Source organism: Kitasatospora sp. Ki12, assembly GCF_054601375.1.
This window is the reverse complement of record NZ_BAAIHT010000003.1, coordinates 1,935,049-1,992,719: the sequence shown is the minus strand read 5'-3', so window position 1 is coordinate 1,992,719 and position 57,671 is coordinate 1,935,049. Positions and strand designations below refer to the sequence as shown.

Annotated in this window: 47 protein-coding genes (2 of these 47 only partly in view); 19 read left to right on the top strand and 28 right to left on the bottom strand. The window is 73.8% G+C overall.

Annotated features, from left to right (window positions below; genetic code table 11):
- From ACYP53_RS39290 to ACYP53_RS39265, 6 genes are all read right to left on the bottom strand, one after another.
- Positions 1-923, bottom strand: the 5' portion of a protein-coding gene (locus tag ACYP53_RS39290; protein ID WP_459650908.1) for an aromatic ring-hydroxylating dioxygenase subunit alpha. It extends 88 nt beyond the left edge of the window; the window shows 923 of its 1,011 coding nt (coding positions 1-923); the start codon lies at positions 921-923; its stop codon lies beyond the left edge, outside the window.
- Positions 924-1,004: 81 nt separating this feature from the next.
- Complete coding sequence (locus ACYP53_RS39285) at positions 1,005-1,760, bottom strand: IclR family transcriptional regulator (protein WP_459650907.1); 756 nt, start codon at positions 1,758-1,760, stop codon at positions 1,005-1,007.
- A complete protein-coding gene (locus ACYP53_RS39280) occupies positions 1,757-2,212 on the bottom strand; it encodes a MaoC family dehydratase (protein WP_459650906.1) in 456 nt (151 codons plus the stop codon). Before ACYP53_RS39280 ends, ACYP53_RS39285 begins: the two co-directional genes overlap by 4 nt.
- Positions 2,213-2,241: 29 nt before the next feature.
- Positions 2,242-3,735 carry an acyl-CoA synthetase gene (locus ACYP53_RS39275; protein ID WP_459650905.1) on the bottom strand — a complete coding sequence of 498 codons (1,494 nt, stop codon included), beginning with the start codon at positions 3,733-3,735 and terminating at the stop codon, positions 2,242-2,244.
- 22 nt (positions 3,736-3,757) lie between these two features.
- Positions 3,758-4,630 (bottom strand): amidohydrolase family protein, encoded by an 873-nt coding sequence (locus ACYP53_RS39270; protein WP_459650979.1) that lies wholly within the window; start codon positions 4,628-4,630, stop codon positions 3,758-3,760.
- Between the two features lie 41 nt (positions 4,631-4,671).
- Positions 4,672-5,574 carry an SDR family oxidoreductase gene (locus ACYP53_RS39265; protein ID WP_459650904.1) on the bottom strand — a complete coding sequence of 301 codons (903 nt, stop codon included), beginning with the start codon at positions 5,572-5,574 and terminating at the stop codon, positions 4,672-4,674.
- A gap of 154 nt (positions 5,575-5,728) precedes the next feature.
- Here ACYP53_RS39265 and ACYP53_RS39260 point away from each other — a divergent pair, with 154 nt between their 5' ends.
- The 11 genes from ACYP53_RS39260 (at position 5,729) to ACYP53_RS39210 (ending at position 16,621) form a co-directional block, all read left to right on the top strand.
- On the top strand, positions 5,729-6,547 hold the full coding sequence (locus ACYP53_RS39260; protein ID WP_268256658.1) for a PaaX family transcriptional regulator: 819 nt from the start codon (positions 5,729-5,731) through the stop codon (positions 6,545-6,547).
- Between the two features lie 190 nt (positions 6,548-6,737).
- On the top strand, positions 6,738-8,072 hold the full coding sequence (locus ACYP53_RS39255; RefSeq protein WP_459650903.1) for an alpha/beta hydrolase: 1,335 nt from the start codon (positions 6,738-6,740) through the stop codon (positions 8,070-8,072).
- A 267-nt stretch (positions 8,073-8,339) separates the two neighbouring features.
- Positions 8,340-8,606: an acyl carrier protein gene (locus ACYP53_RS39250; RefSeq protein ID WP_189923872.1), complete on the top strand. Its 267-nt coding sequence runs from the start codon at positions 8,340-8,342 to the stop codon at positions 8,604-8,606.
- A gap of 35 nt (positions 8,607-8,641) precedes the next feature.
- Entirely contained in the window at positions 8,642-9,880 is a 1,239-nt protein-coding gene (locus ACYP53_RS39245; RefSeq protein WP_189923874.1) for a beta-ketoacyl-[acyl-carrier-protein] synthase family protein, read from the top strand.
- Positions 9,880-10,728, top strand: a complete 849-nt coding sequence (locus ACYP53_RS39240; protein WP_229929109.1) for an alpha/beta fold hydrolase — start codon at positions 9,880-9,882, stop codon at positions 10,726-10,728. Before ACYP53_RS39245 ends, ACYP53_RS39240 begins: the two co-directional genes overlap by 1 nt.
- 32 nt (positions 10,729-10,760) lie before the next feature.
- A complete protein-coding gene (locus ACYP53_RS39235; protein ID WP_189923877.1) occupies positions 10,761-11,747 on the top strand; it encodes a hotdog family protein in 987 nt (328 codons plus the stop codon).
- Complete coding sequence (locus tag ACYP53_RS39230; protein WP_229929110.1) at positions 11,744-12,853, top strand: beta-ketoacyl synthase N-terminal-like domain-containing protein; 1,110 nt, start codon at positions 11,744-11,746, stop codon at positions 12,851-12,853. The genes ACYP53_RS39235 and ACYP53_RS39230 overlap by 4 nt, the downstream gene beginning before the upstream one ends.
- A 19-nt stretch (positions 12,854-12,872) precedes the next feature.
- On the top strand, positions 12,873-13,901 hold the full coding sequence (locus ACYP53_RS39225; protein ID WP_459650902.1) for a hypothetical protein: 1,029 nt from the start codon (positions 12,873-12,875) through the stop codon (positions 13,899-13,901).
- A complete protein-coding gene (fabG, locus tag ACYP53_RS39220) occupies positions 13,898-14,665 on the top strand; it encodes a 3-oxoacyl-[acyl-carrier-protein] reductase (protein WP_459650901.1) in 768 nt (255 codons plus the stop codon). Before ACYP53_RS39225 ends, fabG begins: the two co-directional genes overlap by 4 nt.
- Positions 14,665-15,387, top strand: coding sequence for a DsbA family protein (locus ACYP53_RS39215; RefSeq protein WP_459650900.1), 723 nt, complete (start codon positions 14,665-14,667; stop codon positions 15,385-15,387). Before fabG ends, ACYP53_RS39215 begins: the two co-directional genes overlap by 1 nt.
- 55 nt (positions 15,388-15,442) lie before the next feature.
- The gene (locus ACYP53_RS39210) at positions 15,443-16,621 is read left to right on the top strand and encodes an acyl-CoA dehydrogenase family protein (protein ID WP_189923889.1); all 1,179 of its coding nucleotides are present in this window, start codon (positions 15,443-15,445) and stop codon (positions 16,619-16,621) included.
- Positions 16,622-16,720: 99 nt separating this feature from the next.
- Here ACYP53_RS39210 and ACYP53_RS39205 read toward each other — a convergent pair whose 3' ends face one another.
- The 9 genes from ACYP53_RS39205 to ACYP53_RS39165 form a co-directional block, all read right to left on the bottom strand.
- Positions 16,721-17,482: an AfsR/SARP family transcriptional regulator gene (locus ACYP53_RS39205; protein ID WP_189923891.1), complete on the bottom strand. Its 762-nt coding sequence runs from the start codon at positions 17,480-17,482 to the stop codon at positions 16,721-16,723.
- A 62-nt stretch (positions 17,483-17,544) separates the two neighbouring features.
- Positions 17,545-18,498 (bottom strand): TauD/TfdA family dioxygenase, encoded by a 954-nt coding sequence (locus ACYP53_RS39200; protein ID WP_189923893.1) that lies wholly within the window; start codon positions 18,496-18,498, stop codon positions 17,545-17,547.
- A gap of 135 nt (positions 18,499-18,633) precedes the next feature.
- Positions 18,634-20,853 (bottom strand): MMPL family transporter, encoded by a 2,220-nt coding sequence (locus tag ACYP53_RS39195; RefSeq protein ID WP_189923895.1) that lies wholly within the window; start codon positions 20,851-20,853, stop codon positions 18,634-18,636.
- A 168-nt stretch (positions 20,854-21,021) separates the two neighbouring features.
- The gene (locus ACYP53_RS39190) at positions 21,022-21,747 is read right to left on the bottom strand and encodes a hypothetical protein (protein WP_459650899.1); all 726 of its coding nucleotides are present in this window, start codon (positions 21,745-21,747) and stop codon (positions 21,022-21,024) included.
- The gene (locus ACYP53_RS39185; protein ID WP_459650898.1) at positions 21,744-22,601 is read right to left on the bottom strand and encodes a beta-ketoacyl-[acyl-carrier-protein] synthase family protein; all 858 of its coding nucleotides are present in this window, start codon (positions 22,599-22,601) and stop codon (positions 21,744-21,746) included. The genes ACYP53_RS39190 and ACYP53_RS39185 overlap by 4 nt, the downstream gene beginning before the upstream one ends.
- 2 nt (positions 22,602-22,603) lie before the next feature.
- Positions 22,604-22,876 carry a phosphopantetheine-binding protein gene (locus ACYP53_RS39180; RefSeq protein WP_189923902.1) on the bottom strand — a complete coding sequence of 91 codons (273 nt, stop codon included), beginning with the start codon at positions 22,874-22,876 and terminating at the stop codon, positions 22,604-22,606.
- 12 nt (positions 22,877-22,888) lie between these two features.
- The gene (locus ACYP53_RS39175; protein WP_189923904.1) at positions 22,889-24,196 is read right to left on the bottom strand and encodes a type III PLP-dependent enzyme; all 1,308 of its coding nucleotides are present in this window, start codon (positions 24,194-24,196) and stop codon (positions 22,889-22,891) included.
- Positions 24,186-25,604 carry a preATP grasp domain-containing protein gene (locus tag ACYP53_RS39170; protein ID WP_459650897.1) on the bottom strand — a complete coding sequence of 473 codons (1,419 nt, stop codon included), beginning with the start codon at positions 25,602-25,604 and terminating at the stop codon, positions 24,186-24,188. The genes ACYP53_RS39175 and ACYP53_RS39170 overlap by 11 nt, the downstream gene beginning before the upstream one ends.
- A 16-nt stretch (positions 25,605-25,620) precedes the next feature.
- Entirely contained in the window at positions 25,621-26,571 is a 951-nt protein-coding gene (locus ACYP53_RS39165; RefSeq protein ID WP_189923908.1) for a 3-oxoacyl-[acyl-carrier-protein] synthase III C-terminal domain-containing protein, read from the bottom strand.
- Positions 26,572-26,771: 200 nt separating this feature from the next.
- On the opposite strand from ACYP53_RS39165, the gene sbnB reads away from it, so the two are divergent.
- The 7 genes from sbnB (at position 26,772) to ACYP53_RS39130 (ending at position 42,360) form a co-directional block, all read left to right on the top strand.
- Positions 26,772-27,806, top strand: a complete 1,035-nt coding sequence (gene sbnB, locus ACYP53_RS39160; RefSeq protein WP_459650978.1) for a 2,3-diaminopropionate biosynthesis protein SbnB — start codon at positions 26,772-26,774, stop codon at positions 27,804-27,806.
- A 35-nt stretch (positions 27,807-27,841) separates the two neighbouring features.
- Entirely contained in the window at positions 27,842-28,825 is a 984-nt protein-coding gene (gene sbnA, locus ACYP53_RS39155; RefSeq protein ID WP_459650896.1) for a 2,3-diaminopropionate biosynthesis protein SbnA, read from the top strand.
- Positions 28,822-39,174, top strand: a complete 10,353-nt coding sequence (locus ACYP53_RS39150; protein ID WP_459650895.1) for an amino acid adenylation domain-containing protein — start codon at positions 28,822-28,824, stop codon at positions 39,172-39,174. The genes sbnA and ACYP53_RS39150 overlap by 4 nt, the downstream gene beginning before the upstream one ends.
- A gap of 26 nt (positions 39,175-39,200) precedes the next feature.
- Positions 39,201-39,950: an ABC transporter permease gene (locus ACYP53_RS39145; RefSeq protein ID WP_229929111.1), complete on the top strand. Its 750-nt coding sequence runs from the start codon at positions 39,201-39,203 to the stop codon at positions 39,948-39,950.
- A 51-nt stretch (positions 39,951-40,001) separates the two neighbouring features.
- Positions 40,002-40,220 (top strand): MbtH family protein, encoded by a 219-nt coding sequence (locus tag ACYP53_RS39140; RefSeq protein WP_189923916.1) that lies wholly within the window; start codon positions 40,002-40,004, stop codon positions 40,218-40,220.
- A gap of 28 nt (positions 40,221-40,248) precedes the next feature.
- Positions 40,249-41,271 (top strand): ATP-binding cassette domain-containing protein, encoded by a 1,023-nt coding sequence (locus tag ACYP53_RS39135; RefSeq protein WP_459650894.1) that lies wholly within the window; start codon positions 40,249-40,251, stop codon positions 41,269-41,271.
- Between the two features lie 117 nt (positions 41,272-41,388).
- Positions 41,389-42,360, top strand: a complete 972-nt coding sequence (locus tag ACYP53_RS39130) for an ArsR/SmtB family transcription factor (protein ID WP_459650893.1) — start codon at positions 41,389-41,391, stop codon at positions 42,358-42,360.
- 95 nt (positions 42,361-42,455) lie between these two features.
- On the opposite strand, the gene ACYP53_RS39125 is transcribed toward ACYP53_RS39130, so the two are convergent.
- From ACYP53_RS39125 to ACYP53_RS39070, 12 genes are all read right to left on the bottom strand, one after another.
- Positions 42,456-42,983, bottom strand: a complete 528-nt coding sequence (locus ACYP53_RS39125) for a flavin reductase family protein (protein ID WP_459650892.1) — start codon at positions 42,981-42,983, stop codon at positions 42,456-42,458.
- Positions 42,984-43,135: 152 nt separating this feature from the next.
- Positions 43,136-44,686 (bottom strand): tryptophan halogenase family protein, encoded by a 1,551-nt coding sequence (locus ACYP53_RS39120; RefSeq protein ID WP_459650891.1) that lies wholly within the window; start codon positions 44,684-44,686, stop codon positions 43,136-43,138.
- A 221-nt stretch (positions 44,687-44,907) separates the two neighbouring features.
- Complete coding sequence (locus tag ACYP53_RS39115; protein WP_459650890.1) at positions 44,908-47,433, bottom strand: FtsX-like permease family protein; 2,526 nt, start codon at positions 47,431-47,433, stop codon at positions 44,908-44,910.
- The gene (locus tag ACYP53_RS39110; protein ID WP_189923933.1) at positions 47,433-48,227 is read right to left on the bottom strand and encodes an ABC transporter ATP-binding protein; all 795 of its coding nucleotides are present in this window, start codon (positions 48,225-48,227) and stop codon (positions 47,433-47,435) included. Before ACYP53_RS39110 ends, ACYP53_RS39115 begins: the two co-directional genes overlap by 1 nt.
- On the bottom strand, positions 48,224-48,931 hold the full coding sequence (locus tag ACYP53_RS39105; RefSeq protein WP_189923935.1) for a sensor domain-containing protein: 708 nt from the start codon (positions 48,929-48,931) through the stop codon (positions 48,224-48,226). Before ACYP53_RS39105 ends, ACYP53_RS39110 begins: the two co-directional genes overlap by 4 nt.
- Positions 48,928-49,161, bottom strand: coding sequence for a hypothetical protein (locus ACYP53_RS39100; protein WP_189923938.1), 234 nt, complete (start codon positions 49,159-49,161; stop codon positions 48,928-48,930). Before ACYP53_RS39100 ends, ACYP53_RS39105 begins: the two co-directional genes overlap by 4 nt.
- Complete coding sequence (locus tag ACYP53_RS39095; RefSeq protein WP_229929115.1) at positions 49,158-49,523, bottom strand: ArsR/SmtB family transcription factor; 366 nt, start codon at positions 49,521-49,523, stop codon at positions 49,158-49,160. The genes ACYP53_RS39100 and ACYP53_RS39095 overlap by 4 nt, the downstream gene beginning before the upstream one ends.
- A 42-nt stretch (positions 49,524-49,565) precedes the next feature.
- Positions 49,566-50,276, bottom strand: a complete 711-nt coding sequence (locus ACYP53_RS39090) for a 4'-phosphopantetheinyl transferase family protein (protein WP_459650889.1) — start codon at positions 50,274-50,276, stop codon at positions 49,566-49,568.
- A complete protein-coding gene (locus ACYP53_RS39085) occupies positions 50,273-51,853 on the bottom strand; it encodes an amino acid adenylation domain-containing protein (protein WP_459650888.1) in 1,581 nt (526 codons plus the stop codon). Before ACYP53_RS39085 ends, ACYP53_RS39090 begins: the two co-directional genes overlap by 4 nt.
- Before the next feature lie 31 nt (positions 51,854-51,884).
- A complete protein-coding gene (locus tag ACYP53_RS39080; protein WP_189923944.1) occupies positions 51,885-52,868 on the bottom strand; it encodes a TauD/TfdA family dioxygenase in 984 nt (327 codons plus the stop codon).
- Positions 52,869-52,998: 130 nt separating this feature from the next.
- A complete protein-coding gene (locus tag ACYP53_RS39075; protein ID WP_189923954.1) occupies positions 52,999-54,321 on the bottom strand; it encodes an alkaline phosphatase family protein in 1,323 nt (440 codons plus the stop codon).
- A gap of 119 nt (positions 54,322-54,440) precedes the next feature.
- Positions 54,441-56,324, bottom strand: a complete 1,884-nt coding sequence (locus ACYP53_RS39070; protein ID WP_459650887.1) for an AfsR/SARP family transcriptional regulator — start codon at positions 56,322-56,324, stop codon at positions 54,441-54,443.
- Positions 56,325-56,477: 153 nt separating this feature from the next.
- Between ACYP53_RS39070 and ACYP53_RS39065 the strand changes: the two genes are divergently transcribed.
- Positions 56,478-56,711, top strand: a complete 234-nt coding sequence (locus tag ACYP53_RS39065; protein ID WP_189923958.1) for a hypothetical protein — start codon at positions 56,478-56,480, stop codon at positions 56,709-56,711.
- 140 nt (positions 56,712-56,851) lie between these two features.
- On the opposite strand, the gene ACYP53_RS39060 is transcribed toward ACYP53_RS39065, so the two are convergent.
- A protein-coding gene (locus tag ACYP53_RS39060; protein ID WP_459650886.1) for an AfsR/SARP family transcriptional regulator crosses the window boundary here: on the bottom strand, positions 56,852-57,671 show its final stretch. 2,174 nt of this gene lie beyond the right edge of the window; only the last 820 of its 2,994 coding nucleotides appear in the window; its start codon lies off the right edge, out of view; the stop codon is at positions 56,852-56,854.

Sequence of the window (57,671 nt, the reverse complement as noted above, 5' to 3'; positions counted from 1 at the left end):
TCGTGGTCGAGCGCGCGCTGCAGCAGGTTCAGGGCGTCGACGTCCTGCATCACCACCTGGTGGTTGAAGTCCCGCAGGAACGCGGTGACTTCGTCGTCGTCCGTCGCGAAGTCGCGGGAGACGGCCCAGAAGTCGTAGACCTTGCCGGGTGCGGAAGGGGTGATGGCGTAGGTGATCTCGGTGCGGAACACCGGGGCGTCCTGCCCGGCCGGCATGATCCGGCTGTGCAGCAGGTAGAGGCAGGGGGCGACGTACTCGATGTCCTGCAGGCGGGTGATCCGGCCCTCGATGCCCGTCGAGCGGGCGTAGAAGGGCGGGCACTCGGCGTCCGTCATGTGGCGGGAGACCCGGACGATGCCGGCGTCCTCGTCGACCTCGGTGGTGATGGGGGTCTCGGCGACCTCGGGGGTGCCGATGTAGCCGCCGTGCAGGTAGGTCTCGTGGGAGAGGTCCATCAGGTTGTCGACCAGCAGCCCGTAGTCGCCGTCGATCGGCTCCATGCCGCGGACGGTGACCAGGTCCGGGTCCGCCAGGTGCGGGGCGCGCGGGATCAGCTTCTCGTCGGCCGTCGCCGGGTCGCCGATCCAGACCCAGACGAAGGAGTCGAGCTCGACCGCCGGATAGGCGGCGACCCGGGCGGTGCGGGGGATGCGCCGCTGGCCGGGGACGGAGACGCAGGCGCCGGCGGTGTCGTAGGTGAAGCCGTGGTAGCCGCAGACGATCCGGTCGCCGTCCAGGCGGCTCGCCGAGAGCGGGTAGCGGCGGTGCACGCAGCGGTCGGCGAGGGCGACGACGCGCCCGTCCGCCTCGGTGCGGTAGAGGACGATCGGTTCGCCGAGGATCGTCCGGCCGAGCAGCTCGCGGCCGATCTCGCTGCCGTAGGCGGCGACGTACCACTGGTTGCGGGCGAAGGCGGTGGCCATGGGGCACTCCCGTCGCTGAGGGGTGGGGGTGGGTGCGACGAGGTTCGCAGGGGCGCGGTGCCGCTCACAACGGGACTTCCGTCAGGTGGAAGTCCGCCCGAGGGCGCGGGAGATGCCCAGCCCGGCGACCCGGACGGCGGGAGCCAGGGCGCTCGGCGCGGCACCCTCGACCGGCACCACGACGGACACGGAGGCCACCACCTCTCCCCGCGGCCCGCGCACCGGTGCCGCCACCGACAGTGCGTCCTCGGTGATCTGACGATCACTCACCGCGAATCCCGACCGGCGCACCTCGGCGAGCAGCCGCCGCAGCCGCACCGGATCGGTCACCGTGTGCGGCGTGAACGCGGCCAACTCCTCGGCCAGGCAGTGCTCCTGGACCTCCGGGGCGCTGTGGGCGAGCAGTACCAGACCGACGCCGGTCGCGTGCAGCGGCCACCGCGCGCCGACCTCGGTCCGCACCCCCACGGCCGAGCGGCCCGAGATCCGCTCGATGTAGACGACCTCCAGGCCGTCCCGCACCGCGAGTTGCACGTTCTCATGGGTGGCCTCGTACAGGTCCTCCAGGAACGGCATCGCGGCCTCGCGCAGTGCGAGGCCGCGCGGGGCGAGGGAGCCGAGCTCCCACAGCCGCAGGCCGATGTGGTAGACGCCCTCCCGGTCGCGTTCGAGCGCGCCCCATGCCGTCAGCAGCCCGACGAGGCGGTGCGCGGTCGGCAGGGTGAGCCCGGCGCGCCGCCCGATCTCGGTGAGCGACAGCGCCGGGCCGGCGTGCCCGAAGGCCGCCAGCACGGCGAGCAGCCGGTCGGCGGCCGAACGGGGGGCCGGGTCGGTCACGCGTAGAAGCGGTAGACGGCCTGGGCGACGGCGGCGGGCTTGGGCCGGCCGTCGATCTCGACGGTCAGGTCGACGGTCACCTCCGCGCCGCCCTTGACCTCGGTGACCGAGACGATCGCGCCGTGGGCGCGGATCTTGGCGCCGACCAGGACGGGGGAGGGGAAACGGACCTTGTTGAGGCCGTAGTTGACGGCCATGCCGACGCCCTGGACCTCCAGCAGCTCGCTCCACAGCGGGATGAGCAGCGAGAGGCTCAGGTAGCCGTGGGCGATGGTGCCGCCGAAGGGGCCGGTCTTGGCGCGCTCGGCGTCGACGTGGATCCACTGGTGGTCGTCGGTGGCGTCGGCGAAGGTGTCCACCCGCTCCTGGGTGATCTCCAGCCACTCGCTGCGGCCGAGGTCGGTGCCGCCGAGTTCGAGCAGGTCGGCGATGCCGTTGACGGTACGGGACATGGGGGGAGCCTCTCTGAGTGGTCCGGGGGTCAGCGCTGCCCGTAGGCGGCCCGGAGCGGGCCCTTGAGCAGCTTGCCCGCGCCGCTGCGCGGGAGGGTGTCGGCGAGGAGCACCGACTTGGGGATCTTGTAGCGGGCGAGCCGTCCGTCCAGGTGGGCGGTCAGTTCCTCGACGCCGGCCGCGGCGCCCGGCCGCAGGACGACGACGGCGCGGCCGACCTCGCCCCACTTCTCGTCCGGGACACCGAAGACGGCGCACTCGGCGACGGCCGGGTGCTCCAGCAGGGCGTTCTCGACCTCGGCCGGGTAGACGTTCTCGCCGCCGGAGATGAACATGTCCTTCAGCCGGTCGACCAGCCGGACGTAGCCCTCGGCGTCCACCGCGGCGATGTCGCCGGAGCGGAACCAGGAGCCGTCCCGGAAGGCGTCGGCGCTCTCCTCGGGACGGCCCCAGTAGCCGGGCGTGACATTGGGCCCGGCGACCAGCACCTCGCCCGGCTCGTCCACCCCGGCCGGTTCGCCGGCCGGGTCCACCAGCCGTACGTCCGTGAAGAAGTGCGGTACGCCCGCCGTGCCGGCGCGGGTCAGCGCGTCCTGCCGGTCCAGCAGCAGGACGCCGGGGGAGGCCTCGGTCATCCCGTAGCCCTGGACGAAGGCCAGGCCCCGGTCGAGGTAGCGGCGGATGATCCGGGCCGGGACGGGGGCGCCCCCGCAGAGCAGGTTGCGCAGGCTGCCGAGGTCCGCTTCCGCCCAGCCGGGCGCGGCGGCCACCGCGTCGTACATCGCGGGGACGCCGAACAGGCAGGTGACCCGGTGGCGTTCGATCAGCTCCAGGGCGCGGGCGGGGTCGAAGGCGGACTCCAGCACGGCCGTGCCGCCCTTGAGCAGTGTGGGCAGGCAGGTCATGTTGAGGGCGGCGGTGTGGAACAGCGGCGCGCTGACCAGGGTGACCTCGTCGGTCGAAAGGTCCACGTCGACCAGGACGTTGAGGCTGTTCCACAGGATGTTGCCGTGGGTGAGCATCGCGCCCTTGGGGGAGCCGGTGGTCCCCGAGGTGTACATGATCATGCACAGGTCGTCCAGGCCGACCGGCACGTCGAGCGGCTCGGCCGGGGCCTCGGCCAGCAGCGCCTCGTAGGCTTCGCCCTCGGCCTCCAACAGCTCGACGTCCCCGGCGAGTTCGACGACATCGGAGTGACGTGCCGTCAACAGCAGTCTGCTGCCCGAGTCCTGGAGCTGGTGGCGCAGTTCCGGCACGGCGAGGCGGGTGTTGAGCGGGACGAAGACCGCGCCGAGCTGTCCGGCGGCGAACAGGGCCTCCAGGAACGCGGGGTGGTTCGGCCCCAGGAAGGCCACCCGGTCGCCGGGCCGCACGCCGCGGGCGCGCAGCAGGTGGGCCAGGCGGGTGGTCTGGTCGTACAACTCGGCGTAGCCGGTGGCGCGTTCCTCGTGGAGCAGGGCGGTGCGGTGCGGGGTCTTGCGGGCCCGGCGGGCGGGCCAGGATCCGATGCCTTGGTTCTGCAACGCGGGACTCCCTTGTCTGGCGTCACTGCTGCTTGTCGAGGCCGAGCAGCCTGGCGGCGTTCTCCTTGAGGATCTTCGGCCGGACCTCGTCCTTGATCGGGAGCTCGGCGAAGTCGGCGAGCCAGCGGTCCGGGCTGATCAGCGGGTAGTCGGAGCCGAACAGCACCTTGTCCTTGAGCAGGCTGTTGGCGTACTGGACCAGCTGCGGCGGGAAGTACTTCGGCGACCAGCCCGAGAGGTCGATGTACACCTGCGGCTTGTGGGTGGCCACCGCCAACGCCTCGTCCTGCCAGGGGAACGAGGGATGGGCCAGGATGATCGGCATCCCGGGGAAGTCGGCGGCGACGTCGTCGACCAGCATCGGGTTGGAGTACTTCAGCCGGATGCCGCCCCCGCCCGGCGCCCCCGCGCCGATCCCGGTCTGGCCCGTGTGGAAGACGGCGATCGCGCCGGCCTCCTCGATGGCCTCGTACAGCGGGTAGGCCATCCGGTCATTGGGGTGGAAGGCCTGGACGTTGGGGTGGAACTTGAAGCCCCTGACTCCGAACTCACCGACCAGCCTGCGGATCTGCCGTACGGCCATCTTCCCCTTGTACGGGTCGACGCTCGCGAAGGGGATGATCACATCGGGGTTCTCCCGCGCGGCCTCCGCGACCTCCTCGTTGGGGACGGCCGGGGTGCCGGTGGCCGCCTCGGCGTCCACGGTGAAGACCACGCAGGCCATCCGTCGCTCGCGGTAGTACGCGGCGATCTCCGGGAGGGTCGGGCGGCGGTGCTCCGCCTTGAAGTACGCCCCGGCGGCGCTGTCCAGCTCTTCCGAGAGCGAACCCTGGCCGCGTGAGTCCACCTCGGCGTGGGTGTGCATGTCGACGGCGACGAGTTCGTCGATGTTCATCGGGCGGATCCCCGGTTCATCGTTCATCGGGCGCACTCCCTTCAGACCCGGGGCGCCGGGATGCCGTACGTCTCCGGTACGCGCCCGACCGAGACCGGCCAGGCGGCGGCGATGGCGTCCGCGCTCCAGCCGCCGTCGGCGTAGGCGACGGAGACCTCCTGCGGGTGCGACCACAGGGCCAGCTTGTCGCCGCCGATGCCGATGCACTGCCCGGTGATCCCGGCGGAGGCCTCGGAGGCGAGGAAGGTGACCAGCGGGGCGACGTCCTCGGCGGTGCCGAAGCCCTCGCCCTTGCGCAGGCCGTCCGGCAGCGGGGTGCCGTGCTGCTCGAGGGCGTCGATGTGCGGGGCGAAGGCGGGGATGGTCCTGGTCATCGCCGTGGCCGCGACGGGGATCACGGCGTTGGCGGTGATGCCGGCCTTGGCCAGCTCCATCGCCCAGGTGCGGACCATCGCGGCGATGCCCGCCTTGGCGGCGGCGTAGTTGGTCTGGCCGAAGTTGCCGCGCTGCCCGGCGGGGGAGCCGGCCACGATGATCCGCCCGCCCTCGCCCTGCTCGCGCATCCGCTCCACGGCGGCCCGGACGCAGGTGAAGGTGCCGCGCAGATGGACCTGGACGACGGTGTCGAAGTCCTCGTCGGTCATCTTCCACAGCACCCGGTCGCGCAGCACGCCCGCGTTGGTGACCATGACGTCCAGCCGCCCGAAGGCCTCGACGGCGCGGGCGACCAGGGCATCGGCGGCTTCGGCGGTGCCGACGGCGGCGACCTCGGCGACGGCCCGGCCGCCGGCCGTCTCGATCTCCTTGACCGCGGTGGCCGCCGCGTCCGCGTCGACGTCGTCGACCACGACGGCCGCGCCCGCGGCGGCGAGGGCCTTGGCGTAGGCGAGCCCGAGGCCGCGACCGCTGCCGGTGACGACGGCGACCTTGCCGGTCAGATCCATGCGACTGCTCCTTGGCTGGGGTGTCGGGGTGTGTCGGGATGTGCTGGGGTGTGGCTGTCGGTGCGCTCAACTTAGGCAGATTCATGTCGGCCGTCAATGGAACTGCCGAATTTTCGGACCCATCCGCGCCCCGGTCGCCGGAGCGCCCTACGCTGTGCCGGTGACCAGTCCCGATCTCGCCCCGCGTCCCCAGTCGCTGATGCTCAGCTTCTTCGGCATCCATGTGCTCGGCCGGGACATCGCCCTGTCCTCCGCCTGTGTGATCGACGTGTTCGCGCGGATCGGCGTCACCGAGGAAGCCGTTCGCTCGACCCTCACCCGCATGGTCAACCGCGGACTGCTGGAGCGGCACCGCCAGGGCCGGAAGATGTACTTCGCGCTGACCCCCCGCGCCGTCGCCGTGCTGCAGGACGGGCACGACCGCATCTGGCGCACCGGCGCGGTCAACCGCGACTGGGACGGCCAGTGGACGCTGGTCGGCTTCTCCCTGCCGGAGGCCTGGCGGCGCGAACGGCACGATCTGCGCTCCCGGCTGACCTGGGGCGGATTCGGTCCGCTGCAGAGCGGCCTCTGGGTCGCGCCGGGCGTCGTGGACGTCACCGCGCTGCTGGAGGACCTCTCCCTCGCCGCCCACCTCCGGGTCTTCCGCGGCACGGTCCTCGAACCGACGGAGGTGGCGCAGGTGGTGGAGTCGGCCTTCGACACCACGGCGATCGCCGCCGAGTACCGCGCCTTCCTGGAGCGCTGGAGCGGGCCCGAGGCCGGCGGGCCCGACCCGCTGGGCGGGCAGCTGCTGCTGCACACCGACTGGCTGGAGCTGGTCCGCCGGGACCCGCACCTGCCCGCGGAGCACCTGCCCGCCGACTGGCCGGCGATCCGCGCCGAGGAGCTGTTCCACGCCCTGGCCCAGCGCTGTGCGGCCGCCGCGCGGGGGGAGGCCCAGCGGGTCCTGGACGCGATCCCGGCGCAGTGACGGCTCTCCCGTGAGGGCTCTCCCGTGATGTCGAAGCACGGGATCGCCGTCGGCGAAGATTGGGCACTGTCTTGACCGTCGCCAAAAAATCGCCCTACATTCAACGAGTCCTCGGCCCGCGCCGGCGCTCCCGCCGAGGCACACCTCCCCCGCTCCTTCCGAACCCACCCCCGAGAAGGATCACCTCACCATGGGCACACGCCTCTCGCGCCGGCTCGCCGCCGGCTGCACCGCTCTCGCCCTCGCCGCCGCCCCCGCGGTCGTGGCCCACGCCGACACCGCGCCCGTCCACCGCACCGGCACGCTCGCCGACGGCGCCACCTGGGTCGCCGACGTCCCGGCCGACTGGAACGGCACCCTGCTGCTGTACAGCCACGGCTTCGGCCCCACCCAGGCCGGGAACGCCCCCAGCGCGGCCGCCGCCACCGCACTGCTCGCCGAGGGCTACGCGCTCGTCGGCTCCTCCTACGACCCGAACGGTTCCTGGTGGGCCCTCGACAGCGCGGAACGCGACCAGTTCCAGACCGTCGACGCCTTCACCGCCGCCGTCGGCCGCCCCACCCGGACGATCTCCGTCGGCCTGTCCATGGGCGGCCTGGTCAACGCCCAGATCGCCCGCGACTCGCACGGACGGGTGGCCGGCTCGCTCGGGCTCTGCGGACTGGTCGCGGGCGGTGCCGACCTGAACAACTACCAGCTCGCCGGCGAGACCGCCCTCGCCGCCCTGCTCGCGCCCGGTGACCGGCTGCGCCTCACCGACTACCCCAGCCAGGCCGCGGCGGCCGCCACCGCCACCACCCTCACCGATGCCGTCAAGGCCGCGCAGGCCACCCCGCAAGGCCGCGCCCGCATCGCCCTGGCGGCGGCCTACCTCAACCTGCCGGCCTGGGCCCCGGGGAAGAACCCGCCCGCCCCCGACGACCCGGCCGGCCAGGAGGCGCAGCAGTACGACTGGCTGGCCTCCGGGCAGCTCAATTTCATCATCACCGGCCGGTACTCGATCGAGCAGGCCGCCGGCGGTGACAGCGGTTCCACCGCCGGACTGAACTGGAAGTCCCTGCTGGCGAGTTCACCCCACCACGGCGAGGTCCGCGCGCTCTACCGGGCCGCCGGTCTCGACCTCGACGAGGACCTCGCCACCCTCCACGCCGCCCCCGCCCACCAGGCCGACCCGGCCGCGACCCGCTGGATGGAGCGGACCTCCACTGCGGGCCAGGGCCTGGACGTGCCGCTGCTCGACATTCACACCACCGCCGACCAGCTGGTCCCCGTCGAGCAGGAGAACGCCTTCGCGGCCCGGGTCCGCGCCGCCGGTGACGGCGCGCTGCTGCGCCAGGCCTACGTCGCCCGCCAGGGGCACTGCGACTTCACCCCCGACGAGGTCCTGGCCGGCCTGCACGCCGTGGTCCGCCGGATCGACACCGGGCACTGGGGCGACACCAGCGCCGCGGCTCTGACCGCCGACCGGCCCGCCGGCACCACGGCCTTCGTCGACTACCGCCCCGCGCGGCTCGTCACCCGCTGACGCTCGCCTCGCTGTTTCCCGGGGGGCGGTCGTGCCCCCCCCGCACCTCCCCGCCAGACACGCGCCCCGCGCGGCGGCGAGCCCCGCTGGTCACTCGCACCGCCCGGCCGGGCTGCGGGAAGGGCCGCAGGATCCGGCGGCGGCGAAGAGCTCCTGCCGCTCGGCGGCGCCCCGTCGGGGGGCACTGTCAGCCGGGCGTCAGTACGGCGTCAGGAGGGGTGGCCAGAATCGCTGGCACAAGCTGACCGAACACCTTCTGGAGGCGACATGCCCAGCACCGACGGCGCCGTGAAGCTCACCGCCGAGCAGCGCGCGCAGATCAAGGACATCGTCTGCGAGATCCTGGAGATCGAGCCCGAGGAGATGACCGACACCAGCCTCTTCAAGGAGGCGCACGGTGCCGACTCGCTCGGCTCGATCGAGATCCTCTCCTCCCTGGAGCGCACCTTCGACGTGGAGATCGACCAGTCGCAGCTGACCCGCATGGTCAACCTGGACGGTGTGGTCGCCGTGGTCGAGGACGCGTCCAAGTAACCGACGGAAGCCTGGCGCGGACGGAGGGGCACAGGGTGGACGAGGTAGACGAGGCGCGCAGGGCGCCGCACCGGGTGGTGATCACCGGGCTCGGGGTGGTCACCAGCATCGGCATCGGGGTGCCGGAGTTCCTGGCGGGGCTGCGTTCCGGCCGCAGCGCCGTCAAGCCGATCACCGCTTTCGACACGGCCGGCTTCGCGTACTCCAACGGCTGCGGGATCGAGGACTTCGACCCCGCCGACTGGATCAAGACGGTGGATCCGCAGGAGCTGGGCCGGGCCGCCCAGTTCTCGGTGGCGGCGGCGCGGATGGCCGCCGCCGACGCCGGGCTGGCGCCCGCGGACCTGCGGGACCGCCGGGTGCTGGTGTCGGTGGGCACCACCGACGGGGAGTCGCGCGACCTGGATGAACTGATCGAACGTCAGCTCGCGGAGGGGCCCGAGGCGTTGGACCCGGTGGTGGCCCGCCGGGCGACGGCCGGGCTGCTGTCCGCCAGCGTGGTCCGGGAGCTGGAGCTGGTCGACGCGGAGGCGGTCACCATTCCGACCGCCTGCGCGGCCGGCAACTACGCGATCGGCTCCGGGTACGACGCCATCCGGGCCGGTGAGGTCGAGGTGGTGCTGGCCGGCGGTGCCGACGCGATCTGCCGCAAGACCTTCACCGGGTTCTACCGCCTGGGCACCATCGCCCCGGAGGTCTGCCAGCCCTTCGACCGGGACCGCAAGGGCATCCTCACCGGTGAGGGCGCCGGGATCCTGCTGATGGAGAGCCTGGAGTCGGCGCTGCGGCGCGGGGCCCGGATCTACGCCGAGGTGCTGGGGTACGGGCTCAACTGCGACGCGCACCACCCGGTGGCGCCGGACCGGGACTCACTGGCCCGGTGCATCGAACTGGCTCACCGCAACGCCGGGGTGGAGCCCGGGCAGGTCGACTTCATCTCCGCGCACGGCACCGGCACCAAGGCCAACGACGTGACGGAGGCGGGCGCGATCCGTCAGGTCTTCGCCGAGCCGCCGCCGACCGTCTCGGTCAAGGGCATGCTCGGGCACACCATGGGCGCGGCCAGTGCGCTCGCCTCGGCGGCCTGCGCGCTGGCCATCACCGAGGGCTTCATCCCGCCGACGGTGAACCACCGGGAGACCGACGAGGAGTGCGGCCTCGACCCGGTGCCCAACCACGCCCGCACGGCCGACGTGCGGGTGGTGCAGAACAACGCCCTCGCCTTCGGCGGCAACAACGCCGTGCTGATCCTCGGTCGCTACGGGCCGGAGTGATGGCCGGTGCGACGACGGGCGCGGCGACCGGGTCCGGCCGGCCGCGCCCGCGCGGACCGGCGGAGCCGGCGGGCCCCGCCCGCTCCGGCGGCCCGGTCCGGGCGCTGCTGTTGCACGGACTGGGCGGCCGGCCCTCGGTCTGGGACCGGTTCGCCGGCCCGCTGACCGAGGCGGCCGGCCGGCTGGAACTCTGGGACGTGGAACTGCCGTGGCTCGCGATGGCGGACGCCGGCTGGAGCCACCGGGCGGACCCGGTGGAGCTGCTGGCCGAGGCCGTGGACGAGGCGGTGGACGAGCGCTTCGACGTCCTGGTGGCCCACTCCTTCTCGGCCTGCCTGCTGGTCGAGGCCTTCGCCCGGGGGCGGATCCGCCCCCGGCCCACCGTCCTGATGAACCCCTTCCACCGGCCGAACCCGGACGACTTCGACTGGCGGACCATCAGCTACTGCCTCAACGAGTTCCACCGGACCTTCGCCGAGGCCCTGGAGGTCGGCGACACCGGCCGGTTCTCCCGGGCGCACCGGGACTGGCTGGCCGCCAAACTGCGCGACCAGGTGGGCCCGTACGGCTGGATGAGGTTCTTCGAGACCTATCTGCGCTCGCCGTTCCTGGACCTCGACGCCGTCCGCGCCCCCGTTCTGGTGGTGTCCGGTGAGCGGGACATCGCCGCGCCCGCCGAGGACGGCAGGCTGCTCGCCGACCGGCTGCCCGACGGGCGCTACCACCTGGTCGAGGGCGGCCGGCACTTCCCCATGGTCGAACAGCCGGACCGGATCGCCCGGTTGGTCGCCGACTTCCTGCACGACACCGGTGTCCTGCGCGACACCGACGTCCTTCACACCTCTTGAGCCCCTCAAGCCCCTTGAGCCCCGGAGCCGACATGAGCCAGCCCGCAACCACCGACGCCGTCACCCGGACCGAGATCCGGCCCCGCTACGAGGGGTCCAACATCTGCACCTGGATCGGCTTCAAGCACGTCAACTACATGGTCGAGGAGGCGGTGTACGACCACTTCCGCCAGCAGGGCCACCCGGCCGGCGAGCTCTACGAGCGCTTCGGCCTGGGCACCGACATCACCCGGATCGACACCAAGATCCTCACCGCCTTCCACATCGACGACCTCGCCACCGCCACCGTGCGCCCGACCGGCGTGACCGAGCGCGGCGCCGGTTTCACCGTCGAGCTGACCGTCGAGCGGGACGGCGAGACGGTCCGGGCGGTCGTCTCCAAGGTGGCCGTCCAGCTGCGCCTGGACCCGCGCGGCCACGCCGTCGAGCCGGCGCCCGCCGCGCTGGCGCCGTTCGTCGTCGACCGGCTCGGCGCCACGGCCGGTGCCAAGGCCACGGCCGCGGCCGTCGAGCCGGTCACGGTCGACGCCGACGGGGACCCGCTGGCCGCGCTGACGGCCGGCAGCAACTCCTTCGGCTGGGCCTGGCGGATGCCCTACTTCTACTGCCACTTCACCGAGCGCGTGCAGATGTCCGGCTACCTGCGCCAGATGGAGGAGGTCGTGGACCTCTTCCTGGAGGACCGCGGCGTCTCCATCAAGACCCTGCTCGACGAGCAGGACTGGATCCCGGTCGTCCCGCACTCCGTCATCGAGATCCTCGACGAGGCGCGGATGGAGGAGACCCTCTACACCGTCTACACCGTCGAGAACGTCTTCAAGCGGTTCACCTACACCGCGCGGATGGACTGCTACGTGCTGCGCGACGGCGAGCTGGTGAAGACCGCCACCGGGAAGATCACCCACGGCTGGGCCGTGATCGAGAACCGGCGCGACTGGACCCTGGTGGACTTCGACGACCGCCTCCTCAACGGCATCAACGGCAAGGCGGGCCGGATCAGCGGGCGGGGGTCGGCGTGACGACCGCGGCACCCGCGACCACGGGGGCGGGCCCGGTCGGGGCCGCGGGGGACGAGCTGGTGCTCACCGCCTGGTCGGCGGTCACACCCTTCGGACTGGACCGCGCGGAGTTCGGCGCCGGCGTGCTGGCCGGCCGCACCGCGGTCGGCGAGCTGGACCGCGAGCAGTACCCGGGTCCGTACGCGCGGGCCGGGCTGGTGCCCGGGTTCAGCGCGGCGGAGGCGCTCGGCCGCAAGGGGACCAGGACCATGGACCGGGTCACGGCGCTGGCCGTGACCGCCGTGGACCGGCTCATCGCCGAGTGTGGCCCCGGGCTGCTGGAGCGGCCGGAGCGGGTCGGCCTGGTGCTGGGCACCGGGCACGGCAGCGTGCAGAGCATCATGGACTTCACCCGGGACTCGCTGACCGGGGAGAAGCCGTACCACGTCGACCCGGCCCGCTTCCCCAACACGGTGATGAACCGGGCCGCCGGGCAGAGCGCCATCTGGCACGGCATCAAGGGGCCCAACAGCACCATCGCCGGCGGTCGGCTGACCGGTCTGCTCGCGCTGAACTACGCCGCGCGGCTGCACCGGGGCGGCCACTGCGACCAGGTGATCTGCGGCGCGGCCGAGGAGTACTCGGTGCAGCGGGCCTGGCTGGAGTGGGCCGGCGGCACCGGGGCGGAGGAGCTCGGCGAGGGCGGCACCGTCGTCCTGCTGGAGTCCGCCGCCGGGGCGGCCGCGGCCGGGCGCCGGCCGCTGGCCCGGCTGCTCGGCGTCCGGTTCCGGGCCCACCAGGGGCCGGGCACCGCGGGCGCCGCGCTGACGGCCTGCGTGCGCGCGGCGCTGGAGCGGGCCGGGCGCTCCGCCGAGGAGGTCCGGCTGGTGGCCCCGCTCGGCGGGGACGAGGAGTGGGACGCCGTGGTCGAGGCGCTCGGCGGCGCCGCGCCGCGCCGGCTGGACTGCCGGCCGCTGACCGGCGACACCGCCGCGGCCGCGACCAGCCTCCAACTGGCCGCCGTGCTGGCCTCGGTGGAGCGCGGCGAGCTGTCCGAGGGGCAGCTCGCGCTGGTCACCGGGACCGACCGTGACGGCCAGGTCGGCTGCGCCGTACTGGGCGTCTGAGGAGCGGTCGGAGAGGCTCATGCTGATCAATCAACTGTTCGATCCGCCGGAGCTCCCGGACCGCACCGTGGAGCAGGACGGCACCGTCCTGCTCCACGGGAAGGTCGGGATCCCGGTCACGGACCCGCTCCTGGACGGGCACTACCCGGGCTTCCCGCTGGTGCCCGGCCTCTTCCTGGTCCAGCACGTGCACGCGCTGGCCTCGGCGGCGCTGGAGCGCCGGGCCGACCTCCCGCTGGTGCTGGAGAAGGCCAGGTTCCTGCGGCCGGTCCGGGCGGGGGAGCAGGTGCTGGTGACGGTGCGGCTGACCCCGGCCGGCCCGGCCGGTCCGGGCGCCTCCGCCACCGACGCCCTGGCCACCGCCGAACTGCGGGCCGACGGGCAGCCCGCGGCCGAGTTCCGGATCCGCTACCCGGAGGGGAGGCCGGACCCGGTCGGCACGACCGGCAACAGCACCACCGCCGGCGACGCGACCGAACCGGCCGGCACGCTCCACCGGATCAAGGCGACCATCCCGCACCGGCACCCCGTGCTGCTGGTGGACCGGGTGGTCGAGGTGGAACCGGGCAGCCGGCTGCTCGCCCGCAAGGCGGTGACCGCCGCCGAGCCGTGCTACGCCGGGCTCGACGACGACGCGCCGGCCGAGCGGTACGCCTACCCGGCCGGCCAGCTGCTGGAGTCCTGGGCGCAGGCCGCCGTCCTGCTGGCCTGCTGGCAGCGGCCCAACCCGTACGTGCTCACCGGCAAGGTGGCGCTGCTGGCCGCGGTCAAGGACTCCAGGGTCCTGGCGGCCGTCCACCCGGGGCAGGTCGTCGAGCACGAGGTCCGGATCGTCCGCGACCTGGGGGACACCGTGATCCTCGGCGGGTCGAGCACCGCCGACGGCCGGCCGGTGCTGGAGGTGGGCCAGTTCACCGTGGCCCTGCGCGGGGCGGAGGTCCTGCGCGCCGAGCCGGCCGACGGCAGCACCGGCGACGCGACCGGCGACAGAAGCAGCGACGGAACCGACGACGGAACCGACGACAGAACCAACGACGGAGAGGGATGACGATGTCCGCAACCGGGCAGAGTGCCGACCCGCGCCGGGTGGCGCTGGTGACCGGGGGGTCCCGGGGCATCGGACGCGCCGTGGTGAACAGGCTGGCGGCCGACGGCTGGGACGTCGCCTTCTGCTACCAGTCCAACCAGGAAGCCGCCGAGCAGGTGGCGAAGGAGGCGCGGGCGCACGGCGCGGCCGTGCTGTGCCGGCGGGTCGACGTGACCGAGGCCGCCGCGGTGGACGCCTTCGTCAAGGAGACCGAACGGGAGCTCGGGCCGCTGGACACCGTGGTCTCCAGCGCCGGCGTGGTGCGCGACAACCCGCTGGTGCTGCTCTCCGCCGCGGACTGGGACGCCGTGCTGCGCACCAACCTCGACGGCACCTACCACGTCTGCCGGGCCGCGGTCTTCGCGATGATGAAGCGCCAACGCGGCTCGCTGATCACCATGTCCTCGGTCGCCGGGGTGTACGGCCACGCGACGCAGTCCAACTACTCGGCGTCCAAGGCCGGGATCATCGGCTTCACCAAGGCGCTGGCCAAGGAGGTCGGGGTCCGGGGGATCCGGGCCAACGTGGTGGCGCCCGGATTCGTCGACACCGACATGACCGCGGGGCTCGCCCCCGAGGTCGGCGAGCGGATGACGGAGCAGATCCCGCTGCGGCGCTTCGGCCGGCCGGAGGAGGTGGCCGACCTGGTCTCCTTCCTGGCCTCCGAACGGGCCTCCTACATCACCGGCCAGGTCTTCGGGGTGGACGGGGGGCTGGTGCTCTGATGGCCCGTCGCCCGAGTGTGCCGCGCTTCTACTTCTCCCTGCGCAGCCCCTACTCCTGGCTCGCCTGGCGGGAGCTGGTCGAACGCCACCCCGACGTCGCGGACCGGGTCGAGTGGCGCCCGTTCTGGGAGCCGGACCGGCGCAGCGGCGAACTGCTCGCCGCGCTCGGCGGGGAGTTTCCGTACTCCGCGATGTCGCGGGCCAAGCACCTGTACGTGCTGCAGGACGTCGCCAGGCTGGCCAAGCGGCTGGACCGCACCCTGGTCTGGCCGGTGGACCGGGATCCGGTGTGGGAGGTCCCGCACCTGGCCTACCTGGTCGCCGAGCGCCACGGGCGCGGCCGCGAGTACGTCGCGGCGGCGTACCGGACCCGGTGGGAGGAGGGCCGGAACATCTGCGACCCGGCCGTGATCGCCGGGATCGGCGACGAACTCGCCCTCGACCCGGAGGAGTTGGCCGGCGCGGCGGAGCAGGACGAGCTGCGCGAGCAGGGCGCCCGGCTGCTGTACGAGGTGTGCCGGGACGGCGTCTTCGGGGTGCCCTTCTTCGTCCACGGCTTCAGCAGGTACTGGGGCCTGGACCGGCTGGCGGACTTCGTGGCGCTGCTGCGCGAACAGGCGCCCCCGGGCGGGCTGCTGACCCCCGCCGGGGCGCTGTCCGTCGCCGAGGCCGCGGCGCCCTCGCCCGGCTCGGACCAGGGCCACGCCGGCGGCTGCGGCTGACCGGGGCGCGGCGGCGGTCCGCGCCGCCGAGCGCAGGATCTTCCGAGGAGGAGAAGTGTTCGAGCTCGACAGCCCGTTCAAGGCGCTGAGCGCCCAGTGCCAGGAATGGGGGCACGACTTCCGGGCGCACGCCCTCGAACTGGACCGCGATCCGGAGGCGATCCGCCGCTACTTCGACCTGCCCGCGGTGCGCTTCCTGGCGACCATGGGCATCCCCGAGGAGTACGGCAACCGGCCCGAGCCCATCGGCGGACACCGGTTCCACGGCGACCGGGCGCTGGAGCGCGTGGTCATCATGGAGGAACTCGCCTGCGCCGACGCCGGGATGCTGGTCGCCTCGCCCGGACCGCTGCTGGCCGGGGTCCTGCTGGAGGTGCTGGGGGACCGGCGCCAGAAGGAGTGGTTCTACGGCCGGATGCTGGCCGATCCGCTCTGGACCTTCTTCGCGCTGACCGAGCCCGACCGGGGTTCGGACGCCAGCGGGATGCGGACCGCGCTCACCCCCGGCCCGGACGGGACCGGCCTGCGGCTCACCGGCGCCAAGCGCTACGTGGGCAACGCCTGCCGGGCCCAGCTCGGCGTGGTCTTCGCGCGGACCGGGCCCGGCCCGCTGGGGGTCAGCGCGGTGCTCACCGAGACCGCCGTGCCGGGCTACTCGGCCGCGCCGCTGCCGATGATCGGCCTGCGCGGGGCGCGGCTCAGCACGATCGAGTTCGACGGGGTGGAGATCGCCGAGGACCGCGTCCTCGGCCGCCACCTGCCCAGGACCCGGCGCGGCACCTGGGCCTTCGTGCAGACCTTCAACCGGCTGCGGCCGGGGGTCGCCGCGATCGCGCTCGGGGTGGCCAGGGCGGCGCACACCTACGTGCTCACCCACCGCCGTTCGCTGCGGCCCGCCGAGCGCGAGCGGCTGGACGGCATCGGCCGGCGGATCGCCGCCACCCGGCGGCTGATCCACGCCGCCGCGGCGGCCGTGGACGCCGACGGGGGCAACGGCTACCTCGCCTCCGCGGCCAAGGCCCGGGCCAGCCGGCTGGCCGAGGAGGTCACCCTGGAGGCCTGCACCTTCTTCGGCCCGGGGGCCCGGCTGGACCACCCGCTGCTGGACAAGCTGGCCCGGGACGCCCGGTCGATGGAGTTCATCGAGGGGACCACCTCGATGCAGAAGCTCAACCTCTTCCAGGGGCTCGTCTCGGGCAAGCTGGAGCGGGCCGGCTCGCCGGCGGCCGGCTGAGCGCAGCCGGAGAGCCGCAGAGCCGCAGAGCCGGAGAACCCAGAACGCCGTCAGGGCCGGTCCGTTCGAAACGGACCGGCCCTGACGGCGTTTCGACCCTCAGTCGGCCACCAGGGTCTGCGAGAGGATCGAACGGTACACCTCCGCCAGGCTGCGCCCGGGCTCCAGGCCCAGCTCGCTGACCAGCCAGCGGCGGGTGCGGTGGAACACGTCCAGGGCCTCGGTCTGCCGGCCGTTGCGGTAGAGCGCGAGCATCAGCTGCTCGGTGAAGCGCTCCCGCCCCGGGTACTGGGTGGTGAGCTGCTTCAGCTCGGAGATGATGCCGCGCTCCTCGCCCAGCGCGAGCTTGGCGGCGATCAGGTCCTCCCGGGCGCTGAGCCGCTGCTCGTCCAGGTGCGAGGCCTCCAGCTGCAGCCGGGGGCCTTCGTAGAGGTCGAGCAGTGCCGGGCCCCGCCACAGCCGGAGCGCCTCCTCCAGCAGGCGTACGGCCTCCTCCGGCCGGGAGGCGGCGGCGGCCGCGCCGCCGCGTTCGGCCAGTGACAGGAAGCGGTGCGCGTCCACCGCCTCGGATGGCAGGTTGAGCAGGTAGCCGCCGTAGAGGGTGTGCACCAGTTGGTCGCCGCGGTCGCCGGTGACCGATTCCAGGAACTTGCGCAGCCGTCCTATGTTGGCCTGCAGCGCGTTCCTGGAGTTCTCCATCCGGCGGTCGGCCCAGAGCTGGTCGACCAGGTGGTCGAAGCCGACCGGTTGCCCGGGCGCCAGCGCGAGCAGCGCCAGCACCGTCCGCACCCGCTTCGACGCGAGGTTGTGCCGCCGGCCGTTCCGTACCACCGTCAGTGATCCCAGTAGCTGTAACTCCATGTCCCCCGTCCTCTCCGTGCTCTCCGTCCTGGCCGTCCGGTCCCGATCGGTCCAGGCACCGCTCAGGTCATCGAGACGACCACTTTGCGGGCCCCGGTGAAGGCCTCGCGCCCGTGCAGCATCCGCATGTTGTCGACCACCATCACGTCACCGGGCTGCCAGGGCACGGCGACCTTGTTGCGCGCCATGGCCAGGCGCACCTCGTCCAGGTCCCGGTCCGGGATCTCGCGGCCGTCGCCGTACGTCACCCAGTGCGGCAGGTCGTCGATCCGGTCGACCACCGAGCGCATCAACTCGGCCTCGGCGTCGGGCAGGTTGGACAGGTGCCACTGGTCCGCCTGGTTGAACCAGACCGGCTCGCCGGAGTCCTGGTGCGGGCGCACGCCCGGCCGGTGCTGGCTGACCCGCAGCCCGCCCTCGGCGGTCCACTCGTACTCGGCCTCGGCCTCGGCCAGGAACTTCTCCACCACGGCCCGGTCGTCGGTCTCGTAGGTGGACTGCCAGGACTTGCCCAGGCCAAGCCCGCCATGAAGGTGCTGACGGTATGTCACCCCCCGGCCGGTGTAGCGCTCGCGGACCGCCTCCGGCAGGTCGGCGAGCAGCGCCCGGCCGTCGCAGACCGGCGTCGCGCCGCCGCTCTCGGCCGCCACCACGCAGTGGAAGAACAGCCGGCTGGGCCAGGTGTGGGCGTAGGACATCTCGTTGTGCAGGCTGATCTCGAACCGCGCCGGGTACTCGGTGGAGGTGAACACGCCCTCCGCGACGGCGCTGCGGGGGGTGTCCCCGCCCCGGTAGCTGGCCAGCACCGGGTGGCCGAAGCGGGTCACCGTCCGGTGGAAGGCGTCGATGTCCGGCAGCCCGAGGCCGCGGATCAACAGGCCGCCGTGCTCGGCCAGTCGGGCCTCGACCACGGCGCGCAGCTCGGCCGTGGTCTCCGCGCGCCCGAGGTCGGGAGCGCGGTCCAGTCGCAGGACCGGGAGCGTCGTCCCGCCGTTGCTCACTGTGTCGATGTGCATCCGCAGGTCTCCAATGGAAGAGGGGGTGATCCTGCCCGCAACAGGATCACCCCCCCTATCTATCGGGGACATATATTCGGTTGTCGGTCCGCCGTGCGGGGTCGGCCCGGCCGCCCCGGGCCGCCCGGGGCGGGGTCAGTGGTGGACCGGCAGGTCCCGCTCGGGCAGGGCGACCGGCGCGGCCGCGGTGCCGGCGGCGGCAGTGGCGGTGGCAGTGGCATCGGGGGTGGCGCCGGGCCGGCCGACGGGGCGGGCGGACCAGCGCAGCCGGTGGCCGATCAGCTTCAGCAGGGCCGGCATCACCATCAGCCGGACGATCACCACGTCCACCAGGACCGCCACGCAGAGGCCGAAGCCCAGCTGCTTCATCTCCAGCAGGCTGGTGAACATGAAGCTGACGAAGACCGAGACCATGATGAAGGCGCCGCCGGTGACCACGCCGGCCGACCGGCCGAGGCCCTCGACCAGGGCCTCCGCGGTCGAACTGCCCTTCTCCATCGACTCCTTGATCCGGCTGACCATGAAGACGTTGTAGTCGGTGGAGAGCCCGAAGAGGATCACGAAGAGGAAGATCGGCACCCGGGAGACGATGCTGCCGTCCGCGTGCCGGCCGATCAGGTCGGTGACCGGGCCGGACTGGAAGACCCCGACCAGCATGCCCAGCGCGGCGGCCGAGGAGAGCACGTTCAGCAGGGTGCAGACCAGGGCGATCAGGACCGAGCGGAAGGCGGCCAGCAGCACCGCGAAGCTGAAGAGCAGCAGCAGGCCGATCACCCAGGGCAGTTCGCCGAGCTGGCGGTCCAGCACGTCCTGGTTGCGGGCCACGTCGCCGGTGACGGCGGCCCGGGGGCCGTCCGCCCGGTTCGCGACGGCCGGTACCAGGTCGTGGCGCAGGCGGTCCAGTGCCTGCCGGGCCTGCGGGCCGTCGATCGCGTGGGGCGTGGTCAGGGTGAGCGAGCGGGTGGTGCCGTCGGCGGAGCGCAGCGTGGTGGCCGGCAGCCGGCCGGCGGAGAGCAGCGGGTCGGCGGCGGCCGCGGTGGTCAGCGCGTCGACGGCGGCGTCCGCCTGGGCGGCGGTGCCCTGGACCACGACGGTGAAGGCGGCGCCGGCGGACGGGAAGTGGGCGACCATCCGGTCCCGGGCCTGCACCGCGGGGACCTTGGGCAGGGTGCCGACCTCGGTCGAGATCAGCCGCATCCCGAGGGCGGGCAGGGCGAGCGCGGCGATGACCACGAGTCCGGCGACCAGGGTGCGGCCGGGGTGGCGGACGGCGGGCGCCAGCAGCCGCGGCCAGAGCTTGCCGGGCTCGGAGGACTGCTTCGCCAGGCGGCCGAGCAGCGGCAGCCGGGGGCGGTCGAGCACCCGGCCGAGCTTGACCAGCAGGGCCGGCAGGACGATGACCGAGCCGGTCATGACGATCAGGACCACGATGATCGAGCTGATCGCCAGGGAGGAGAACACCACGTCGCCGATGGCGAACAGGGAGGCCATCGCCAGCATCACGGCCGCTCCGGCCACCAGCGCGGCGCGGCCCGCGGTGGCCGCCGCCAGTTCGATCGCGGCGGCGTCGCCGAGCCGGCCGCCGCTGCGGGCCCGCTCCTCCCGGAAGCGCTTGGTCACCAGCAGCGAGTAGTCGACGCCGACCGCCATGCCCATCAGCAGGATCAGGTTGTTGTTGGTGCCCACGCTCGGGAAGACGTGCGAGAAGAGGGCGGACAGGCCCATCGCCGCGGCGACGCCGGAGAGCGCCAGCAGGACCGGGATGCCGGCGGCGACGACCGCGCCGAAGACCACCATCAGGATCACCAGGGTCAGCGGCAGGGTGAGCTGCTCGCCCAGGGCGAGGTCCTTGCTCATCTGCTTGCCGACGTCGACCGACATCGAGGCGTGGCCGGTCTGCACGATCTGGACCTCGGGGTGGGCCTGCTGCGCCTCGGCGGTGCGCGCCACCACGTCCTTGATGTCCTTGGCCACCGCCACGTCGTCGCCGCGCATCGTCAGCGGGACCAGGTAGGCCTGGCCGTCCGGGGCGCGCAGCGGGTCGCCGACCCGGCTGACGGCCGGCAGCCCGGCCATCCGACGGGCGACGTCCTGGGCGGCGGCCTCGGCGGCGGTGACGTCCAGGGAGCCGCCCCGGGCGGTGACGACGACGTTCTCGACGATCGGCTGCGGGATCCCGCCGGCCTCGGCCATGGCCTCGGCGCGGCCCGCCTCGCCGACCCGGTAGTCGGTGGTGTCGGCCATCCGGGTGCCGGCCGCGGAGCCGACGCCCAGGCAGACCACCACCAGCAGCAGCCAGCTGACGATGGCGCGCCACGGGTGCCGGGCACTCCACGTGGCCAGTCGAACGGTCAAGCGTTGTGCGGTCATGACGCCCCCAGACCTGCCGGTGTTCGCGGTTTCACCTGTCAGTTGATGCTGACAGGTGAATGTACGAGCCGTCAACTGTTACTCGGCTACCAAATGTGAGCGCCCCGTGACCTGGGGGAATCGGTCACGGGGCGCGGCTATGGGGGGTGTCGGTCACCAGGAGCGGCTCCTGGCGGGGCTCGCGGCCGGTTCGCACGGCGGCGGTGCGACGTAGGCCTCGGCCAGCAGTTCGGACAGGTACGCGACCTGTCCGGGGCCGTCGCTGAGGTAGCCGCCGGCGCCGAGCAACTGGACCTGGGCCCGGTCGCAGTGGGTCAGTTGCCGGTGCAGGTCGTGCAGCAGGGCGCCGGGCAATCTCGTCGCGTCCAGCTCGTCGAGGGTGGCCCGCACCTCCAGCTGCTCGGTCAGCGACTCGGCGACGGCCGCCTTCACCAGCTGCTGCTGGATCAGCGGGGTGTCGCCGACCCGACGGTCCGCCAGGTAGCGCAGGGCCGCGTCGCGCAGGCCCTCCGAGATGCCCAGCCGCAGCCAGGCCAGGCCGTAGCGGAAGGCCCGGCCGGCCTGCTCCGGGTCCGGTCCCCGGTCGGACCCCGCGAAGGCGCGGTCGTCGTGCCCGGGGTGGTGGAGCAGGGCGACCGCGCCGCCGGGCAGCTCCACCTCGCCCAGCAGCTTCGGCCGGTCGCCGCCGGGATCGCGCTGCTCCGCGGTGAGCCGGTCGGCCGGCACCACCGCGTGGCCGTGCGGGCCGTAACCGGTCCCGCCCGCCGGCAGGGCCTCGCCGAGCAGGGCGAGGGCCGGGGCCAGCCCGTCCTGCCGGGCCGTGCGGTGGATGAGGGTGCAGTCCTGCCGGGTCAGGGCCGGTCCGGTGCTGGTGGTCATGACGCCTCCGCGGCTCGGTCCAGGGTGCAGAGCGCCAGGTCGCCGGTGGTCTCGTCGTGATCGACCAGGACGACCGTCCGGGCCGCCGGCTGCCCGGCCAGGCGGCCCCAGAGCCGCGCGGTGGGGTAGCCGGGTGCGGTCCCGACCGCCTCCGGGTGGCCGGGCAGGTCCCGCCGGGTGACGATGCCGGGGCCGGCCAAGACGGCGGTCCCGTCGCCGGCCGGCAGCAGGTCGGCCAGCCGGTCGCGCAGCCGGTCGACCGGGACCCCGGGGTGGATCTCGGTCCGGGGCGCGCCGAGGGCGCCGTCCCGGCTCAGCAGCATCGCCACCCCCGCGTCGCCGGCCAGCTCGCGGCCGGTGGGGTAGGGGAGCGTGGACTGGTCGAGGACCAGCACCAGGACCCGCTGGTAGTCGTGCCGGCTCGCGTAGGCCTGGGCCAGGCGCAGCGCGGTGAAGGGCGTGCACGGGCCCTGGTCGGAGAGCGAGAACGCGAGCGGCCCGTGCGGCCAGGCGTCGGACAGGTAGGTCGCGGCGGCGGCCCGGCAGTCCAGGTCCGGGGTGGCGTGCGCGACCACGGCGAGGTCGACCGGTGCCGTGGCCGCGCCCAGCGACTCGACCAGCGCCCGCGACATCGCGGCGAAGGTGTTCCCCGCGCCGGAGCCGGCCAGCTCGGGCCGGTAGTCGACGCCGTAGGCGCCGGTCAGGTCGGTGAAGTGGCGTTCGGAGAAGGCGTCGTCGATCCGGGTGGTGCCGGTGCCGAAGACCCGGTGGGTGATCCCGGCCAGCCGCAGCGGCGCGGCGGCGGACCGGCGGTCCCGGGTCCGCGTGAGGACGGGCGCGGCCGTCTGGTACATGCTCAGGCACTCATCTCTGTGATCAGGAAGTCGGCCAGCGAACGCAGCGTCTCGAAGTGGGACATCTCCAGGTGGTCGGTGTCCAGCTCGATGTCCAGGGCCTCCTCCAGCTCCATCAGCAGCTCGAAGACGCCGCTGGAGTCCAGGCCGACCTGGTCGAAGAGGCGGGAGTCCTCGGTGAGCTCGGGGAGCCCGTCGCCGAGGACCGCGCCGAGCGCCCGGCCGATGACGGCCACGAGGGAGGCGCGGTCGAGGGCGGTGGTGGTGTCGCTCATGGTGGGTTCCCTTCAGGAAGCGGTGGCGTGGGCGTCGATGTCGACGAGGTGCTGGCGGTCCAGCAGGTCCTGGTGGCGGTCCCGCTCGCGGACCAGACTCGCCCGGCCCTGCCAGACCAGGACCTCGGCGGGGTGGCCGTGGCTGAGGAAGAACACCGGCGAGGCGCTGGGGCCGTACGCCCCGGAGCGCTCCACCCCGATCAGGTCCCCGGGCCGAACCGGCGGCAGCGCGGCCTTCTTGCCGAGCGTGTCGTTGGGGGTGCAGAGCGGGCCGGTGACGTTCCAGCTCTCGTCGGCCGGCTCGTCGATCCGGTTGAGCAGGGTCATCGGGAAGTTGCGCTTGACGAAGGAGCCGATGCCGACCGCCGCCATGTGGTGGTTGGTCCCGCCGTCGGCGACGGCGAACTTCTCGCCCATCGACTCCTTCACGTAGCGCACCCGCACCACGTAGGTGCCGGCCATGGCGGTCAGGTAGCGGCCCAGCTCCATGACCATCCGGGTGCCGGGGTGGCGCCGGACGAACGCGTCGATCAGCGGGTTCACGCCGGCGGCGAGCGCGTCCAGGTCGAGGTCCCGCTCGCCGTCGAAGTAGGCGACCCCGAGCCCGCCGCCGATGTCCACCAGTTCCAGCGGGAAGTCCAGCCGCTCGGAGATCCGCTCGGCCAGCGCCAGGATCCGCTCGGTGTTCTCGACGACCGCCTCGGCGGCCAGGATCCGGGTGCCCATGTAGACCTGGACGCCCATCAGCCGTACGCCGGGGTGGCGCCCGGCCAGGTCGCCGGCGGCGAGCAGCTGGGCCTCGTCGATGCCGAACTGGCGGGGCTTGCCGCCCATGGTGAGCCCGGAGCCCTTGACCGCGAACTCCGGGTTGACCCGCAGCACCACGTTCGCGGTGCGGCCGCGGGCGGTGGCCAGCTCGTCGATCACGGCGAGTTCCCCGAAGGACTCGCAGATGATCGCGAAGACCCCCTCGTCCAGACAGGCCGCCAGCTCCTCGGGGCTCTTGCCGGGGCCGAGGAAGAGCATGTCGTGCGGGGCGACGCCGGCCCGGCGGGCGGTGGCCAGCTCGGTCAGCGAGGACAGCTCGGCGCGGGCGCCGAAGGCGTGCAGCAGGGCGCAGACCGAGACGTTGGGGTTGGCCTTGAGCGAGTAGAAGACCTCCAGGCTCGGGTGCAGCCGGTCGCGTACGGCGGTGATCCGCTCGCGCAGCACGTCGCCGTCGTAGAGGTAGAGCGGCGTGCCGAAGCGCTCCGCCAGTTCGGTGATACCGAGGCCCTGGATCTCGAACTCGACGGGCCCGGTGGACTGTTCAGTGGACATGGGCTGCTCCTAAGGCCTGGAGCCGGGCGGTCAGGCGCTCGTCCAGGTCGTCCAGTTCGGCGGCCGAGCCGGCCACCACGATGCCGTAGAGGCGGCCGTCGAAGGGCTCGCCCGGCCTGACGTCGAGACCGGCGTTGACGGTCGCGAAGTTGTTGACCAGCAGTCCGCTGCCGGCGGGGTCGGTGAGCAGCAGGTCGCCGAGCAGCTCGCGGAGCCGGTCGAAGCCGAGCCGCCCGTCCAGGCGCACCGGGTAGTGCCGGGCCAGCGCGGCCCGGCCGGGGCCGACGAAGGCCTCCTGCAGCCTGGTCTGGTAGGTGGACATGTTGTTGCGGGCGTTGATCTCCAGCACCGGGTGGACGCCGCCGTCGGCGGTGAGGATGGCGTCGACCCCGACGACCCCGTAGTAGCCGTCCGCGGCGAGCCGCTCGCCCAGCCGGGCCGCCGCGTGGGTGACGTCCGCGAGCTGGCCGGGCGTCAGGTCGGCGGGGAAGCGGTGGCCCTTGTGGACGCCGCCCTCGGTGAGCGCCCGCTTGACGAAGTCGAAGTGTGTCGAGCCGTCCCGGGCGACGGTGAACTGGTAGTTCAGGTCGCCGCGGTTGTCCACCCACTCCTCGACCACGAAGGCGAGGTCCGGCCGGCCGGAGCGCTCCGCCTTGGCCGAGAGCATCTTCAGCACCCGGTCCGCGCGGCGTTCGCCGTCCAGCACCACCAGGCCCTTGCCGGAGACCCCGTAGGCCTCCTTGACCACCGCGCGGCGGCCCTCGGCCAGCAGGCCCTTGGCCTTCTCCAGGGCGGCGGCCAGCTCGCCGACCGTCTCGCAGGTCCAGCCGGCGGGCTGGCGCAGGCCGAGTTCGTCGGCGATCCGGCGGCTGTACACCTTGCTGTTGACGGCCTTGCACCGGGCCGCGCCGGGGGTGGCCAGCGGCAGGCCGGTGCGCTCGGCGAGCAGCTCCTCGGGACGCGAGGTCCCGTGCGGCAGCAGCCGGGCGCCGGAGGCACCGAGCGCGGACAGCCGCTCCAGCAGGGCCGGGTCGTCGAGCGCGTCGGCCGTGACGGTCCGGTCGAAGCGCTGGCCGGCCACGACGTGCACCTCCGGCAGGCCGACGCCCAGGCCGGTGAGGTAGTCGAGGTAGGCCGGGTCGGGCGCGGTCTTGAGCACCACGTGGTCGCCCGGGCGCCCCAGCAGCAGGGCGAACTCGTCCATCCGGTTGACCACCGCGGCGCCGGAGTCGGCGGAGAAGCGCGGCAGGGTGTGCTCGCCGACCGCCCACTGCTCCTCGACCTCGAAGTTGCCGAGGAGGACCAGCGGGGCGTCCGGGGCGCCCACCGCGGTGCGCAGCCGCTGGGTGAAGTCCGGTGCGGGCGGCGCGGCCGGCGCGGCGGCGGGCCCGGTCAGGGAATCGGTCATGGTGTCCTCCGGCCGCTCAGTGCTCGAAGACCATGGCCGCGAAGGCCTGGCCCAGGCCGGCGGAGGTCATCAGGTACGTGTCGCCCGGCTTGAGCCGGCCGAGCCGGGCGGCGCTCTGGTGGTTGATGAAGGGGTCGGCGCAGAAGCAGTGCCCGGTGGCCGGGATGTTGTCCAGGAAGAGCTTCTCGTCGGGCAGTCCGAGGCGGTCCCCGGTCATCGTCCAGGAGACCCGGTTGACGTTGTGGGGGAGCACCAGGTCGAGGTCCCGCACGCCGATCCCGGCCTGCTCGCAGGCGGCGAGCACGACCTCCTCCAGGGCGTCCTGGTAGATCTGCCGGGCCTGCTTGGCGATCTCCGGGGTCATGTCGATCTGCCCGTCGGGGCGGCCGTGGATCCGGCTGGCGTAGCCGAGCATCCGGTCGTGGTCGCCGGTGGCGCCGACCAGGGCGGCGGCCATGCCCTCGCCCATGATGGACACGTCGGCCACCCACTGGGAGAAGGGGGTGAGCGTCTTGTCCCCGAACAGCACCAGCGCCAGCGCGTCGGGGTCGCCGTCCTCGGCCAGCAGGGTGGCGGCGACGTCCAGGGCGAGCAGGCCGGTGGCGCAGCCGTGGTCGGCGACCGCGAAGGTCTCGGCCCTCGTCAGGCCGAGCTCGGCGCGGACCTCCTGAACGGGGTTGTGCGGGTAGGGCGCGGTGGTCCGCAGGCCCTTGGCCCGCACGATGTAGCGGACCTGCTCCTCCCGGCCGGGCAGCTCCTCCAGCTTGCCCACGGCGGCCAGCATCAGCTCGGCCTCCGACTGCGCGGACTGGCAGATGCGGTCCAGTCCGTAGAGCCGGGTGAACCGGCGGATCTGCTGATCGCTCAGCGAGAGCCCGTCCTGGAGCGCGGAGACCGGGACGGTCTCCGGGAGATGGCTCGATACCGCCAGCAGTGCCGGCGATCCGGTCGAACCGGGCTTCTTCATCGGCTTCCTCCGCCTCCGACTGCACGGTCGTGTGATTGCTCGGCAAGCTAACCGGCGCGACTGACGAGCTACTGACATTGCGCTGACCCGAACGGGCCCCGGGAGCACGTCAGTTACCGGTCAGCAGCCGGTCAGTGGAAGTACCGAGCATGGGCGGCAGTCAGATCGTCATGCGTCGTATGCCAGGGAGCGTGGAGCTCATGTCCGAACTGCCGCCGACCTTCGCGGTGATCCCGGGTTCGCAGGTCAACCAAGTGCTGCGCGGCCGGGAGAAGCAGGTCATCGAACTGGTCGAGGAGGCATACCGGCTGCACGGGACGGGCCTGACCGTCAACCCGCCCTCGTACTTCCTGCGCTTCCCGGACCGGCCGGACTCGCGGATCATCGCCCTGCCGGCCTCGGTGGGCGGCGGCGTGGGGGTGGACGGCCTGAAATGGGTGTCCAGCTTCCCCCGGAACATCGACTCCGGGCTGCCCCGGGCCTCGGCGGCGCTGCTGCTCAACGACCGTGCCACCGGGTACCCGTTCGCCCTGCTGGAGGGGTCGGTGATCAGCGCCGCGCGGACCGCGGCCTCGGCCGCCCTGGGGGCGGACCTGCTCTCCCGGGAGCGCGGCCGGCCGACCCGGGTCGGCTTCGTCGGCACCGGGCTGATCGCCCGCTTCCTGCACACCTACCTGGTGGGCTCCGGCTGGGAGTTCGACCGGGTGGCCGTGCACGACCTCGACCCCCGGCACGCCGCGGGCTTCCGCGGCTACCTGGAGTCGGCCGGGCACGCCGGGCGGGTGACGGTGCACGAGCGGGCCGAGGACCTGATCCGCGACTGCGACCTGGTGGTCTTCGCCACCGTGGCCGCGACCCCGCACGTGTCCGATCCGGCGTGGTTCGCACACAACCCCCTGGTCCTGCACGTCTCGCTGCGCGACCTGGCGCCCGAGGTGATCCTCGCCGCCACCAACGTGGTCGACGACGTCGAGCACTGCCTGAAGGCGAACACCTCCGTGCACCTCGCCGAACAGCTCGTCGGCCACCGGGAGTTCGTGGCCGGAACGCTCCACGACGTGCTGACCGGCGAGCTGCGGCCGGCCGGGGACCGGCCGCTGGTCTTCTCCCCGTTCGGCCTCGGCGTACTGGATCTGGTGGTCGGAAAGTTCGTCTACGACCACGTCTCCGCCGCCGGCGACCTCACGGTGGTGGACGGATTCTTCGACGAGACAACCCGCTACGGGAAAAGTTGACCAGCGGCCGCCGCGCCGTGGGTGGGAGTCCTCCTGTGCCAGTCATCAACACGCCCCAGGAATTCAACGTCGACGACCTCTACGTCGACCTCCAGTGGCTGTCCGGCCACCCGATCTACCTCAAGTGCGAGGGATTCAACTTCGCCGGTTCGATCAAACTCAAGGCGGCCGCCGAAATGCTCGCCACCGCCGAGCGGGCCGGGCGGCTGCGCCCCGGCGCCCGGCTGGTCGAGAGCTCCTCGGGGAACATGGGCATCGCCATCAGCCTGATCGCCGCCGCCCGCGGCTACCGCTTCACCTGCGTCACCGACTCCCGCTGCACCGCGGCGGCCCGCCGGCTGATGCGGGCCCTCGGCACCGAGGTGCACGTGGTCACCGAACCGGACCCGGTGGAGGGCCTGCTGGGCGCCCGGCTGGCCGAGGTGCGCCGGCTCCGGGACGGCCCCGAGGGCCACATCTGGCTCAACCAGTACGCCAACGAGGGCAACTGGCTGGCCCACTTCCAGACCACCGGACCGGAGATGCTCAAGAGCTTCCCGGGCCTGGACGTGGTCTTCCTCGGCGCCGGCACCACCGGGACGCTGATGGGCTGCGCCCGCTACCTGCGCCAGGCCAAGCCCTCGGTCAAGGTGGTGGCGATCGACAGCGTCGGGTCGGTGACCTTCGGCACCCCGGCGTCGCCCCGGTCGATCCCCGGCCTGGGCGCCGGCGTCCGGCCGCAGATCCTCGACGAGGACTTCGTCGACGAGGTCGTGCACATCGCCGAACCGGAGACCGTGCGCACCTGCCGCCGGCTCTCCGCCCGGGGATTCGTGTTCGGCGGATCCACCGGGACCGTGGTGGCCGGCGCGGTGGCCTGGCTGGAGGCCAACGACCCCGACCGGACCGCCACCGCGGTCGCCGTCTCCCCGGACCTGGGCGACCGCTACCTGGACACCATCTACAGCGATGAGTGGGCCACCGAGACCTACGGGATCGACCTCGCCGCGAGCCCGGCGACCAGGAGGAGCGCATCATGACCGTACCCACGGCGGCGGGGCTGGCCCTCTCGGCCGGCCAGGCCGACATCTGGTTCGACGAGAAGCTCAGCGGAGGCGGCAGCGCCTACAACACGGCCGGCTACCTGGACATCCGCGGCCCGCTGGACCCCGAGCTGTTCCGGCGCGCCGCCCGGCGGCTGGTCGAGGAGGCCGAGTGCACCCGGGTCCGGGTGCGGGAACTGGACGGCGCGCCCCGGCAGGTCGTCGAGCCGCTCGCCGACCTGCCGTACCGGCTCCTCGAACCGGGCGACGAGCAGGCGGCGCTGGCCTGGATGCGGGCCGACCTGGACACCGCCTTCGACCCGGAGGAGGGCCCTCTGTTCCGGCTGGCGCTGCTGCGCCTGGGCGCCGACCGGGCCCTGTTCTACATGTGCATCCACCACCTGCTCTGCGACGGCTACAGCCAGGTCGTCTTCTGGCGGCGGCTGTCGGAGATCTACCGGGCGCTGCTGACCGGGCAGGACCCGGCCGCCGGCACGCTCCCGCCGCTGAGCGTCCTGCTGGACGGCGAACGGGCCTACCAGGAATCCGCGCAGGTCACCCGCGACCAGGAGTACTGGCAGCGCCGCTTCCCCGACACCCCCGAACCGGTCAGCCTGGCCGTCCGGGACGCCGAGCCCGGGCCCGGCTTCGTGCGCGGCCGCTTCGAACTGGACGGGCCGACCGCGGACCGGCTGCGCGAGGTCGCCCGGGACGCCTCGGTGACCTGGCCGACCGTGGTGATGGCCGCCGTCGGCGCCTACACCTGGCGGCTGACCGGCGTGCGCGACGTACTGCTCACCGTCCCGGTCACCGCCCGGGTGGGCGCGGCGATGCGGGCCGTCCCCGGCATGGTGGCCAACACCCTGCCGCTGGCGCTGCGCTACGACCCCGGCGCCACCCGCGGCGAACTGCTCCGGCAGACCTCGCGCGAGTTCACCCGCGGCATCAAGCACCAGCGGCTGCGGGTCAGCCGGATCCGCCGCGCACTGGGCCTGCGCAGCGACGACAAGCGCCCCTTCGGGCCGCTGGTCAACATCCTGCCGCAGCAGACCCTGCTCCCGCTCGGTCCGTGCGAGATGACCGTCAACAACCTCTCCACCGGCCTGATCGACGACTTCGAGATCACCCTGGTGGAGGCCGCCGCCGGGCAGGGCATGACCGTCCACCTCAGCGGCAACGACCGCCGCTACGACCAGGCGGAGATGGACGCGCACGCCGCCCGGCTGCGCCGCCTGGTCGAACGCTTCGTGGACCTGGGGCCCGACACCCCGCTCGGCCGGCTGGACCTGCTCGCCGACGAGCACCGGGCCGCCCTGCTGCGCGCGGGCGCCGGGGCCGCGGCGGCGACCTCCACCGAAGGCCTGGTGGAACGGGTGCGGAAGGTGGCCGAACGCACGCCGGACGCGATCGCCGTGACCGACCCGACCGGCAGCCTCACCTACGCCCAGCTGGTCGCCGGCGCGGGCGCCGTCTCCCGGCAGCTGCCGGTGCCCGGCCTGGTGGCCGTCCTGGCCGCGCCCGGGCGCGAGTTCGTCACCGCGGTGCTCGGCGTGATCGGCTCCGGCGGGGCGTACGTCCCGCTCGACGTCCGGGCGCCGAAGGCCCGGCTGGCCGCGCTGATCCGGGACAGCGGCGCGGCCTGGGTGCTGGCGGACGCCGCGCACCACGCGCGCGCCGTCGAACTGGCCGAACTCGCGGGCGGCGCCGCCGAACCGCTGCTGCTGGACGCCACCCCGGACCCGCTCCGGGAGCTGCCCGCGCCGGTCGGCTCCGGCGACCACCTGGCGTACGTCATCTACACCTCCGGGTCCACCGGCGCGCCCAAGGGCGCCATGGTGCACCGCGCCGGCATGGTCAACCACCTGCTGGGCAAGATCGAGGACCTCGGCCTCACCGCGGCCGACGCCGTGGTGCAGAACGCCCCCGTCACCTTCGACATCTCGGTCTGGCAGATGCTCGCCCCGCTGCTGGCCGGCGGCCGGGTGCGGATCGTCGACCGGGACACCGCGGCCGACCCGTACCTGCTCTTCCCGCTGACCACCGCCGAGTCGATCAGCGTGCTCGAAGTGGTGCCCTCGCTGCTGCGGGCGGCCCTGGACGCCTGGCAGTCCGCCGGGCAGCCGCCCCGGCTCCCGCGGCTGCGGCTGCTGATGGTGACCGGCGAGGTGCTGCCGGCCGACCTGGCCGCCCGCTGGACCGCCGCCTTCCCCACCGTCCCGCTGGTCAACGCCTACGGGCCGACCGAGTGCTCGGACGACGTGACGCACGCGGTGATCACCCCCGGCACCGAGCTGACCGGGACGGGCGCGCCGATCGGCCGCCCGCTGCGCAACACCCTGCTCTACCTGCTGGACGACGAACTGCACCCCGTCCCGGACGGCGTGGCCGGCGACCTCTACGCCGCCGGGGCCGGCGTCGGCCGCGGCTACCTCGGCGACCCGGGCCGCACCGCCACCGCCTTCCTCGCCGACCCGTTCGGCCCGCCCGGCACCCGGATGTACCGCACCGGCGACCGCGCGGTGCGCCGCCCCGACGGCCAGCTGGAGTTCCTGGAACGCCGCGACCACCAGGTGAAGATCCGCGGCCACCGGATCGAGCTCGGCGAGATCGAGGCCGCCCTGCGCGGCCAGCCCGGGCTGGCGCAGGCCGCCGTCGTGGCCGTCCCCGACCCGCAGGGCCGCCGGCAGCTCGTCGGCTACCTGGTCTCCGACGGGCCCGTCGCCCCCGACCTCGCCGAGGTCCGCCGCCGACTGGCCGGCGTCCTGCCCGACTACATGCTCCCGGCGCACCTGAGGGTCCTGCCCGAGCTGCCCTTGACCGCACACGGAAAGGTGGACCGCATGGCGCTGCCCGCACCGGACTTCGCCGCACCCGCAGGCAACCGGCCGACCCGCACCCGCACCGAGGAGATCCTCTGCGGGGTGCTGGCCGAGGTCCTCGGCCTGGCCGAGGTCGGCGTGGACGACAGCTTCTTCTCGCTGGGTGGCGACAGCATCAGCTCCATCCAGGTCGTCAGCCGGGCCCGCCGGGCCGGCCTCGCCGTCACCGCGCGCGACGTCTTCGACTACCGCACCCCCCGGGCCATGGCGGCCGTCGCCGAGCCGGTGGGCGTCGACCCGACCGCCGCCCAGGGCGTCGACGAGGGCCCGGGCGAGCTCGAACTGCTCCCGATCGCCCACCAGTTGCGGGAAAGCCTGGAGAGCCTGGACAGCCCCGCGCGGGAGTACAGCCAGCACGTGGTCCTCGACCTGCCGGCCGGCATCGGCGAGCCCCAGCTGGTCACCGCCCTGCAGGCGGTCCTCGACCGGCACCAGGCGCTGCGCCAGAAGCTGGCCGTACCGGTCGAGGGGCTGTGGACCCTGGAGGTGCTGGCGCCCGGCGCCGTCCGGGCCGAACGGCTGCTGGAGACCGCCGCGGCCACCGCGGCCCCGCTCGCCGGACAGCTCGCCGAACACACCGCCGTCGCCCGCGCCCTGCTCGCCCCCGAGGACGGCGTGATGCTGCGCGCGGTGCTGCTCACCGGCGCCGCCGGGGCGCCGGACCGGCTGATCCTGGTCGGCCACCACCTCGCCGTGGACGGCGTCTCCTGGCGCATCCTGCTGCCCGACCTGCGCGAGGCCTGGACGGACGCGGCGGCCGGTCGCACCCCGGAACCCGACCCGGTGCCGACCTCCCTGCGGCACTGGGGCCGGGCCCTGTCCGAGGAGGCCAGGAGCGCCTACCGGGTCCGCGAACTCCCCTTCTGGCGCCGCCAGCTGGAAGGCGAGGACGCCCCGCTGGGCGCGCGCCCGCTGGACCCGGCCCGGGACGTCCGTGCCACCGCCGGCCACCTGCGGGCCGAACTGCCCACCGAGCTGACCCGGCAGCTGCTGACCGCCGCGCCGGCCGCCTTCCACGCCGAGACCAACGACCTGCTGCTGACCGCCCTCACCCTGGCCGCGGCCGACTGGCGCCACCGCCGCGGCGTGCCGCAGCCCGACCTGCTGGTGGAGATCGAGGGCCACGGCCGCGAACAGCTCGGCGCCGAACTCGACCTCTCCCGCACCGTCGGCTGGCTCACCAGCGTCTACCCGGCCCGGCTGGACGCCGGCGAGACCGACTGGGCCGACCTGTGGTCCGGTGGCCGCTCGGTCGGCTCCGCGCTCAAGCGGATCAAGCAGCAGCTGCGCGAACTGCCCGGCCACGGACTGGGCTTCGGGCTGCTGCGGCACCTCAACCCGCAGACCCAGGGCGTGCTGTCCCGGCTCGCCACCCCGCAGTTCGGCTTCAACTACCTGGGCCGGTTCACCGGCACGGCGGGCCTGTCGGCGGCCGGCGGCGAGGCCGTCGGCCTGGGCGCCGCACCCCGGACGCCGCTGCGCCACGTGGTCGAACTGTCCGCGGTGGCCGAGGACCGCGCCGACGGACCGGTCCTGGTGGTCCAGTGGGACTGGGCCGGGGAACTGCTCACCACCGACGAGGTCGAGGACCTCGCCGCCACCTGGCAGCGGGCCCTGGAAGCCCTGGTCGCCCACGCCGGCACCGCCGGCGCCGGCGGCCGCACCCCCGCGGACTTCCCGCTGGTCGCCCTGACCCAGGCCGAGGTGGAGTCCTTCGAACGGACCGCCGGCCCGCTGGCCGACGTGCTGCCGCTGACCGCGCTGCAGCAGGGCCTCTTCTTCCAGGCCGAGTTCGACCGGGAGGGCGTCGACCCGTACACCCTGCAGATCGCCGTGGACGTGGCCGGCGAGCTCGACCCGGCCCTGCTGCGCGCCTCCGCCGAGGCACTGCTGCGCCGCCACGACAACCTGCGGGCCGCCTTCCTCACCCGCGACGACGGCGAACCGGTGCAGGTCGTGCCGGAGCGCGTACGGCTGGGCTGGTCCGAGCAGGACCTCACCGGCCTCACGGGCGCGGCCCAGCAGCAGCGGCTCACCGAACTCACCGACGAGGAACTCTCCCGGCGGTTCGACCTGGCCAGCCCCCCGCTGGTCCGCTTCACCGTGCTGCGCCTGGGCGCCGGACGCCACCGGCTGCTGTGGAGCGTGCACCACGCCCTGGTGGACGGCTGGTCGATGGCGATCTTCGCCCAGGAGCTCTTCACCCTCTACGCCAACGGCGCCGACCCGTCGGTCCTGGCCCCGGTCGCCCCGTACCGCGACTACGCGGCCTGGCTGGAGACCACCGACGACGAGGCCGACCGCGCCGCCTGGAAGACCGTGCTGGACGGCGTCGGCGAGGGCACGGTGCTGTTCCCCGGCGCCGGCGCGGCCGAACCGGCCCTGCCGCAGGAGCTGTTCGCCGAGGTCGACGAGGAGCTCACCGCCCGGCTCACCGCCTGGGCCGGCGGCCACGGACTGACCCTCAACACCGTCGTCCAGGGCGCCTGGGCCGTCCTGCTCGGCGAGCTCACCGGCCGGCGCGACGTGCTCTTCGGCAGCGTCGGCTCCGGCCGCCCGGCCGAGCTGGCCGGGGTGGAGACGATCGTCGGCTCCTTCCTCAACACCCTGCCGGTCCGGGTCCGCCTCGACCGGGGAGGCTCGGTGGCCGCGCTGCTGAGCGAGCTCCAGGAGCAGCAGTTCACGCTCGCCGACCACCAGCGGATCGGCCTCGCCGAACTGCGGCAACTGGTCGGCGCGGGCGAGCTGTTCGACACCGTACTGAGCTTCAACAACTACCCGATGGCCGACGTCACCAGCCTGGCCGGCCTCGTCCCCGGGCTGGACTTCCTGGCCGGCGAGGCCAGGGTGGTCGCCTCCTACCCGTTCGCGCTCTCGGTCTACCCCGGCAGCACGCTGCGCCTGCACGTCCAGTACAGCCCGTCCGCGGTCGGGCGGGAGACCGCTTCGGACCTCACCGGACGGTTCGTGCGGCTGCTGTCCGACCTGGTCTCCCGGCCGGGCGTCAGGACGGCCGAACTCTCGGCGCTGACCGAGGAGGAGCGGTCGACGATCCTGCGCGGCTGGGGCGGCACCGTCACCGCCGACCCGGGCACCGTGGTCACCGAGCTCTTCGAGGCCAGGGCCGCGCACCGCCCCCAGGCGCCCGCCGTGCTGTTCCGCGGCACCGAACTCGGCTACGGCGAACTCAACGCCCGGGCCAACCGGCTCGCCCGGCTGCTGATCGACCGCGGGGTCGGCCCCGAGCAGACCGTCGCCCTCGCCCTGCCGCGCGGCCCGGAAGCGGTCGTCGCCACCCTCGCGGTGCTCAAGGCCGGGGCCGGCTTCCTGCCTATCGACGCCGACTACCCGGCGGACCGGATCGCCTACATGCTCGCCGACGCGGCCCCGGCCGTCCTGGTGACCAGCGCCGAGGCGGCCGCCGTGCTCCCGGTGCAGGGGGTGCCGCTGCTGCTGCCCGCGGAGCCGGAGACCGTCGCCGAACTGGCGCTGCTCCCCGACACCGACGTGACCGACCGGGAGCGCACCGCGCCGCTGCGGCCCGGGCACCTGGCGTACACCATCTACACCTCCGGATCGACCGGTCGCCCCAAGGGCGTCATGGTGGACCACCGCGGCTTCGCCGCGATGATCGCCTCACTGGTGCGCCGCTTCGGCCTCGACGAGTCCGTCCGGGTCCTCCAGTTCGCCTCGCTCAGCTTCGACGCCTCGGTCTGGGAGCTGGGGCTGGCACTGCTCAACGGCGGCGTCCTGGTCATCGCCGACGAGGAGAGCCGCGGCTCCGGGCAGCCGCTGGCCGAGCTGCTCGCCTCCGCCCGGGTCACCCTGGCCGGGCTGCCCCCCGCGGTGGCGGCCGCGCTGCCCGAGGACGCCGAACTGCCGGCCGGCCTGACCGTCGCGGTGGCGGGCGAGGCCTGCCCGCCCGAGGTGGTCGCCCGACTGGCCGGCCGGGTACGGCTGTTCAACGGCTACGGGCCCACCGAGGCCGTGGTCGCCGCCACGGTCGCCGGACCGCTGCGGGCCGGTGACGGCCGGCCGCCGATCGGCGGCCCGACCGCCGCGCACCGGGTGTACGTGCTGGACGGCGCGCTGCGCCCGGTCGGCGCCGGCGTGACGGGGGAGCTGTACCTCGGCGGCGGACTGGCCCGGGGCTACCTCAACCAGCCCGGCCTGACCGCCCAGCGCTTCGTCGCCGACCCGCACGGCCCGGCCGGCGAGCGGATGTACCGCACCGGCGACCTGGTGCGCTGGCTGCCGGACGGACAGCTCGACTTCCTCGGGCGCGCCGACGACCAGGTCCAGCTGCGCGGCTTCCGGGTCGAGCTCGGCGAGATCGAGGCGGTGCTGGCCGGACACCCGGCGGTCTCCGGCGCCCTGGTGACACTGCGTCAGGAGAGCGCGGGAGGCGGCCAGTTGGTCGCCTACGTGGTCGGTGAGGAGTCCGGCCGGGCGCTGGAGGGCGAGCTGCGGCGGTACGTCGCCGAGGTCATGCCCGAGCACATGGTGCCCGCCGCCGTCGTCCGGCTGGAGCGCTGGCCGCTCACCCCGCAGGGCAAGGTGGACCGCAAGGCGCTCCCGGCACCGGACTTCGCCGGACAGGCGACCGGCCGGGCCCCGCGCACCCTCGCCGAGGAGATCCTCTGCGGCATCTTCGCGGACGTCCTGGAACTGCCCCGGGTGGGCATCGACGACGACTTCTTCGCCCTCGGCGGGCACTCGCTGCTGGCCACCCGGGTGGTCGGCCGGGCCCGCCGCCTGCTGGGCGTCGAACTGCCCATCCGCGCCCTGTTCGAGGCCCGTACGGTGGCCGCGCTGGCCGCCCGGGTGGCCGGCGCGGACGAGGCCAGGCCGGAGGTTCGGGCCCGGGCGGCCGCAGCGGCCGGCGGGATCGTCCCGCTCTCCTACGCCCAGCGCCGGCTCTGGTTCGTCCACCGGATGGAGGAGGGCGGCCCGAGCGCCTACAACGTGCCGCTGGCGCTGCGGATCGGCGGCGGGCTCGACCCGGACGCCCTGCAGTCCGCGCTGCGCGACGTGGTGGCCCGCCACCAGGTGCTGCGCTCGGTCTTCCCGCACCAGGACGACGTGCCCTACCAGCGGGTCCTGGACGCCCCCGCGGGTGACCCGGTGCTGGTCGTCACCCAGATCCCGGAGGCCGAGCTGGCCGCCGCGCTCACCGCCGAGGCCCGGGCCGGCTTCGACCTGATGGTCGAACCCGCCCTGCGGACCAGGCTGTTCGGCCTCGGCGGCGACGAGTACGTGCTGCTGCTGGTGTTCCACCACATCGCCTTCGACGGCTGGTCCATCGCCCCGCTGGTCCGCGACCTCGGGGTGGCCTACGCCGCCCGGGCGGCCGGGCGCGGGCCCGACTGGACCCCGCTGCCCGTGCAGTACTCCGACTTCTCGCTCTGGCAGCGCGACGTGCTCGGCGCCGAGGGCGACCCGGACAGCGTGCTGTCCCGCCAACTCGAGTACTGGCGGGCCGAACTGGCCGGACTGCCCGAGGAGCTGGAGCTGCCCGCCGACTTCCCCCGGCCCGCGGTGAGCAGCCACCGGGGCGACGGCGTCGACTTCGACGTCGAACCCGAGCTCCACGCCCGCCTCACCGAGATCGCCCGGGAGTCCGGCGCGACCGTCTTCATGGTCCTCCAGGCGGCGTTCGCGGCCCTGCTGACCCGGCTCGGCGCCGGCACCGACATCCCGCTCGGCAGCCCCATCGCCGGCCGGACCGACGACGCGCTCACCGACCTGGTCGGCACCTTCATCAACACCCTGGTGCTGCGCACCGACACCTCCGGCGACCCGGCCTTCCGCACCCTGCTGGACCGGGTCCGGGAGACCGACCTGGCCGGCTACGCCCACCAGGACCTGCCCTTCGAGCAGATCGTCGAGGCGGTCAACCCGACCCGCTCGCTCGGCCGGCACCCGCTCTTCCAGGTGATGCTGGTCCTGCAGAACAACGCGGACGCGCCCGCCGCGCTGCCCGGACTGCGGGTCACGCCGGAGCCGGTGGAGACCGGCACCACCAAGTTCGACCTGCGCCTGCAGTTCGACGAGGTCCACGTCGACGGCCGCCCGGCCGCGCTGCGCGGACTGCTGGAGTACGCGACCGACCTCTACACCGAGGCCACCGTCCGGGCGCTGACCGAACGGCTGCTGCGGGTGCTGCGCGCGGTCGCGGCGGACCCGGAGGTCCGGCTCTCCCGGATCCCCGTGCCGTCGATGCCGGCGCCGGCACCGGTGTCGTCGGTGCCGTCGGTGCCGTCGGTGCCGTCCGTGCCGTCCGCGGAGCCCCGGCCGGTGGAGGGCGCACCGGCGCTGCCCGCACCGAGCGGCCCGCTGGCCCCGCGGACCCGCACCGAGGAGGTGCTGAGCGGGATCGTCACCAAGGTGCTCGGGCTGGCGGCGATCGGCGTCGACCAGGTCTTCTTCGAGCACGGGATGGACAGCATCCGGTCGATGCAGGTGGTCAGCCAGGCCAGGAAGGCCGGGCTGCAGCTCAGCATCGCCGACGTCTTCGCGCACCAGACCACCGAGCTGCTGGCGGCCGAGCTGGACCGCCGCGCGGAGCCCGTCCGGCAGGCCCCGCCCCGGGGATCGGTGATCGACGAGGTCTTCCACCAGCTGGACGCCCAGGAGAACGCCGACCCGTTCGCGACGGTGCTCGCCCTGCGGCCCGGCGGCGACCGGCCCCCGCTGTTCTGCCTGCACAGCGGCGTCGGCTTCGCGCTGCCGTACCTGGGGCTGGCCCGGCACATCGGCGCCGAGTACCCGATCTACGGGATCCAGGCCCCCAGCATCACCGAACTCGCCCCGCTGGCGGCCGATCTGCGCTCGATGGCGGCCGAGTACGTGAAGATCGTCCGGCGGGTGCGGCCGGAGGGCCCGTACCACCTGCTCGGCTGGTCCTTCGGCGGCTCGCTGGCCTACGAGATCGCCGTCCAGCTCCAGGAGGCCGGCGCCGAGGTGGGCCTGCTGGCCAACCTCGACTCCTACCCGCGTACCGCGGCGCAGGAGGAGGGCGACGACCAGTCGCTGCTGGGCTGGGTGGTCGAACTCGTCGGCCAGGACAAGTCCGCCTTCGCCGGCCGCGAGCTGACCCCGGACGACGTGGTGGAGGTGCTCCGCAGCAGTGACAGCCCGATGGCGCGCCTCGGCACCGAGCGGATCTTCGCGATGCTGAGCTCGATGCGCAACAACGGCTCGCTGCTGAACGGCTTCGACCCGCGCCCGTTCAAGGGCCGGATGCAGCTCTTCGTGGCCTCGGCGAACCTCTCGCCGGAGCAGGTCGAGCAGCAGGCCGGGCGCTGGCGCCCGCACGTCGAGGGCGGCGTGGACGTGCACCAGGTCCCGTGCAGCCACGACTACATGATGCACCCGGACCCGCTGGCCCTGATCGGCGGAGCCGTGGCGGCCGAACTGCAGCGGGCGCACCTGACCGCGGCGCTGCGGGCCGGCGGCGCGTCGTGAGGCGGCTCGCGGTGGAGGTGTCGGCGGTGGCCGCGCGGAGGCTGCGGCACCTGCGGCGGGCCCCGGGCCGGTTCCTGGGCATCACGCTCAACCCGCTGCTGTCGATGCTGGTGCTCGGGATCCTGTTCCAGAAGTCCGCCACCGTGCCCGGCGGCGGGAGCTACCAGGAGTACGTGTTCGCCGGCGCGGTCGTCCAGGCCGGGCTGGCCGGGGTCGGCCCCACCGCGATCGCGGTCGCCTCCGACGTGCGCGGCGGCATGGCGGACCGCTTCCGGTCGATGCCGATCGCCCGCTCGGCGGTGCTGCTGGGGCACACCGCGGCCGACTTCCTGGTCGGCCTCGGCGGCCTCGCGCTGCTGACCGTCTTCGGGGTGCTGCTCGGCTGGCGCCCGCACGGCGGCGTCGGCGAGACGCTCGGCGCCTTCGCGCTGGCGGCCGCCTTCGGCTACGCGATGCTCTGGGTCGGGGTGGTGCTGGGCCTGGTCTCCCGCAGTCTGGAGACGATCAGCTCGATCACCCCGCTGGTGGCCACCGTGCTGCCGTTCCTGTCCACCGCCTTCGTGGCGCCGCAGAACCTGCCCGGCTGGCTGCGACCGGTCGCCGAGTGGAACCCGGTCAGCGTGGTCGCCCAGACCTGCCGCACGCTCTGGCACAGCGGCGGGGGAGCGACGGACTTCCCGTCCGCCCATCCCGTCCCGGTGCTCGCGCTGACCCTCGGACTGACCCTGCTGCTCAGCGCCTCCTTCGGGCTGCGGCGCTACCGCACGGCGGTCTGAGCCCCGCCCGACACGAAACCCCCGACCGAACCCACCCGTGGAGCGTGCGACATGAGCAATCCCTTCGACGACCAGGACGGTTCCTTCCTGGTCCTGCGCAACAGCGAGGAGCAGCACAGCCTCTGGCCCGCCTTCGCGGCCGTCCCGGAGGGCTGGACGGTCGCCCTGGAGAGCACCGACCGGGCGGCGGCACTGACCTGGGTCGAGAGCCACTGGACCGACCTGCGCCCGCGCAGCCTGCGCGAGCCCGCCGCGGGCCCGGGCTGCTGACCGGCCGGGACGAGCAGGGGGAACACCGATGGAATTCGCGATCGAGGCGGTGGGGCTGCGCAAGCTCCACCGCACCACCCGGGCGCTGGACGGCCTGGACCTGACCGTGCGCACCGGCAGCGTGCTGGGCCTGCTCGGGCCCAACGGGGCCGGCAAGACCACCACCGTGCGCGTCCTCTCCACCCTGCTCGCCCCGGACTCCGGCACCGCCCTGGTGGCCGGGCACGACGTCGCCCGGGAGCCGCAGCAGGTCCGCCGCAGGATCGCCCTGGCGGGCCAGTACGCCGCCGTGGACGAACTGCTGACCGGACGTCAGAACCTCGTGCTGATCGGCGTCCTGCTGCACCTGGGCCGCCGGGAGGCGCGCCGCAGGGCCGAGGAGCTGCTCGCCGAGTACCGGCTGACCGAGGCCGCCGACCGCCCGGTCGGCACCTACTCGGGCGGCATGCGGCGCCGGCTTGATCTGGCGAGCTGCCTGGTGCGCCGGCCCGAGGTGCTCTTCCTGGACGAGCCCACCACCGGGCTCGACCCGGCGAGCCGCAACCTGCTCTGGGCGGCCGTACGCGGTCTGGTCGAGCAGGGCGTCACCGTGCTGCTGACCACCCAGTACCTGGAGGAGGCCGACCAGCTGGCCGACCAGATCGTGGTGGTCGCCGGCGGCAAGGTGATCGCCGACGGCGCGCCCGAGCAGCTGAAGGGCAAGGTCGGGCAGGTGCGGCTGGAGATCACCGTGCCGGACCCGGCCGACCTGCCCACCGCGCTCGGCGCGCTGTCGCCGCTGTCGACCGGCGAACCGGCGCTGGACCGCACCCGGGGCCTGATCGCCCTCCCGGTGGACGGCGGCATGGCCGTGGTCGCCGCGGCGGCCGCCCTGCTGCGGGACGCGGGTGTGACCGTCGCCGACTTCGGCCTGCGCCAGCCGACCCTGGACGACGTCTTCCTCCAGCTCACCGGCGCCCAGGCCGACCGGACCGCCGCCGCCCAGGCCGGCCCGCCCACCGAGGGGCCGGCCGACGCGCCGGCCGGCCCGGCCGCGGGGGGCGCCGGCTAGTCCCGCCCGCCCGCCCGATCCAGGGCCTGTTCCAGCGGTCCCGCCGGGCCCGCCTGGAGCAGGCCCTTCCGCTGTCCGTCGTCATTCGTGTTCCAGAGATCCGTAACGGGGTGTCCCATGCAGAGAATCCACTTCACCGTCGCAGACCTCGCCAGAACCCGGGTGCGGAGCACCCTCGGCCCGCTGGCCGAGGGCGTGCTCGCGCTCGGAGCGCTCGACCGGCGGGGGTCGGCCGAGTTCGCGGGCTGGCGCACCCGGACCAGCCGGCTGCTCCGCGAGCAGCCGCAGTTCGTGCTGCGGCGCAAGCTCCGCGACCCGGACGACCTGGTCGCCCTGCTGGAACGGGACCCCGACGGGGGCCCCGAACCGCGGATGCCGGCCGGCTCCGGCCTGAGCACCGCGGAGGGGACGGCGCTGGCGCTGAGCACCTGGCGGATCGGCACCGCGCCCTACTGGGAGCGCATCCAGGCCCGGCTGGACGACGAGTGCGACGCCTGCGGGCGGATCGTGATGGCCGGCGGCGTCCAGATGCTGCTGGCCACGCTGCACCCGCGGATCCTCTGGCGCCCGCCGGTGCTGGAGCTGCTGGACGGCCCCGAGGGGGACGTCCACCTGGACGGCCGGGGGCTGCTGCTGGTGCCGTCGGTCTTCCTGGCGGGCCGGGTCGGCCGGCTGATCACGGCGACCCGGGACAGCGGGGTGCCGGCGCTGGTCTACGCGCTCAGCGTGGGCTCGGGCGACGCCGCCGCGCTGTGGACCGACCCGGACGACGACAGCGGCGAGGCGCTCGGCGCCCTGGTCGGCCCGACCCGCGCGGCCGCGCTGCGGGCGCTGACCGCGAGCTGCACCACCGGCGAGCTGGCCGCCCGGCTCGGCATCTCCTCGGCGGGCGCCAGCCAGCACGCCACGGTGCTGCGGCAGTCGGGGCTGATCACCACCCGGCGGGTGAACAACAGCGTGCTGCACTCGGTCACCCCGCTGGGCCGCGCGCTGCTCGGCCGCCGGCTGCGCCAGCCGGTCGCGGCCGGTGCGGTCGCGGCCGGTGCGGTGCCGGCCGGCGCGGTCCGGCCGCGCGTCGCGGCCCGCTGAGCACCGGTGTCCGGTCCGGTGCCGAACAGGCCGGTGGCCCCGAACCCCCCTCCGTCGGGCGGAGGGGGGTTCGGGGCCACCGGTGGGCGGTCGGGTCAGGCCGCGTCCGCGAGGTCGGTCCAGCCGCGGAACTGCCGTGCGCCGTACAGCAGCGGGGGCAGCGGGCGGTGCGGGGTGATCCGCCGGACCAGGCCGAAGACGACCACGTGGTCGCCGAGCCGCTGGGTCAGCGAGACCTCGCAGTCGGCGATCGAGTGCGCGTCCGCGACCAGGTGCGGCCCGCCGGCGCCCGGCAGGTCCTCCCAGTCGACCAGGTCGAACCGGTGCGGATTGCCGGAGGCGAACAGTTCGGCGGTCGGACGGGCGCCGGTGTGCAGCAGGTTGACGGCGAAGGCGCCGGTGCCCAGCACCGCGTCCAGGGTGGGGCTGCCGCTGCGCAGGCAGACCAGCAGGGTGGGCGGCTCCAGCGCCACGCTGCACACCGAGGAGCAGGTCATCCCGCGCGGGCGGCCGCCGTACTCGAAGGCGCTCACCACGCTGACCCCGGTGGGGAAGGTGCTCATCATGTCGCGCAGTTCGGCGCCGGTGGCGGCGGGCTGGGTCTGGATCGCGGGTTCGCTCACCGCGGGCTCCTTTCCGGGTCGAGGGGGCGGGCCGGCGGCCCGGCCCGCGGCGGCGATCGACAGGATCGCCGCCGGGGCCGTGGCCGTGCGGGCCGGGGTGGGCGCCGTGGTCGGCGCCCGTGACGTCGGGTTCATCGCCGGGCGTCAGCCGTTCAGTGCAGTCGGGCGAAGTAGTCGTAGGCGCGGGGCAGGACCGAGATCAGGTGGTCGGTCTTGTCCCGGATCTGCCGGAACTCCTCCAGGGCCGGGCCGCTGTCGGTCAGGCCGAGCGCCGGCGAGGACTGCACCTGGATCCCGCCGGTGCCGAGCAGCACGCAGTGGTACGAGTACGGCGGGAGGCCGTGGTAGTACGGGAAGATCGTCTCGCTGGTGGGGAGCTGGGCCTTCCACTGCTCCAGGCGCTCGGCCATGCCGGGCGGCAGCGGGCGGGTCTTGGCGTCCCGCCAGTACTGGTTGTCCGACCGCTTGGCGCCGATGTAGTGCAGGACCAGGAACTCGCGCACGCCGTCCATCACATGGGCGATGGCGTCGTTGTAGATCTCCCGCTGCTTCGGGTTCCAGGCCGCCGACGGGAAGTTCTTGGCGAGCTGCTCGATCGCGTGGTGGATGAAGAAGATTCCGGTGGACTCCAGCGGCTCGACGAATCCGCTGGAAAGGCCGACGGCGACGCAGTTGTTCACCCAGGAATTGCGGGTCCGGCCGATCCGCATGCGAATGTGATTGGCCTCGACGTCGGCCGCGGCGGGGCCGACGAATTTCCGCAGGGTGCTTTCCGCCTCCTCCGGGGAGAGGTAGTCCTTCGCGTAGACGTACCCGGTGCCGACCCGGCCCATCAGCGGGATGGTCCAGATCCAGCCGGCGTCCTGGGCGGTGGCCGTGGTGCACGGGCGGATGCCGCGCTTGTCCATGTCCATCGGGACCTGCAGGGCCACCGCGCTGTCGTTGGGCAGGGTGTCCGAGTAGGAGATGAACGGCTCCTCGAGCGCCTTGTTGATCAGCAGGCCGCGGAACCCGGTGCAGTCGATGAAGAGGTCGCCGCCGAGGTCGCCGTGCTCGTCGGTGCGGACCGAGGTGATCCAGCCGCGCTCGTCCTGGACGACCTCCTGGACGGTGTCGACGACGTGCCGCACGCCGCGCGAGGTGGCGTACTCGGTCAGGTACTTGGCCAGCAGCGCCGCCTCGAAGTGGTAGGCGTAGGGGAACTGGACCTTGCCCTGGTGCTCGGACATGGTCAGCCCGTGCGCCTCCTTGGAGCCCTCGACGAACTCCTGCTCGAAGAGCGAGCCGTCGAGGTGGCGCGGGCTGCGCTCGGCGTCGATCAGCGAGGCCATCACGAAGCAGTCCTTGTCGAACCGGTCCGAGGGCTGCTCCTTGAGCCACCAGTCGGTCAGCGAGTGCCCGTTGACCGTCGGCATGTGCTCGAAGGGGTGGTAGAAGTGGTGCCCGGGCTCGCGCCAGTTCTCGAACCGCACCGCGAGCTTGTAGGTGGCGTTGCACGCGGGCATCCAGTCGGCCTCCTTGAGGCCGAGGAACTCGAAGAAGTGCCGGATGTCGCTGAAGGTGGCCTCGCCCACCCCGATCGTGCCGACCTGCCCGGATTCCACCAGGGTGATGTTGATGTTTTCCCCGAAGGCGGCCTTGAGGTACGAAGCCGTCATCCAGCCGGCCGTTCCCCCGCCAACGATCACAACATTGTCCAGCATTCGATGCTCCCGACTCTGTCTGGCTGCCGAATGACTCCCGGTGAGGGCGCCATGGGAAATGAGTCTAGGTATCGCCGGATATCCGGAGGATGCCGTTAAGTGATGGGTGAAAAGCCCTGGTGAGGAGTGGAGCGGGGGCCGCGGAAAGCAGTCCGGACCCGCGCCGGGGTGGGCGCGGGTCCGGAGTGTGCGGGCGGTGCGGCGGGCGGGCCGCCGGGGTGTCAGGTGGCCGCGATGACCTCGGCCGGCCGGGTGCGCAGGGTCATCCGGGTGGGCAGCAGGGTCGCCGCGAAGGTGAGCACGCCGACCGAGCCGATCACCGCGAGGTAGATCCAGAGCGAGCCCTGGGGCCACGGTGAGCCGTTCAGTGCCAGGCTGAACGGCACGAGGGTGGCCACGCCCACGAGGGTGCCCAGGAAGGCGCCGGAGACGGCGACCAGCAGGGCCTCGACGGCCATCATGCGCAGGATCTGCGCCGTGGTGGAGCCCACCAGCCGTTGCAGGGCGAACTCCCGCCGCCGCTCGGAGGCGGAGATGATCAGGGTGTTCACCAGGGAGATCACGGCGTAGCCGACGATGGTGCCGGCCAGCAGGTAGTTGATCCAGGCGCTGGTGCCGCTGTCGCCCGACTGGGCCTTGGCGGTGCTCAGTTCGGTCGCCCGCAGGCTCCCGGGCACGCCGCCGACGCCGCCCAGCGAGGCCCGGAGGGTGTCCGTGGAGGTGCCCGGGTCGGTGCTGACCAGGATCTGCGGGACCAGTCCGGTGTCGGAGTGCTCCAGCATCAGGGCCGCGGGCAGGAAGGCGGTGTCGAAGCCGGGCTTGGCCTCGAAGGAGCCGACCACCCGCAGCGGTACCGAGGCGCCGTCGCCGAGTTGCAGGGTCACGGTGCCGCCGACCTCCTGGCCCTTCTTGGCGGTCCAGGAGGTGGGCAGGACGACGCTGTCGCCGGTCAGCCGGTCGAAGGAGCCGGCGGTCGGCCGGACGGTGAGCACCTTGTCGGCCGCGTCGGCGGCCACGCCGGTGACCGGCAGTCGGTCGACGTTGCCGTGGTCGTCCGCGGTGGCCGGGGTGACCCGGAAGGCCTCGCTGGTGAGGTACGGCGAGGCGGCCCGCACCCCGGGCAGCCCGGCGATCTGCGCGACGGTCTGCGGCGCCATCCCGCCGGTGGCCGAGCTGACCACCGCGTCGGCGCCCAGCAGATCGGTGGAGACCTGGTGGGCGACCAGGGCCTGCGAGGTCTGCAGGTAGATCAGGGCGGTGGCGAGCCCGGTGGCCAGCATCACCGGGGTGACGGCTCCGGCCACCCGGATCCGGCGGGCCTTGGCGTTGCGCACGGCCAGGTAGCCGGAGAGTCCGCCGAGGCCGCGCAGCACCGGGTGCAGCACGGCCGTCAGCACCCGGGTCAGCCCGGGCCCGATCAGGGCCAGGCCGCCGGCCCAGAGCATCGCGGACGGGCCGGCGGTGCTGGCCGCGATGGTCCCGTGCATCACGGTCGAGGTGACGACGGCCAGCGCCGTGCCGCCCGCGAAGCAGAGCAGGGCGAGCAGCAGGCGGGGCGTGCTGAGCCAGCGGCGCTGCAGCGCGGCCTCGGCGAGCGCCTCGGCGGGCCGGGCCCTGGCGGCGCCGCGGGCCGCGATGAAGGCGGCGCCGACCGCGGAGAGCAGCGACACCGCGCCCGCGACCAGCATCGGGATCCAGCCCTCGTGGTACTCCACCTGGGGGGCGATCACGCCGCCGTCCTGCAGCCGCCCCAGCATCCACTCGCCGGCGAACCAACCGGGGAGCAGCGCGATCAGGGACGCCGCCAGGGCGATCACCAGGGTCTCGCCGACCACCATCCGGCGCACCTGCTGGGGGGTGGTGCCGATCGCGCGCAGCAGGGCCATCTCGCGCTGGCGCTGCTGGGCGAGCAGCGCCAGCGTGCTGCCCACCACGAACACCGCGACGAGCACGGCGATGCCGCCGAAGACCGCGGACATCGAGATCAGCCGGGTGGGCGCGGCCAGCGCGTCCGGGAACTCCGCGGTGCCGCGGTCGTCGCCGCTCAGCACCACGGCCGCCTTGCCGGCCACGGCGGCCTTGAGGGCCTTGCGCAGGGCGCCGTCGTCGGCCGTCGACGGGACGACCGCGATCGAGTCCACCCGGCCGTCGTGGCCGAGCAGTTCGGCCGCCTGCCGGTCGGAGAAGTAGAACGCCGAGGCGTCGACGCCGGCGCCGCCGGTGGCCACGCCGCTGACCCGGTACTCCTGTTGCCGGCCGGCCACGGCGAGCTGGACCTTGTCCCCGGTCCGTACGCCCAGGCGCTTGGCCAGGGCGGTGTCCAGGAGCACCTCGTCGGACGCGTTCGGGGCCCCGCCCTCGCCCGGGGTGTAGCCGGCCAGCTGGCCGGCGGACCAGCCGTGGCCCTGGAGGTCGGTGCCGGCGGCCGGGCGGGCACCGTTCAGCGGGACGACCGGGAAGCTGACGTCGGGCACGGCCCGCAGGACGCCGGGGAGGTGCTGGACGGTGGTGACCAGGTCGTCGGTGAGCCGGACCCGGGAGGGCAGCACCTTGTTGCCGGTGTGCTGGTCGCCGGTGACCACCAGTGGCGCGGCGGCCAGCCGTTGCGGCGGCACGGCGCCCCGGATGCCGGTCTCCATCAGGCCGCCGCAGGCCAGCAGGATGGTCGCGCCGAAGAAGAGCGAGATGAAGGAGGCGAGGAAGCTGCCCTTGCGGAAGGCCAGCGACTGCATGGCGATGCGGAACATCAGCGTGTCACCTGTCCCGCTCGGGCGCCCAGCTGGGTCATCTGCTCGGCGATCTGCTCGGGGCCGGCGCCGCGCAGCTCGTGCGAGATCCGGCCGTCGACGAGGAAGAGCACCCGGTCCGCGTAGGAGGCGGCCACCGGGTCGTGGGTGACCATGATCGCGGTCTGGCCGCCCTCGTGCACGGCGGACCGCAGCAGGTGCAGGATCTCCCGCGCGGTTCTGGTGTCCAGCGCGCCGGTCGGCTCGTCGCCGAAGACGACGGCCGGCTGGGTGACCAACGCCCGTGCCACCGCGACGCGTTGCTGCTGGCCGCCGGAGAGTTCGGCGGGCCGGCGGTCGGCCAGGTCGCCGAGGCCGACCTGGTTCAGCGCCTCAGCGATCCGGGCCCGGTCGGGCTTGCGCCCGGCCAGCCGGATCGGCAGCGCGACGTTGTCGCTGACCGTCAGGGCGGGCAGCAGGTTGAAGGCCTGGAAGATGAACCCGATCCGCTCGCGGCGCAGTTCGGTCAGGGCGCGCTCGTCGAGCGCGCCGAGGTCCTGGCCGTCGAGGGTGACGGAGCCGGAGGTGGGCCGGTCCAGGCCCGCCGCGCACTGCAGCATGGTGCTCTTGCCGGAGCCGGAGGGGCCCATGACGGCGGTGAAGGTGCGGCGGCTGAAGCCGATCGAGACCTGGTCGAGGGCGACGACCTTGTTGCGTTCGTTCCCGTAGGTCCGGCTGACCGAGCTGAGACGGACGACGTCGTCCGGGCTGTGCGAATCGGTGCTGTCCACAAGGTCCCCCTGGTGTCGGATCATCGGATCGGCCGCTCGCTCAAGTCGCTGACCGCGGGGCCGTTTTCGCTGAGCATGTGCTTGGCCTCGGCGAGCGGATCCGCTCCCGGACCGAGCAAGGAACGTGCGACGTGCGCGTGGAGCAGGGCCGCCCCGGTCACCAGGTAGGCGCAGTACGGGGCCAGGCCCGCGGCGATGACGGCGGAGACGACGGAGGTGACGAGGCTGTCGGACCACATGAACAGCACGCCGCCGCCCGGGACGGCCCAGTACCAGGCCGGGGAGGTGATGCTGCCGAGCACGCTGAACCAGACGATCAGCACGGCGGCGTCGAGGATCAGCAGCGGGGGGAAGAGCGCGACCAGGTAGGCGCAGGCGCGCCAGGTGCTCGGATCGCGCCAGCGGGTCCTGAGGGCGGACATCACGCCGGGGGCCGGAACGGGCCGGTAGCGCGCCGGGACCGGGCCCACCAGCGGGCGGGCGCGCAGCCGTTCCAGATGGGCGAAGCCGCGGACCAGCCCGGCCGCCCCGACGAGCAGGGGCAGGCCGATCAGGGTGACGTTGAGGACCGTGGAGACGGCCAGGGCCGCGACGGTCAGGGCGAACATCACCGGCGCCAGCGGCAGGTAGCCGAGGAGGTAGGCGGTGGCGACCCAGGGCCTGCGGGAGAACAGCATCCGCAGCGGTCGCCGGTCGACGGGGAAGGGTAACCGGTCGGTCAGGCTCACTCGACGCTCCGCAGCAGTTCCTCGACGGCGCCCAGGCGCGCGGAGAGTTCGGCCAGCCGGTCGTTCAGCACTTCCTGCTCGACGACGGCCTGTTCGGCCAGCCGCCGGTAGCCGGCCATGGCCACGGCGTCGGCCCGGTGCCGCTGCAGGGTGAAGTACGCGACGGTACTCGCGGTGATACCGCCGATGACCGTCAGGGTGATCAGGAGGGCGATGATGCCACCGCTCATGGCGAGATCCTCTTTGTTTCGTCGTCGGCTACCGCTTGTTCGTGGACCCGGTCCTCGCGCAGGGCGGCGAGGACGGTCTCCGGGGTCAGATGCACGTCGAACGGTGCCAGACGGAATATCTTCATTGCCTTGCCGTCGGCGGACAGTTCCAGCCGCCCGATGATCAGACCGGCCTTCTCGAGCCGCTCCAGATGCATGTACAGCAGCGGTCTCGACAGTCCGAGCCGACGCGCCAGTTCGCTGACGTGCACGTCGCCCTGGGACAGCTCTTCGATGACTCGCAATCGCTGCGCGTGCCCCAGTGCGGCTAGCAGAGCCAGCAGCTCCTCGCTGGTCAGGACGCACGCTCCCTTCGCGGCCACCAACACCTGTTAGTTCAGTCTGACAGGTGTTAGGAGGCGCGGTCAACCGGGATGTACGTCAAGCCTCAGCCGCAGGTCGACCGGCGGTGCGGGGGTCCGTCCGGCGACGGTGGCCAGGGCCAGCACGACGCCGGGCACGGGTATTCGGCCGCCGCGGCACAGGCCGTCCGGGGTGCGCCGCAACCGCAGGCCGTCGCCGGCCGGCGGCCACCGCTCGGGCAGCGGCACCGGCGCCCGCAGCGCCCGCGTCGACAGCCCGGTGCCGTGCGCCTTGCCGGCCGCCTCCTTCTGCGTCCAGACCCAGAAGTAGGCGCCGGCCCGCTCGCCCGGCCGTCGGCGGCCGATCCAGTCGGCCTCGGCGGCGGTGAACCAGCGGGCCGCCAGCCGTTCGGCCGGCACCGGCCGGACCACCTCCACGTCCACCCCGAGCGGTCCGTGCGTCCCGACCGCCAGCGCCGCGTACCCCCGGCCGTGGCTGAGGCTCACCCGCACCCGCGGGCCGAACCCGCGCAGCAGCGGCCGTCCGCCGGGCTCGTGGGCCAGCCGCAGCGGCCGCGGGCTGCCGAGCTCCTCGGCGGCGGCCGACAGCACCCGGGCCCGCGCGGTGGCGGCGTCCACCCGGCCGGTCCTGACCAGGACGACGGTCACCCGGTCGGCGGGCGTGCCCGGTCCGGCGCCCGTCCGAGCGCCCTGCCCGGCGCCCGTCCGAGCGCCCTGCCCGGCGCCCGTCCGAGCGCCCAGCCCGGCGCTCATCCGAGCGCTCCGCCCGGCGGACGGCCGGAGCCGAGCAGCCGGCGGGTGGCGGCGACGTCGCACTTGCCGTTCGAGTTGAAGACGATCTCGGGCACGCAGTGCAGCTCGCCCGGCACCAGCGGGGACGGCAGCGAGGCGGCCAGGGCGGTCCGGACGGTCTCGGCGAAGGCGTCCCCGTCGACGGGCGGGGCGGCGGGCAGCAGGAACGCGGCCAGGGTGTCCACCGGGCCGCGGACCACCTCGAAGGCCACGTCGGCCACCCCGGGGACGGCCAGCACGTGGTGGCGCAGCTCGCCCAGCTCGACCCGGTGGCCGGCGATCTTCAACTGCTGGTCCCGGCGGCCGAGGTAGAGCAGCGAGCCGTCCGGCCGCAGTTCGACCAGGTCGCCGGTGCGGTAGGCCCGGCCGGGATCCCCGCCCAGCTCCCGCTCGTCGAGGAACCGCGCGTCCCGGTCGAGCCCGAGGTAGCCGGCCGCCACCGCCCGTCCGGCGACGACCAGTTCGCCGGGGGAGCCGGGGCGCACCGGGCGCAGGTCCTCGTCCACCACGTACGCGCGGGAGTTCCAGACCGGGCGGCCGATCGGCACGGTGGGCGTGTCCGGGATCGTGCTCCGGTCGAAGACGTGGGCGCAGCAGCCGACGGTGGTCTCGGTCGGGCCGTAGTGGTTCACCAGCCGGACCCCGTCCAGCCGGTCGCCCAGCGAGCGGAGCAGCTCCGGGTCCAGCCCCTCGCCGCCGAACATCAGCGTCCGGGTGGCCCGCCGGTAGTCGGGCGGTTCGGCCAGGAACTCGAAGAAGCGGGCGTGCGAGGGCGTCAGCTTGATGAAGCCGTAGGGCTCCTCGCCGGGGCCGAAGATGGTCTGCTGGTCCCAGAGCCCGGCCACCGTCACCAGCGGGCGGCCCTGGCACAGCGGCACCCAGAAGGAGGTCATCGACAGGTCGAAGCCGAGGCTGGCGAACAGCGGGCTGCCCGACCCCTCGGCGCCGACCAGCGAGCCCGCCCAAACCGCGTAGTTGACCAGCGAGCCGTGCTCGATCAGGACGCCCTTCGGCGTGCCGGTGGAGCCGGAGGTGAAGATCACGTAGGCGATGTCCTCCGGGCGCGGCAGCTCGCGCTCCGGCGGTCCGGGCAGGTCGGCGACCTCGCTCAGGTCGATCACCGGCCGGCCCGGCAGGGCGGGCAGCGCGGCCGGGTCGGCGTGGTCGTGCAGCAGCGCGGCCGGGCCGGAGCCGGCGAGCACCGCGGCGACCCGCTCACCCGGGTGGGTGGGGTCGATCGGCACGTACGCGGCCCGCAGCGCCAGCACGGCCAGCGCGCCGCCGACCACGCCGGCGGTGCGGTCCGCCCAGAGCGCCACCCGGTCGCCGGGGCGCACCCCGGCCTCGTGCAGGGCGGCCGCGAGGACCAGCACCCGGTGCCAGAGCCGACCGTAGGTCACGGCTCCCGCGGGGGAGCGCACGGCGGTCGCGTGCGGCCGCAGCCGCGCGTGCTCGCGCACCAGGTGCAGTACCGAGTCCGCCGGGACCCGGTGCTCGTCGCCGGAGATCCGGTTCGAGCCTTCCAACGACGTGGTCAACGCGGTTCCTTCTCTGTGAGGCGGCCCGCCGCTAGCGGGCCGGTGCCGGACTTGCGTCGCTCCTGGCGACCATGTCGCCCATCGCGACCAGGATCTTGCGGTTGCCGGCGAACGGATCGCGTCCGTGGGCGACCAGCATGTTGTCGATCACGGCCACGTCGCCGCGCTCCCAGCGGAACCGCTGGGCGAGCGCGTCGTACAGGCCGAGGAGTTCGGTGACGAGGGCGTCCGGGATCGGCTCGCCGTCGCCGTAGGCGGCGCTGCGCGGGAAGGCGGTCTCGTCCTCGCCGAAGAGCGAGGCCATCACCTCCCGGACCGCCGGCTCCAGGCAGGCGGTGTGGTGCAGGAAGAGCTGGTTGAAGAAGACCGGTTCCCCGGTGGTCGGGTGCCGCACCACGGCGGGCGCCCACTGCTCGGTGCGCAGCGAGCCGTCGGGCAGCCAGGTGCAGTCGATGCCCTGGGCGGCGCAGCGGGCCTCCACCTCGCTCCGGTCGAAGGTGCCGAACATCGTCTGCCACCCGACGTCGAGCCCCTCGATGAAGTTGCGCACGTACCGGATCCCGACCCGCTCGAAGCGGTCGCGGGCCTCCGGCGGCAGCGCCGCGTAGACCGCGCGGCCGTCCACGATCGGGGTCGCGCCGCCCTGGGGGGACGGTTCGACGCAGCAGAAGAACTGCCGTCGTGGCCAGTGCGGCATGTGCGAACTCTCGTGGTGGAAGAGGATGGACTGGTTGGCGGGGTACGGGGTGGACTTGTAGACGCTGCCGGCGTTCTCCTCGTGCGGGAGGTCGCCGTACTCGCCGTACAGGGTGGCGACCAGGGCGGAGGCCACCGACTCGAAGGCGTCGGCATCGGTGATGCCGAAGCCGCGCAGCAGCAGCACGCCGTGGGCGTGCAGCAGCTGCTCGATCTCGGACCGGTGCTCGGCCAGCCAGGCGGCCGCCTCGAGCGGGCTGCCCGGGACGGGGCTCTTGCGGCGGATGGTCGGCGGGTAGGAACGCGGTTCAAAGCTCACGTCGGGCCCGAACACGGTGGAACCCCCCTTTCCTAGGGGTCGGCTGGCTTGCGAGCGTAGGTTCGGGCGTGCGGGCGGGCCAGCGGCTTAAGCCCCGCTCGAAAGTCGCAGTTGCAAGCCGAGCCGCGGGCTACCGCGCCAGGCCGTTCAGCCGGAGTATCAGGTCCTTCACTTCCGTGGCGTGGTAGCGGACCTGCTGCGGAGCCGGGTCCGAGCAGAGCAGCAGCGGGCCCTCCCGGCCGTCCTCGGGGAGGCGGCCGTGGCTGCCGCGGATCCGCAGCGGGTCGATCCGCGCGGTCGCGGCGCCGGCCTCCAGGAACAGCTCGGTCGGGTCCGTCCCCGGCCTGCCCTCCGGCTCCATGTCCCGGCCGAAGTCCGGTGCCACCGCCTCGTCCAGCCAGTAGTCGGGGCTGAACCACGCGTCGGGCTCGGCGATCGCCAGCAGCTCGCCGCCGTTGGGGTGGTCCAGGCCGAAGTCCGCCTGCTGCGAGCGGTCCAGGACCTCGTCCACGCCGGCCACCTCGCCGAGCACCCGGCGGGCGCGCTCCAGGTCGGCCGGGTCGGCCACGTAGACGTGCGCGGCCTGTCGGTCGGTGACCGCGAACGCCCGGGAGGTCCACGGCCGCAGGTACTCCTTGCCGGCCGCGAGCCCCACCGAGACCAGCCCGGCCCGGCGCAGCTCCCGGTTGAGGGGCACCGGGCGGCACACCGGCAGCACCGCGTGCCCGCTCAGCACCAGCACCGTGGTGCCGCGGTCGGCCAGTTCGCCGAGCAGCGGGGCGAGCGCGGCGTCGACCTCGGCCGCCGCCTTCTCGGCCTGCGGGCCGACCGGGCCGCTGCGCTGCAACTCGTGGTCGAGGTAGGGGATCTGGACCCAGAGCAGGTCCGGCCGGCCGCGCGTCACGACGTGCCGGGCGGCGCCGGCGATCCAGTGCGTCTCCTCCAGGCCCGCCGTGCCGCCGCCGCAGCGCACCAGCGGGGGAGCGCCGAGCTCGGCGGCGAGCTCGTCCCGCAGCCCGGCCGGTACGGTGTCGCAGCAGGCGGTCAGCCGGCCGTCGTGGCGGTGCCGGTGGCTGGGGGCCACCAACAGGTCCACCTCGGCGCCGGCGCTCCAGTCGCAGTGCACGCTGGCCGCGGTGTGCCGGGGGTCGGCGGCCCGGGCGGCCTGCCAGACCGTCTCGCCGGACACCAGCCCGGCGAACTCGCCCCGTGCCATCACCCGGCCCTGGTCCCTGAGGTACCAGCCGCTGCCGACCGCACCGTGGTCGCGCGGCAGCAGACCGGTGGCGAAGGTCGCCTGGGCGGTCGCCGCGACGGCGGGCAGCACGGTGTCGAGCGGGGCGGCGAACCCCTGCTCGCCGACCGCCCGCAGATGCGGCATCAGCCGCAACAGACCCGGGGTGAGGCCGGCCGTGCTCAGCACCGCCACCGGGCGGCGGGTCGGCTCGGACATGCTTGACTCCTCTCGCACCCCGGGGCGCGGTCCTTCTCGCGCCGATTGTGTGGGGTGTCGCTATCAGGGATCTATATTTCGGCCGGGCCGGGTACGGCCGCCGGGTCGGGTGCCGGCGGTCAGCCGGCGACGGCCACGATCGGCTCGGGTCGGGCCACCCGCGCCGGACCTCCGGCGAGGGAGGCCGCGAGGAGCTGGACCAGGGCCTCGTAGCGGTAGAGCGGGTTTCCTCCGCTGTCGACGCCGACCGCCTCCAGCAGGGCCGCGTCCACCAGTTCCTCCAGGACCTGCTCGGCCTCCCAGGAGGAGAGGCCGAGCAGCGGTGCGGCCTGCTGGGCGCGGAAGGCGCGGTCCCGCTGCGGGGCGAGGGCGGCGAACGCCTCCCGCCCGGCGGCGGAGAGGTCCCGCAGCGAGGGCAGCAGCTCCCGCCGCAGGTCCAGGCCGAGGCGGCGCAACTCGCCCAGCCGGGTGGCCGGTTCGGCCAGTCGTTCGGCGATCTCGGAGAACCCGGCGCGCGGTCGGGCCGCCAGGTGCTCGCCGACGCCGCGCAGGGCGAGCGGCACCGCGTCGCAGTACTCCACCAGTGCGTCGACCGCGCGCGGCTCCTCGGCCGCCCGCCCGGCCCCGCCGGCCGAGGCGAGCAGCCGGGCCGCCTCCGCCCGGGTCAGCGGGCCCAGCGGCACGGTGTCCGCGCTGTCCAGCCCGGCGGGCCGGCTGCGGTGGGTGACCAGGACCGCGGCCAGCGGGCTGCGCGGCAGCAGCGGTTCGAGTCGCTGGTCGCGGGCCGCCCGGTCCAGCACGACCAGCAGCCGCCGGCCGACGGTCCGGGCGCGGTAGCGGTGCACCAGCTCCTCCAGCTCCGGCGCCCCGCCGAGGCCGGCCGGGCGGGGGAGCCGGTCGCCGAGCGCCCACAGCAGGTCGGTGAGCACCTCGGCCGGCGGCTTCGGGGTGCGGTCGGGCCGGCTCAGCTCGACGAAGACCTGCCCGTCGGGGAAGTGCTCGGCGCCGGCGTGCGCGGCCTGGACGGCCAGGGCCGTCTTGCCCGCGCCGGCCGGACCGGTGATCACCACGCAGCGCGGACGGTCCCCCCTCCCCTCCGGCCGGTGCGTCAACAGCCGCTGGATCAGGCTGAGTTCGCACGGGCGCCCGGTGAAGTCGGCGAGCGGCGCCGGCATCGTGGTGCCGCGCGCGCCGGCCGGCCGCACCGTACGGTGCCGGGTGGCGGCCGGCCGGACCGGGCGGGTCCGCCGGCCCACGGGCGCCGGGGGAAGCGCCAGCTCGCCGTTGATCAGCGACTGGTAGGTGGCGCGCAGCCGCTCGCCCGGGTCCACGCCGAGCTGCTCGGAGAGCGCGGCCCGGCCCTCGTGGAACACCCGTACCGCGTCGGCCTGCCGACCGCAGCGGTACAGCGCGGTGATCAGCTGCGCCCGCAGCCCTTCGCGGAGCGGGAACTGCTGGGACAGCCAGGTCAGTTCGGTGGTGACCTGCTGATGCCTGCCGAGCGCCAGATCGGCTTCGATCCGGTTCTCCCAGGTGATCATGCGTGCCTCCTCGAGCTGTGGCAGCTCGGTCTCCTGCATGAACGGTGTGACATTGGCCAGTGCCGAGCCCTGCCACAGGCCCAGGGCGTCACCCAGCAGGGCACTCGCCTGGTCGAAGCGCCGCTCCTGGAGCGCCGCCCGGCCCTGTTGTTCGAGCCGTTCAAAACTGTCGATGTCGAGCGTTCCGGCACCCAGCCGGATCTCGTACCCCGGCTGTCGCCGAACGATACTGACTTCCGCGCCGAGCTGGCGACGCAGTCGTGAGACGTAGGTGTAGATCTGCGCGTTCGCGGTGACCGGCGGGGTCCAGCCCCACAGCAGTCCGCTGAGCCGGCGGTCCGGCACGATCCGGCCCCTGGCCAGCAGCAGGGCCGCGAGCACCGTGTGGATCTTCGAACCCGCGAGGGCCACCGAGGTGGTCCCCCGTCTCGCCTCGACCGGACCGAGAACACGAAATTCCATTAGTAGCCCCGTTGTTCTTGATGCCGCTGAACTCGATGGTGATGCGAGGAACACGCTACGGACCAGGCCTTTCGGCGGGTTATCGTCCCGATTTCGGGTCCGGCGAAATCGCTTCGATAGCCCGCTGACAGGACGGAAACCTAGATTTCCGGTGTGGCACCGACCGACCTGCTTCGCACCGACACCGAGGAGAGCACGATGCGTTCCACCCGTACCTCCGCCGTCAGCCTGTTCGCCGCCGCCGTCGCTCTCGTGGCGGGTCTCCTGCTCGCCCTCGGCGGCCCGGCCCACTCGGCCCCGCGGACGCTCTCCGACGCCGTGGTCACCACCCCCGTCACCGTTCCCACCCCCACCCCCACGGCGACCGCCGAGGAGCCGTGGAACTGACGCATCGAACGGAAAGGCGGCGGGTGGGACCGGAACTCCGGTCCCACCCGCCGCCTTTCCGTTCAGTGCGTTCCAGTGCGTTCCGGTGCGTTTCGGTGCGCTTTCCGCCATGTGCGCCGGCCCGTTCCGGCCCGGGGGGCTCAGACCAGCAGGGCCAGCAGGTCCTGCCGGTCGACCGGGCGCAGCAGCCCCCGGCGCATGACCAGGTCCAGCGCCAGCCGCATCCGCTCGGCCAGCGCCGTGGCGCCCAGTTCGGTGAAGGCCGCCCGGGCGTCCATCATCCGGTCGGCGGCCTCGCCGTGGCCGATCAGCGCGTGCGCGAACCCCAGGTGGCCCTCGATCCGGGCGCGGAGCAGCCGGTCGCCCATCTTCCGGGCGGTCTCCAGCGCCTGGCCGAGCAGGTCCAGCGACTCGTCCAGCCGTCCCTGCCGCCAGTGGATCTCGCCGAGGCCGCGCAGCGCGTGGGCCTCGCCGTGGAGGTCCTGGTAGCTCCGGGAGAGCGTCAGGACCTCGCGCAGCGCCCGGGCCGCGCCGTCCAGGTCGTTCTTCCGCAGCAGGGCGTTGGCCAGCCGGTAGATGCTCTGCGCCTCGCCCCGGACGATGCCGGCCTTGCGGCTCAGGTCGACGGCGGCGCCGCTCAGTTCCAGGCTGCGGTCGACGTTGCCGTGGTCCAGTTCGATCTGTGCCAGCCGGGAGAGCGTGGTGGCCTCGCCGGCCAGGTCGCCGATCGAGCGGAAGCCCTCCAGGGAGGCCTCGCAGTGGGACCGCGCCAGCTCCAGGTCGTCCGAGAACTGGGCGCAGCCGGCCAGCAGCCGCTGGGTCTTGGCACGGCCGCCGACGTCACCGCAGTCGGTGAACAGCCCGACGGCGACCGTCAGCAGCGGCTGGGCGCCGGCGTAGTCGTTGCGGTAGATGGCGAGCGCCCCCAGCGAGTGGACCATCTCGGCCTCGCCCAGCCGG

Coding starts and splice junctions, on each gene's coding strand:
- ACYP53_RS39205 (WP_189923891.1), bottom strand. CDS start 17,482: ATGGAGTTACAGCTACTGGGATCACTGACGGTGGTACGGAACGGCCGG.
- ACYP53_RS39215 (WP_459650900.1), top strand. CDS start 14,665: ATGGCCCGTCGCCCGAGTGTGCCGCGCTTCTACTTCTCCCTGCGCAGC.
- ACYP53_RS39255 (WP_459650903.1), top strand. CDS start 6,738: ATGGGCACACGCCTCTCGCGCCGGCTCGCCGCCGGCTGCACCGCTCTC.
- ACYP53_RS39140 (WP_189923916.1), top strand. CDS start 40,002: ATGAGCAATCCCTTCGACGACCAGGACGGTTCCTTCCTGGTCCTGCGC.
- ACYP53_RS39190 (WP_459650899.1), bottom strand. CDS start 21,747: ATGACCACCAGCACCGGACCGGCCCTGACCCGGCAGGACTGCACCCTC.
- ACYP53_RS39100 (WP_189923938.1), bottom strand. CDS start 49,161: ATGAGCGGTGGCATCATCGCCCTCCTGATCACCCTGACGGTCATCGGC.
- ACYP53_RS39180 (WP_189923902.1), bottom strand. CDS start 22,876: ATGAGCGACACCACCACCGCCCTCGACCGCGCCTCCCTCGTGGCCGTC.
- ACYP53_RS39120 (WP_459650891.1), bottom strand. CDS start 44,686: ATGCTGGACAATGTTGTGATCGTTGGCGGGGGAACGGCCGGCTGGATG.
- ACYP53_RS39170 (WP_459650897.1), bottom strand. CDS start 25,604: ATGACCGATTCCCTGACCGGGCCCGCCGCCGCGCCGGCCGCGCCGCCC.
- ACYP53_RS39265 (WP_459650904.1), bottom strand. CDS start 5,574: ATGGATCTGACCGGCAAGGTCGCCGTCGTCACCGGCAGCGGTCGCGGC.
- ACYP53_RS39235 (WP_189923877.1), top strand. CDS start 10,761: ATGAGCCAGCCCGCAACCACCGACGCCGTCACCCGGACCGAGATCCGG.
- fabG (WP_459650901.1), top strand. CDS start 13,898: ATGACGATGTCCGCAACCGGGCAGAGTGCCGACCCGCGCCGGGTGGCG.
- ACYP53_RS39115 (WP_459650890.1), bottom strand. CDS start 47,433: ATGTTCCGCATCGCCATGCAGTCGCTGGCCTTCCGCAAGGGCAGCTTC.
- ACYP53_RS39280 (WP_459650906.1), bottom strand. CDS start 2,212: ATGTCCCGTACCGTCAACGGCATCGCCGACCTGCTCGAACTCGGCGGC.
- ACYP53_RS39240 (WP_229929109.1), top strand. CDS start 9,880: ATGGCCGGTGCGACGACGGGCGCGGCGACCGGGTCCGGCCGGCCGCGC.
- ACYP53_RS39070 (WP_459650887.1), bottom strand. CDS start 56,324: ATGGAATTTCGTGTTCTCGGTCCGGTCGAGGCGAGACGGGGGACCACC.
- ACYP53_RS39130 (WP_459650893.1), top strand. CDS start 41,389: ATGCAGAGAATCCACTTCACCGTCGCAGACCTCGCCAGAACCCGGGTG.
- ACYP53_RS39185 (WP_459650898.1), bottom strand. CDS start 22,601: ATGTACCAGACGGCCGCGCCCGTCCTCACGCGGACCCGGGACCGCCGG.
- ACYP53_RS39270 (WP_459650979.1), bottom strand. CDS start 4,630: ATGAACATCGACGAACTCGTCGCCGTCGACATGCACACCCACGCCGAG.
- ACYP53_RS39165 (WP_189923908.1), bottom strand. CDS start 26,571: ATGAAGAAGCCCGGTTCGACCGGATCGCCGGCACTGCTGGCGGTATCG.
- ACYP53_RS39175 (WP_189923904.1), bottom strand. CDS start 24,196: ATGTCCACTGAACAGTCCACCGGGCCCGTCGAGTTCGAGATCCAGGGC.
- ACYP53_RS39090 (WP_459650889.1), bottom strand. CDS start 50,276: ATGAGCGCCGGGCTGGGCGCTCGGACGGGCGCCGGGCAGGGCGCTCGG.
- ACYP53_RS39150 (WP_459650895.1), top strand. CDS start 28,822: ATGACCGTACCCACGGCGGCGGGGCTGGCCCTCTCGGCCGGCCAGGCC.
- ACYP53_RS39225 (WP_459650902.1), top strand. CDS start 12,873: ATGCTGATCAATCAACTGTTCGATCCGCCGGAGCTCCCGGACCGCACC.
- ACYP53_RS39250 (WP_189923872.1), top strand. CDS start 8,340: ATGCCCAGCACCGACGGCGCCGTGAAGCTCACCGCCGAGCAGCGCGCG.
- ACYP53_RS39110 (WP_189923933.1), bottom strand. CDS start 48,227: ATGATCCGACACCAGGGGGACCTTGTGGACAGCACCGATTCGCACAGC.
- ACYP53_RS39135 (WP_459650894.1), top strand. CDS start 40,249: ATGGAATTCGCGATCGAGGCGGTGGGGCTGCGCAAGCTCCACCGCACC.
- ACYP53_RS39200 (WP_189923893.1), bottom strand. CDS start 18,498: ATGCACATCGACACAGTGAGCAACGGCGGGACGACGCTCCCGGTCCTG.
- sbnB (WP_459650978.1), top strand. CDS start 26,772: ATGTCCGAACTGCCGCCGACCTTCGCGGTGATCCCGGGTTCGCAGGTC.
- ACYP53_RS39075 (WP_189923954.1), bottom strand. CDS start 54,321: ATGTCCGAGCCGACCCGCCGCCCGGTGGCGGTGCTGAGCACGGCCGGC.